A 56262-nucleotide genomic window follows, 5' to 3' on the forward strand; every position below is an offset into this window, starting at 1 on the left:
CTGACACGCTCCACAAGCGCAGCCTGATGATGGCATCCGCCGAGTCGTGCACTGGCGGGCTGGTGTCCGCCGCCATCACCGACGTATCGGGTTCTTCCGCGTGGTTTGAGCGCGGCTTCGTCGTCTATTCCAACGAAGCGAAATCGCAGATGTTGGGCGTTCCGGCGGCGCTGATCCGCGAACATGGCGCCGTGAGCGAACCGGTGGCGCATGCCATGGCTGAGGGCGCAGTGCTCAACAGCCGCGCGCAGGTGGCCGTCGCGATTACCGGTGTGGCGGGCCCGACCGGCGGTACGCCCGACAAGCCCGTCGGCATGGTGTGCTTTGGTTGGAGCAACCGGCTGCAAACGCGCGTGGAAACGCGCCACTTCAAGGGCGATCGCAAGCAGGTTCGCCTGCAGGCTGCCGAGCACGCGCTGCGCGGCGTACTCGACTTCCTCGACTCGGCGGAATGCTGATCTAGATCTCGCTGGGATGATCCGGCCGGCGACGATCTCCGTGATCGTGTTCCGGCTGGTGCTCGTGATCGTGCTCGTGCCGACGGTCGCGATCATGATCGCGGCGCGTTGTCTCGTGCTGGTGGGTGTCGTCGCGCTCTTTCTCGAGCTTGCGGTCCGGGTCCTTGCCGGTCTCTTCCCGGTGCGTACCGGCCACGGGGCCGTGCGGATGCGTGGTCATGGCGTCCTCGCTCTCGCCGCAACCGGACCGACAGTGCCGATCAGGTGCGGAACTGGTTGATCTGATTGCGTGTGGCCTCAGCCATGCGGCGGGCGGCATCGGCGAAATCGCTGTCGGTGCTGGCGTAAAGAATGGCCCGGGACGAGTTGATCATCATGCCCGTGCCATCGGCCGTGCGGCCAGCGCGCACCGTGGCTTCGATGTCGCCGCCCTGGGCGCCCACGCCCGGAATCAGCAACGGCATGTCGCCGACAATTTCACGCACCTTGGCAATTTCTTCCGGGAAGGTCGCGCCCACCACCAGGCCCATCTGGCCGCTGGTATTCCACACGTCGCGCGCGCGTTCTGCCACGACCTGATAGACCGGGCGGCCATCGGTTTCCAGAAACTGCACGTCGCTGCCGCCGGCGTTGGACGTGCGGCACAGCACGATCACGCCCTTGTCGGCGTGTGCGAGATACGGCTGCATCGAGTCAAAACCCATGTACGGGCTGACGGTGACGGCGTCGGCCTGGTAGCGCTCGAAGGCTTCCTTGGCGTAGTGCTCGGCGGTTGAGCCGATGTCGCCGCGCTTGGCATCAAGAATGACGGGAACGCCCGGATAGGCTTCGTGGATGTAGCTGATGAGCTGCTCGAGCTGGTCTTCGGCGCGCTGCGAGGCAAAGTAGGCGATCTGCGGCTTGAACGCGCAGACCAGGTCGGCGGTCGCGTCCACGATGGCGCGGCAGAACGAGAAGATCGCTCCGCCCGTGCCGGTCAGCGACGCCGGCAGGCGTGCCGGGTCAGGATCGAGCCCGACGCACAGCAGGGAGTTGTTGCGTTGCCAGGCGGCAGCCAGTTGTTCGGTAAATCGCATGGTATCGGGAATGTAAGAGCGGCCGGCCGGCCGCATGACTTGTCTGCATTTTACTCGTCAGGCAACCCGGCGGCGGCATCTTCCGGACGTGGTGCCCGCCCCACGCGTGCGCGGCACGCCACCGCATGTGGCTGAACCCGCCGCCTCTTTAGGCTACACTCGGCGCGATTTTTCGCCGCCCGTTCAACGCCTGCTTCAAGGAAACACCCCATGATCAATCTGTTCGTCGTGCAAAAAGGTCGTCTCGCGCAGGAACAGGTTGAAGAACGCAGTGAACTGCTGCAGCACAAGCCGATCTGGATCGACGTGATCGACCCAGACGACGAAGAGCTGGCGTGGATCAAGGAAGCCTACGGCGTGGTGCTGCCCGAGTTGGAGCAACTGGGGGACCTGGAAGCCTCCGCCCGCTACTTTGAGGGCGAAGACGGCCACATCCACATCCGCACCGATTTCCTTCTCGACGAAGAAACCACCTCGCGCAACGTGCGCGTGGCCTTCGTGCTGACCAAGGATGTGCTCTTCTCGATCCACGGCGAAGATCTGCCCGCGTTCCGGCTGGTGCGCATGCGTGCGCGGCTGCGCCCGGGCTCGGTGCGCAATGCCAAGGATGTGCTGATGGATCTATACGCCACCGACGCGGAATACTCGGCCGACTCTATCGAAGAAGTCTACGAACGCCTCGAAGATGCCAGCAAACGCGTGCTGGCCGATGAGGTGACCGACGCCGCCGCCGCCGATGTGCTGGAGATCATCGCCCGCGTGGAAGACTTGAACGGCCGAATCCGCCGCAATGTCATGGATACGCGCCGCGCCGTGTCATTTCTGCTGCGCAGCCAGTTGCTCTCGGCCGACCAGCAGGACGAAGCGCGCCAGGTGCTGCGCGACATCGATTCCATCGAGAACCACACGGCGTTCCTGTCGGACAAGGTCAACTTCCTGATGGATGCCACGGTCGGCTTCATCAACATCAACCAGAACAAGATCATCAAGCTGTTCTCGGTGGTGTCGGTGGCGCTGATGCCACCCACGCTGATCGCCTCGATCTACGGCATGAACTTCAAGGTGATGCCGGAGCTGGACTGGGCCGAAGGCTACCCGTACGCGATCGTGATGATGGTGGTGTCGGCGGCGATTCCGCTGGTGTACTTCCGCCGCAAGGGCTGGCTGAAGTAGCCCTGTGCCAGGTCAATCCGGCAGCGTGGCCGAGCCCATGCGGTTGGCGATCACAGTGGCCTTGCGCGTGAAGTTGACGTGCACGTTGGCGCAATAGCTCTTTTTGTCGAAGCACTTCGGTGCAGGCAGCGCGGCCGCCAGTCGCGCTGCCTGACCTACCGTGAGTTGCGAGGCCGGGCGCTTAAAGTAATGCTGCGCCGCCGCTTCCGCGCCGAACACACCCTCGCCCCATTCCACCGAGTTCAGATAGATCTCGAGAATGCGTTCCTTATCGAGCCAGAACTCGAGCATCCACGTGATGACAAGTTCTTCGCCCTTGCGCAGGTAGTGGCGTTCGCCCGAGAGGAACAGGTTCTTGGCCAATTGCTGCGTGATGGTCGAACCGCCCGCGACCACGTGGCCGCGCCGCTTGTTCTTCTCCCACGCGTCGAGCATGGCGTCGACTTCCCAGCCACTGTGCGAGACGAAATCCGCGTCTTCACTGGCGATGACCGCGCGTTTGAGGTTGCGCGAGATCTGGTCGTAATTGACCCAGCGGTGGTCGACCTTACAGGTGAAAACATTGGCGCCGCACAAGCGCATACGCTCAGCGCGCATGAAACTCGTAGACGACGGATCAAATACCTGCCAACTCGCGATGGCAGCGAAGAAGTACAGGTTGAGTGCGACCACGCCCGCAACGAAGCAGCCGATCACGTAGCCGAACCAACGCGTCATCGCAGGGCTGCGCTCCAGGTTCAGCGAGGCGCGCGCGCCGCGACCGCGGCTTCGCCCTGCAGCCCTTCGCGCATGGCGAGCAGCACCGGCGCGGTGTCCGGGCGCACGCCGCGCCAGACGAAGAACGATTCCGCGGCCTGCTCCACCAGCATGCCCAGGCCGTCCCATGCGCGGGCGCCGTTGCGCCGGGCGAACTCCATGAACACCGTCGGACGCGGGCCGTACATCATGTCGTAGGCCAGCGCGTTGGGGCCGAACACGGTGGTCGGGATCGGCGGCACTTCGGCCTGCAGGCTGCTCGCCGTGGCGTTGATGATGACGTCGAAAACGTCGTCCGCAGCAAGCTCGTCATAGCCCCCGCCCACGAGTTCAACCTCGTGCAGCTTGGCCGAGACCTCGAAGCGCTCGACCAGCCTGTTGGCGCGATCGGCCGTGCGGTTGGCCAGGAACACGCGCGCGGGCTTGTGCTCCAGCAGCGGCAGCAGCACGCCGCGCGCCGCACCACCCGCGCCCAGTAGCAGCACGCGCTCGCCTTCGAGCGCGTTGCCGATGTTGTGGGTGATGTCGCGCATCAGGCCGACGCCGTCGGTGTTGTCGCCAAAAATCTCTTCGCCATCGAACTTGAGCGTGTTGACCGCGCCGGCCGATTCCGCCCGCAGCGACAACGACGTCGACATGGCATACGCATCGAGCTTGAACGGCACCGTCACGTTGAGCCCGCGTCCGCCTTCACGCACGAAGGTCATCACGGTTTCGTCAAACGCGATCAACTCGGCGTAGATACGGTCGTAGCGGATGCGCTGCCCGGTCTGCTGCGCAAACGCGGCATGGATGATGGGCGACTTGCTGTGCGCGATCGGGTTGCCGATCACGCCATAGCGATCTGTGGGCGGCGCGCTCGCGGCGGCGAGGATGGCCTCTTGAAACGACGACGGCATGGACGACGAAATCAACGGGTCTGCAGGTGGGTTTCCAAGCCTGCGCGGGTGAACTTGAACGTGGCGACCACATCCTGGATGTCGACGCGCTTGCGCATCTCGGCCGGGAAGGCGCCAAACGGTGAAGACGAACGCACGATGGCCACGGCCTGGCGATCCAGCGCGGGGTTGCCCGAGCTCTTTGCGATCTCGATGCCTTCGATCTTGTAGCCGTCCTGGTTATAGCCGAGCTGGCCTTCGCGGTTGATGCTGATCACGACGATCATCTCGCCATACAGCGGGCGGCCGTTCTGGCTGGGAAAGTTTGCGGTGCCGCGGGCTTCGATCTTGCGCCGCACGGCATCGTAGTAGCGGGCGTAATCCACCTGGCGGGCGCTGGCGGCTGTCAGCACATTGCGGCGCGGGCGCTTGGCGTAGTTCTCGAGATTCCGGTCGATCTCGGCCTGCAGCCGGGCGATTTCGTCTTGCGTGGTGCGGTCGTCGGTGCCGTTGGTGGGCGACGGCTGCGGACGCTCGCCGGGCTTGACCTGACGATCGTTGACCAGCGGCGCGCGCTCGGTCGATTGCGTCAGCAGGCGGCGCTGCTCTTGCTCGAGATACTCAACGCGGCGCTGTGTGAGCTTGATGGCGTCGCCGGTCTGCTCATTGGTGTCAGCGGGCAGCGGCGTGGTGGCGCGCTGCTGGTCATATTCGCCACCGCCGTTCAGGTTGACCTGGGCCACGGCCGTCGCCTTGGACGGTGCCGTCGACGACTTGGCGTTGACCAGCACCACATCCAGGCCCGGATCGTCGCGCTTGATATCGAACGCCTCGGGGGCCACCACGCGCACGAACAGCAGTACAACATGCACGGCCAGCGACACCACCAGCGCCTTGGTGAGCGTGCTGCTGCCGGACCAGTCCGGACGGTTTGCGAGGGCGGCCATGGGGCGATTCCTGGTCGATGCGCGAAGAATGAAGGTCAGGTTGCGATTGTAGTTAGGCAGCGGCGGGCGTTCCACCGCTCTCGCCGTCTTGCGGCGGCGGCGCCACAGCAGCGTCGGCTTCTGCGCGAGCCTCTTCCCCATCAGCAGCCGGTTGTGGTTCGGCCGGCACATCAGCCTCTGCCTCGGCCAGTTCTTCTTCAATGGCTTCGGCTTGTGCGCCCGCTTCGGGCGCGAGGATTTCAACCACGCGGCACGACACTTCCAGGCTGACCTCGTCGGTGTCCAGGATATCGAGCACGACATGCGTGCCGCGTGGCGTCTGTGCCAGTTCCGGCACCTTCGTCACCAGCGGAATGTCGGCGAAGCGCACGGCGCCTTCCTTGAGCACCACGGCTTGCATGCGCGTTCGGTTTTCCTGCTTGAGCCAGCGCAGGCACCAGTAGCGCTCCATGGTCGACTGGTGGTCGGCATAGGCAGCGTAGGTGGCTTCAAAGTCGGCCACGGCGGCCAGCAGGTCGGCATCTTTGGGCTTGAACGGCGCGATCAGCTTGGCCGTCACGCCATGCTGCGCCACCGCAGCGATCTGCCATTGATTGACCAGATCGACATAGCGGCGCAGCGGCGAGGTGCTCCACGCATACTGCGCCACGCCCAGACCTTCATGCGGCGCCGGATACGTCTGCATGCGCGTGCGGTGCATACCCCAGGCCTTCTGCGTGCGATAGATGCCCGGCACCCCAGCGTCGGCCAGCATGCGGCCCCACGTGCTGTTGGCCAGGATCATCAATTCGGCGACGATCTTGTCCAGCGGCGAGCCGCGTTTGCGCTGTTCGATCCGCACGCGCTCGCCGCCACCATTGGCCTCGGGAATCGCATCGATGTAGAACGAATAATCGCCCTTCTGCGCGCCCTCGGGCTTCAGGCCGCTGGCAATGCGTGCCTGCTGGCGGCCGTCGTACAACGCGCACACAAACGGCCACAACACGGCCAGTTCGGCCTTGAACGGGTAGTCGCCCGAGCCATCGGCCAGCGCGTCGGCGGTGATCACGTCGTCGAGCAGGTTGTGGCGCAGGTTGGCCGCCACGGTCACGGATTCGCAGCGCGTCTCGCTGGCGGTGACCGTCCACGTGGCGCGGTCGACCGTCGCGTACAGCGACAGCGCCGGGCATGCGCGCCCTTCCTGCAGCGTGTAACGGTCAACCACCGACTCCGGCAACATCGTGATCTTGTCGCCGGGGAAATACACGGTCGACAAACGCTGGCGTGCAATCACGTCCAACGGCTCGCCACGCTGGATGCCGAAGCCCGGCGCGGCAATGTGAATACCGATCCGCACCGTGGCGTCATCAATGGGCGTAACGGAGATGGCATCGTCGATTTCCGTGGTGGTCACGTCATCGATCGAAAAGGCGCGCACGTCGGCGGCCGGCAGCTCCATCGCCGGTTCCGGCACGGTCACATCCGGGAAGCCGGTGCCCTTCGGGAAGCATTCCGAAAGGAAACGCGCCTCATGCAGCGCGCGGGCATTGGCAATGCCGCCCACTGCCACCATCAGGCGCATCGGCGACAGGCCCAGCGCCGTGCACGCCGCATCGAGCGCCTTGTATTCGAGACTGTTCTTGTCCGGCTTGAACAGCAGTTGCAGCGTCTTGCCGCGGAAGGCCTCGGGCAGTCGCATCGCCTTCAGCTCGGCTTCGTATTCGGCTTGCAGAGCAGCTTGCTGCTTCTTGCGCTCCAAGCCTGCGAGCGCGGCCTTCAGTTGGTCTTCAGGTGCGCGCTGATAGCGGCCTCGGCCCTTGCGGCGGAAGTAGATCGGCGAGCCATGCAGCGCGATGGCCAGCGCCGCCTGCTGTGTGGCATTGGCGCCGGCGCCAAAATACTCGCCGGCCAAATCGGTGAAGCCGAACTCGTCCGCTGAAGCGCATTCCCAGAGGAAATCCAAGTCGATCTCTGCCGACAGCGCCTGGGCCGCCTGCGACAACTCGCCGGCGGACGGCTGCGCGAATTGCAGCAACACGTCGCGCGACTTGACCTTGGTGCGCTTGGCGCTCGGCAACTCGACCTGATAGGCCTCGCCCTGTTGGGACAAGACGGTGCCCGCGCGGATTTCGCCGCCTTCTTCAAACAGCAACTGCATGGATTTGTATGGATCGCGGCACTCGCACGAGCAGGCACCGCTTTGAATGAGTGGAATGACCGCGCGCCCTGACGTGACAACGTTACGCGCGGCGATAAAAAGTTGGGGGCGATGATACCGCACTGGCTCGACGCCCGGCCCGCGAAATACGCTTACCGCGGAGGTTGGAAGCGAGCCAGCGCAGGTAGGAAAACCTCCGTTACCAGCATCGCGCTCGCTCCGCGCCGGAAGACCGACCGGCGGGCTGGCAGCCGGGCGGTGCCGACAACAGGCGCATCGCCTAGCGCGTCATGCGCGCGGCGCACCAGCGGGTGGCGCGCGTCCAGCAAGGCGAATTCGAAACCACCGCGCTCGACACGCGGATCGGCAAACAGCGAGTGGCCCAGCGGCTGCGTCCCCAGCGCTTTCAGGAACGGCCAGTCGAGCGCCACACTGCGCGGATGCACGATCGTGTGTGCATAGACCACCGGGATCTCGTCGCAGATCAGCAGGACTTCGCGGACCAGCGTCTCAGCAGGGCCCGACATGCCAAGACAACGCCACTCGTCACGCAACGGCATCGCGCGCCGCTGGCCGAGCAATTGCACGCGAAAGCGCGACGATGCCGCACGAAGCCTGGCCGTCAGCGAATCGGCGCCTACGGCCCAGCGCGCCCAGTGCCGGTCATAGACCACTGCCGGAGGCAACGCGCTGCGCCAGAGGCCCCGCGGGTACGACGGGAAATCGGTCATGCGGCACAAAAAGGGTGGGCCGCCAACAGATCGGCTGGAACGCCGCAGAACACGAGCACTTCGTCCATATACTGCGCGAAGTCGCTGATGCCGTGGTCGCTGCCGTCAATGAGGCGAGTGGCCGCGCCAGGAAAGTGATCGAGCATTTCGCGGTAGTCGAGCACCTCGTCGCCGGTGGCGGCGAGCAGGTAGTAGCGCTCGGGCTGCGTGATGGCGGGTACGGCCAGCGCGCGCAGCTCATCCAGATGATGCGGCTCGACGCGGATCGTGCCACCGCCATGCCACAACGGCTGTTCGCCGACGTATTTGGCGAGATCCCGCTCAGGACGCGTAGCCGGATTGAGCATTGCCGCGCGAAGCCCATGGCGCTCTGCCAGCCAAGTGGCGTAAAAGCCGCCCAGAGACGAGCCGATGAGTGCCGGCTTGGTGCCGTCACGCGCACTCAGCTCCGCGATCAGCGCATCTGTCTCGGCCATCGCCTCGCGCGGCGAGACGGGCAGCATCGGGCATACGTACTGATTCGCCAGCCCTACGGACGCCATCCGCCTGCCTAGCAGCTGCGCTTTGAACGAGCGCGGCGACGAACGAAATCCGTGCAGATAGACGATGGATGCCAGCATATGAGATTCAATTCGCTGTCTCGGCGCGTTCGGCCAAGGCGTCCAGCAGCTTCTGATGTACGCCTCCGAAGCCGCCGTTGCTCATGACAAGCACATGGTCGCCCGGGCGGGCGGCAGCTGTGACGGCTTCGATTAATGCGCTCAGATCAGAAAACGTCTTCGCGCGCTCCCCCAGCGGGGCCAGCGCCCCAGCCAAATCCCAGCCGAGGGCGTCGCGGCCATTGGCTGCGCCATAAGCGAAGATCTGTTCAGCGCCGGACAGGCTGTCGGGAAGGGCCAGTTTCATCACGCCCAACTTCATGGTGTTTGACCGTGGCTCCAGCACTGCCAGGATGCGCCCCTTGCCGACACGACGGCGCAGGCCCTCGATGGTGGTGCGAATCGCCGTCGGGTGATGGGCAAAATCATCGTACACAGTCACGTCATTCACGGTGCCACGCACTTCCATGCGCCGTTTCACATTTTCGAAACGGGCCAGGCTTTCAATGGCTTGGGCAGGCGGCACGCCCACGTGGCGGGCGGCGGCAATGGCGGCCAGCGCGTTCATGCGGTTGTGGTCGCCCTGAAGTGCCCACCGGACCCTGCCCTGCGTTTGGCCCTGGAAAACGACATCGAAGCTATCGTCATCGGCGAGGTTTTCGACTTCCCAGCCGAGGTTGCCCTCCGCCCCGAACTGCTCGACTTCCGACCAACATCCGCGCTCAAGTACACGCTTCAGGCTATTTTCCCGACCATTGACCAGGAGGCGGCCCTGACCGGGCACGGTGCGCACCAGATGATGAAATTGGGTTTCGATCGCGGCAAGATCGGGAAAGATGTCGGCGTGATCGAATTCGAGGTTGTTCAATATGGCTGTACGGGGGCGGTAATGAACGAACTTGCTGCGCTTGTCGAAGAAGGCCGTGTCGTACTCGTCCGCTTCAATCACGAAGAAGTCGGATTCCGTCAGGCGCGCCGACAGCCCGAAGTTGCGTGGCACGCCGCCCACCAGGAAGCCCGGGTTGTAGCCGGCATCCTGCAGGATCCACGCGAGCATCGATGTCGTGGTCGTCTTGCCGTGTGTGCCTGCCACGGCAAGCACCCACTTCTGGCGTAGTACGTTGTCGCCGAGCCATTGAGGACCGGAGATGTAGGGCAAATTGCGATCCAGGATGGCTTCCATGAGAGCGTTGCCACGGGAGATCACGTTGCCGATCACGTAAAGATCGGCGCCGATGGAGAGCTGTTCGGGGTCAAAGCCTTCGATCAGCTCGATGCCTTGCGCTTCGAGCTGGGTGCTCATCGGAGGGTAGACGTTGGCGTCGCAGCCGGTGACGCGGTGGCCGGCCTGACGGGCGATCAGGGCAATGCCGCCCATGAAGGTGCCGCAGATTCCAAGGATGTGGATATGCATGGGAGCCATCTCAACTTCGTTGCGCCGCATTGTACCTGCGGCTTCAGGGCGGCCCGCGCGCTTCAGTAAAATAGAGCCATGTCCAAACGACCCACCCTCGACCCCGCCCGCGTGCGGGAGGAAATCGCCGTCAGCGCCGCCCGCATGATCGCGGAAGACGGCGTTGACTACGCCACCGCTAAACGCAAGGCCGCGCGCCAGGTGCTCGGTACGGAATCCCGCGCGCCCGGCGAATGGCTGCCGGACAACGAACAGGTCGAAACGGAAGTCCGCGAATACCAGGCGCTGTTCCAGGCTGAATCCCAGCCGCGCGTGCTGGCGTTGCTGCGTCGCATTGCACTGGTGCTGATGGAAGGGCTGGCAATCCATAACCCGTACCTCGCGGGCGCGGTCTTCAACGGCACCGCCAGCGAGCACTCCGACATCCACCTGCAGGTCTTCTGCGACAGCCCGAAGGATGTGGCGATCTTCCTGCTCAACGCCGGCGTGGATTTCGACACGACAGAAAGTGCTCACTTCGCCGGCCGCGACGAAGTGGAAACGCTCAGCTTCCTGTGGCGTGGCCAGTGGCCCGCCGGGCCCGAATCTCGTGAGCTTGCGCGGGAGTTGCGCGCTGAAACGGGCACGCCCGTCGGCGTTCATATTGCCCTATACGACATGAACGACGTGCGCGGCGCGCGGCGCGCAGACGCTACCGGCAGGACCCAACGCGGCGACGCGGCGGCGGTACGCGCCCTGCTGTCGCAGGGGTGATCGGCCGACAGGAGTACAATCCCGCACGCTCCGCCTCTGTCTATATATAGAGACCTCTGCAAAACCATGTCCCGCCGCACCACTCTGACTGCCCTGCTGATGGCCGGCCTGATTGCCGCGACGACGGGCGTCTATTTCGGGCATCGTGCCACCGAACCCAAAACGCCGGCTGACACTGCCGTCGCCGCGTTTTACAGCAGCAAGCTCCCGGACGCCAATGGCGCCCCGTTGGATCTGGCCGCTTTTCGTGGTCAGCCGGTGGTGATCAATTTCTGGGCACCGTGGTGCGGTCCTTGCGTGGAAGAAATGCCAGAACTGTCTGCGCTGGCGCAGGAGCAGAAGGCCCAGGTAAAGTTCGTTGGCATTGGCATTGACTCGGCGTCCAATATCCAGACCTTCCTGGGTAAGGTACACGTCACATACCCGATTGCGGTGGCGGGCTTTGGTGGGACGGAACTGGGCCGCCAGTTCGGCAACGAAGTCGGCGGCCTACCGTTTACTGTGATTCTCAATGCACAAGGTGAGATCACTTTCCGGAAGATGGGTCGTGTGCATGCGGACGAACTGCGCGAGGCCCTGCAGCGCACGTGAATGTACAAAAACGTCATATGACGCTCATGTGCACGCAACTCCCCTTCTTCTCCGGCAAAAGCATAGGCGGGACGCCCAAGATCGGTGAAAACACCGATTTGTTGAGAGTTTTTCAGCAAAAACTAGACAAAGCATTCTAAGTTGCTGTAAATTGCGCCCAACTTCGCTCAACCGGTCAAAACCGTGGCTGACAAACCCATCGCCAAAGCGCTTCGCAACGTGCTCGTACTGCACGGCCCGAACCTCAATTTGCTTGGGACGCGCGAGCCGGAAGTCTATGGTGCAACCACCCTCGCCGACATCAATACCGCCTTGGTCGAACGCGCTACGGCGCGCGGCGTGACGCTGGCGCACTTCCAGTCGAACCACGAAGGCGCACTGGTCGACCGCATCCATGCCGCCAAGAGCGAAGGCATCGAATTCATCATCATCAATCCGGCCGCCTACACGCACACGAGTGTGGCCCTGCGCGATGCGCTGGCCGGCGTGGTGATTCCGTACATCGAAGTGCATCTGTCCAACGTGCATCGTCGTGAGCCGTTCCGCCACCATTCGTATCTGGCGGACCAGGCGGTGGGCGTGATTTGCGGGCTGGGCTGGCGCGGCTATCTGGCGGCGCTGGACTTCGCAATCGACCAACACGGCGGCTGATCAGCCGTCTTCTTCCTTTTATTTCAATCACTTAACCAACGCAACGACGCCAGCGCCTGGAGCGCCTTTGACCGATGCGCGGCTGAAGAGCCATTCGCGCGCATCCACCGCCCCAGATCGCCGACGCTGCAGGAGAACGTTCATGGATTTGCGCAAGCTGAAAACGCTGATCGACCTGGTGGCCGAATCGGGCATTTCGGAGCTCGAAGTGACCGAAGGCGAAGGCAAGGTCCGCATCGTCAAGTCGGCGCCGCAAGTGATGGCCCCGATGCAATATGCGCCGATGCCGATGCAGGCTGCACCGGCTATGGGCGCACCCGCCGCAGCAGCTCAGGCTGCCGTTGGCGCTGAGGCTGCTGCCCCGGCCCTGCCGGCTGGCCACATCGTAACGTCACCGATGGTCGGCACGTTCTACCGCTCGCCGTCGCCGGGCGCAGCCGAGTTCGTCAAGGTGGGCGACACCGTCAAGGAAGGGCAGACCATCTGCATCATCGAAGCGATGAAGCTGCTCAACGAGATCGAAGCCGACAAGGCCGGCGTCATCAAGGAGATCCTGATCGAGAACGGCCAGGCGGTGGAATACGGCCAACCGCTGTTCGTGATCGGCTGATCTTCCGGCATCTGACCCTCTTCGTGCGGCGCGCAGCGCGCCGCATCCGAGCGCGAGCCGGCGTACAAGGGCTGCCACTGAGCGCGGCCCGGCCACAGCGCCCTCGCCTCTCCTTTTTGTAGCGAGAACACGATGTTCGACAAGATCCTGATCGCGAATCGCGGCGAGATCGCTCTTCGCATCCAGCGCGCCTGCCGCGAACTCGGCATCAAGACCGTGGTGGTCTATTCCGAGGCGGACAAGGAAGCCAAATACGTCAAGCTGGCCGACGAAGCCGTGTGTATCGGCCCGGCACCGTCGCCCCTGTCGTACCTGAATATGCCGGCCATCATCTCGGCCGCCGAGGTGACCGACGCCCAGGCCATCCACCCCGGTTACGGCTTCCTGTCGGAAAACGCCGACTTTGCCGAGCGTGTAGAGCAATCCGGCTTCACCTTCATCGGCCCGACGCCCGAATCGATTCGCCTGATGGGCGACAAGGTTTCAGCCAAGCAGGCGATGATCAAGTCAGGCGTGCCGTGCGTGCCGGGCTCGGAAGGCGCCCTGCCGGAAGACCCGAAGGAAATTCTGGCAACGGCCAAGAAGGTCGGCTATCCGGTGATCATCAAGGCAGCTGGCGGCGGCGGTGGCCGTGGCATGCGCGTGGTGCACACCGAGGCTGCGCTGATCAACGCCGTCAACATGACGCGCGAAGAAGCCGGCCGCGCCTTCGGCAATCCGGAAGTCTATATGGAGAAGTTCCTGGAGCATCCGCGTCACGTGGAGATCCAGATCCTGGCCGACCAGCACCGCAATGCCGTCTGGCTGGGCGAGCGCGATTGCTCCATGCAGCGCCGCCACCAGAAGGTGATTGAGGAAGCGCCGGCACCGCACATTCCGCGCCGCCTGATCGAACGCATTGGTGACCGCTGCGCCGAGGCCTGCAAGAAGATCGGCTACCGTGGCGCCGGCACGTTCGAGTTCCTGTACGAGAACGGCGAGTTCTACTTCATCGAAATGAACACGCGCGTACAGGTCGAACATCCGGTCACGGAAATGATCACGGGCGTCGACATCGTGCAGGAGCAGATCCGCGTGGCGGCCGGCGAAAAGCTGCGCTTCCGCCAGAAGGACATCGTGCTCAAGGGCCACGCGATCGAGTGCCGCATCAACGCGGAAGATCCGTTCAAGTTCACGCCCTCGCCTGGCCGCATCACGTCGTGGCACGTGCCGGGTGGTCCGGGCGTCCGCGTGGACTCGCACGCCTACAACGGCTACTTCGTGCCGCCCAACTACGACTCGATGATCGGCAAGGTCATTACGTACGGCGCCACGCGCGAGCAGGCCATCGCCCGCATGCGCATCGCCCTGTCGGAAATGGTGGTGGAAGGGATCCAGACCAACGTGCCGCTGCACCGCGACCTGATGCTCGACGCCAACTTCGTTGAAGGCGGCACCGACATCCACTACCTGGAGCACCGTCTGGCGCAACAGGAAGTGGCCAAGGGTGGCGGCAAGTGACGTACCGCGAATGCGTGCTCGAAGTGGCGCGTGACGACGCCGAAGCGTTGTCCGAAGCTCTGTTTGATCTTGGCGCGCTGTCGGTCTCGGTGGAAGATGCCGATGCCGACACGCCCGAAGAGCAACCGCTCTTTGGCGAGCCCGGCCACGAACCAACACGCCTGGCGTGGAACCGCTCGCGCGTGGTTGCCCTGCTCGCCGAGGATGCCGATCCGGCATTGTTGGCGGCAGCCGCAGCCAACGAGATCAACCTGTCGCCGCTGCCTGCGTACACCGTGCGCGAAGTCGAAGAGCAGGACTGGGTGCGCGTCACGCAATCGCAGTTCGAGCCCATCCATATTGGTGAGCACATCTGGGTCGTGCCGTCCTGGCACGACGCGCCAGAACCCGACGCCGTGGTGCTGGAACTGGACCCAGGCCTGGCGTTCGGCACCGGCAGCCACCCGACCACGCGCCTGTGCATGGAATGGCTGGAGCAGCACGTGCAACCCGGTGAACGCACGCTGGACTACGGCTGCGGCTCGGGCATCCTGGCCATCGTCGCCAAGAAGCTGGGCGCCGGCGAAACCATTGGTGTCGACATCGATCCCAACGCGGTGGAGGCTTCGCGCTACAACGCCGAACGCAACCACGTCGAAGCCACCTTCGCCCTGCCCGACGATGCGCCGGAAGGCACGTTCGATCTGGTCGTCGCCAACATCCTGTCGAACCCGCTCAAGCTGATGGCAGCCATGCTCTGCGCGCGCGTGCGCCCGGGCGGCCGGCTGATTCTATCGGGCGTGCTTGAGCGCCAGGCCGAAGAAGTCGCCGCTGCGTACGCCTCCGCCATTCCGCTTACCGTGTGGCGTGCACGTGACGGCTGGGTCTGCCTGCATGGTGTGAAGCCGACGTAATTTCATCGCATTGCGCACCAGTGCCCCCTGCAAAGGTCGACGCTGGCGCCTCTGTCTGCAATACTCGCGCGGTCGGCTTTTTTCTCCTCGTCCCGCATGGCAACTGCGTCACAAGCTGCGCCACGTTTGGCCGCCCGCTGCCCCAACTGTCAAACCGCATTCCGCGTTGTTGCCGATCAGCTTCGGCTGCGCGGCGGGCTGGTTCGTTGCGGCCGCTGCAATCACGTCTTCGATGGCCGCGATCACCTGATCGAGCTTGGCGCCCCGCCCGCGCCTGCAGCGCCGACCGCCGAAGCACCGCAGCCACAGCAATCACCGGAACACGCTGCTCGCATTGCGCCGCTCGCAACGCCCGCCGCCCCTGAACCGGAAACGCCCGCGGCACCGCCTGCCGCAGACGACGACCACGGCTTCGGCATGACGCTGATCTGGGAAGAAGACGTTCCCGAAGAAGGCGTCGCAGAAGTGCATCTGGGGGAAGTTGAAGGCGCAACACCCGCGCCCGACGTGCAATCGACCGCACCCGACACGCGACCGCTGCCGGACGAAGCGCCGATCGAGCGCGCTGCCGAGCCTGCCGCCGAACCTGCGCAGCAGGCACCTCAACCGGAACCGTCCGCGGCGGCCGCCACGCCCGCCGATCCGTTCCACGGCCTGCCTCCCATCCGCGACCTTGACGACGAGGAAGACGCGTTCGCCGCCGCCGTGCCCAAGCAGCCGTCGGCGGATCTGCCGGTAGGGCCGGCCATCGCGCCCCCGGCGGCTCCGGTGGTGACGGCGTCTGCGCCGGTAGCCGTCGCATCCCTGAAGCCTGAGGCGGAAAAGCACGATTCGGTCTGGATGCGCCACCAAACCGATCCGCACACGCTTTTCGCGCCGGTGCCGCGCCGCCATGGTCACGCACGTCGCACGCAAGCCGAGGCCGCCAGCCCGACGCCGCAGCGCACGCTGACTGGCGCGCCGCGTCCGCGCAAGGTGCGGGGGCCGAATCATGGAGTCTCTGCCGCGACGCTGGATTTTCTGCGTGCCGCACAGGCCCGCGAGCAAGCGCGTAAAACGACCGGACGCCGTGCGCTCGCGCGCGTCGCGATCGGTTTGCTGACGGTGTTGGCGGTGGCGCAACTGCTCTTCCTCGCCCGCGCCGAGATCGCTCACCGCGCGCCCTCCACCCGCCCGATGTTGGAAGCCCTGTGCCAGCCACTGCACTGCATGATCGCGCCGCCGCGTGATCTCGATGCATTGCAGATCGAATCGTCACAACTGCAGCGGCAAGAAGGCGAAGCGTCCGACCAGTACGTGCTGACGGCGACATTGCGCAACCGCGCCGGCGGCCCCATCGCCCTGCCGGCCATCGAGTTGGTCACGACCGACTTGCAAGACCAGCTGCTGTCGCGCCGCGCACTGCTGCCTACCGACTACCTGAACCCGACCGACAGTGCATACGGCAAGTCAGGGCTGCCCGCCCGCGCCGAACTACCGATTCGGGTACGATTCCAGTCACAGCGCCCGACGGCCAATTACCGGGTCCTGATTTTTTACCCCTGAATTTTCACCCCTGGCGTAGAGCCGCTAACAAGACCCTCCTGGCCGGGCATGCCGACGCAGACAGTGCAAGCGGTACGGCAAGGAGGCGACGCCAGGCGGGTTCTGTTAGCGGCTCTTCCCCCAACACGTATCAAAGGAAGGAGTAACACCATGGCAAACGTGACCCTTGGCGGCAACCCGATCGAAGTCGGCGGCCAATTCCCGACCGCAGGCTCGAAGGCCCCGGCATTCACGCTGGTCGGCGCAGACCTGAAAGACGTGTCGCTCGCTGACTTTGCCGGCAAGCGCAAGGTCCTGAACATCGTGCCGAGCCTGGACACCCCGGTGTGCGCCACCTCCACGCGCAAGTTCAACGAAGCCGCTGCCAAGCTGGACAACACGGTCGTGCTGTCCATCTCTGCCGACCTGCCGTTCGCAGCCGGCCGCTTCTGCACCACCGAAGGCATCGCGAATGTGAAGCCGCTGTCGACCTTCCGCGACAAGGGTTTCAAGCAAGCCTACGGCGTCGACATCACGTCGGGCCCGCTGGCTGGCGTGACCGCCCGCGCCGTGGTCGTGCTCGACGCCGACGACACCGTCCTGTACTCGCAACTCGTGCCCGAGATCAAGGACGAGCCGAACTACGACGCGGCCCTGGCTGCGCTGAAGTAAGCTGAACTGATTGCATCGAGACCAGCTTCCGGTCTCTCGTTCATCACACGGCCGTCCACTGGGCGGCCGTGTCATATCTGGAGTGCTTCAATATGGCCAGCGTGATCTGCGGCTCGATTGCCTACGACACCATCATGACGTTCGACGGACACTTCCGCGAACACATCCTGCCCGACAAGATCCACATCCTGAACGTTTCCTTCCTGGTGCCGACCATGCGCCGGGAGTTCGGTGGCTGCGCAGGCAACATCGCCTTCACGCTGAAGATGCTCGGCGGCGAGCCCATCATCATGGGCACGGTCGGCCAGGATGCGGGCCCGTATTTGGACTACCTGAAGAAGCTCGGTATCTCGACAGCGCATGTCACGGAGGTTCCGGACACGTTCACCGCGCAGGCGATGATCACGACTGACCGCGACAACAACCAGATCACCGCGTTCCACCCCGGCGCGATGAGCCATTCCAGCATCAATTCGGTCAAGAATGCACTGCCGGCAAGGCTCGGCCTGGTGGGCCCCGACAGCCGCGAAGGCATGCTGCACCACGCCACCCAATTTGCTGAATCCGGCGTGCCTTTTATCTTCGATTTGGGCCAGGCAATGCCGCTGTTTGACGGCGCCGACCTCCGCCACTTCGTTGAACTCGCCAGCTACGTGGTGGTCAATGACTACGAAGCGCAGGTCATGCTGTCACGCACGGGCTACAGTGCGGCAGAACTTGCGCAGCGCGTCGAGGCGTACATCGTCACGCGCGGGGAAGAAGGGGCGGAGATTTACGCCGACGGCAAGCAGTACACTATTCCGGCCGTGCCGGCCGAACGTGTGGTCGACCCGACCGGTTGCGGCGACGCGTTCCGCGGCGGCCTGCTCTACGGCATCGAGAACGGCCTGGACTGGGACACCACCGGTCGACTCGCCAGCCTGATGGGCTCGCTCAAGATCGCTTGCCAGGGCCCGCAGAATCATGGCATGCCCGTCGACGAGATTGCCCGGCGCTTCGAATCCGCTTTCGGGTACCGGTATCAATAAGGAATAGACATGAAACCCATCTATCGCATCGGCGCCGCGACTCTGCTGGTCGCCGCCCTTGGCCTGCAAGGCTGCGCCATGGGCACCAATTCCAACAGCGCCTACTCCTCTGGTCAGGCGCAGCGCGAGCAGACCGTGCGCTTCGGTACGGTAGATTCCGTGCGCAATGTCGTGATCGACCGTGAGCAGACCGGCGTTGGCACGATTGCCGGCGGCGCGATTGGCGGCATCGGTTCGGCTGCGGCCATCGGGCGCGGCAACGGCTCGGTTGCGGCGGGTGTGCTCGGTGCGATTCTCGGCGGCGTCGCAGGCAGCGCGCTCGAAGGTCAGATGAACAAGCGGCCGGGCCTGGAAATCACCGTCAAGCTCGACAACGGTGAGTACCGCGCCATCACGCAAGACGCGGACGAGGCGTTCCGCCCTGGCGAGCGCGTGCGCCTGCTGTCATCGGGCGGCGTGACGCGCGTCACGCACTGATCGAGAACGCTCGGCCGATAGACCGAGGGGTTCATCGGAAACACCGCATCGGCTTCGTGCCGGTGCGGTTTTTTTATGCCCGAGACAAACGTATGTGCGACGCTTGCGCCAAGAAAAAGCCCGCCGGGCGTGAGCCGATCGGCGGGCGGTGCAAGACACCAAGGTCTTGCGGACCGGATACGCAGTATCCGATCAGGTGGGCGCGACGTGCGCGCCGCTGTGGCCCCGGAGGATCACCGTCGTAAGAATGACTTACGGACGGTTGCCGGTCGGGAACGGCCATGCTGCAGCCGGGTTCAGCGCGGTCTTGGCAGCGGGTGCAGCAGGTGCAGCGGCCGGAGCAGCAGCAGGCTTGGCGACAGCCTTCTTGGCCGGAGCCTTCTTCGCAGCAGGCTTGGCAGCAGCCTTCTTGGCGGCCGGGGCCTTCTTCGCGGCAGCCTTCTTCGCAGCCGGCTTGGCAGCAGCCTTCTTCGCAGCCGGAGCCTTCTTGGCTGCAACCTTCTTCACTGCAGCTTTCTTGGCCGGGGCCTTCTTGGCTGCAACCTTCTTCACTGCAGCTTTCTTGGCCGGGGCCTTCTTGGCTGCAACCTTCTTCACTGCAGCTTTCTTGGCCGGAGCCTTCTTGGCAGCGACCTTCTTAGCTGCGACCTTCTTGGCCGGAGCCTTCTTGGCAGCCGGAGCAGCCTTCTTTGCAGCAGCCTTCTTGGCGGCCGGAGCCTTCTTTGCAGCGGCCTTCTTGGCCGGGGCCTTGGCGGCCGGTTTCTTCTTAGCAGCAGTTGCCATGGGAAACTCCTTCAAGATTGGGTATCGAACTATCGAGATTGAGCAACCCGACCGGCCCGATCCCACGATGCATTGGCACCGCCAGACCAACCGAGCGAGCGATTCATCGGCGCGCCACCAGACAGCAGTCGCACGCTAATGAATTCGGTAGGAAGATCTGCGACTTGCGCGGCGGACACACGCAGCAAGTTGCACGCCCCGGTCGCGCGCACGAGCGCAACCGTAGTCGGCCAAACAGGACACATCCGGCGAGTCTTCATCAATTGAGAGGACCGGGGCATCGTGGCCACACCGGTCGAAATTTGATCTTGCGCGAATCGCTGCGTGGACCACAAAGCCGCTTGCAGCGTGACTTTGCGGACAGCGAAAAACTGGAGAGCGCGCGTTTTCTTCTGGGGGTAGTACGCCCATCCCGACGGGGGGATCGCAGAGACGGCACCGAGTTCAAACAGCCCTGTCGGCGTGGCGTGCATCAAAGTGGTTACGCTCCTCGACTACCTTTCACTTGCCGCTTGGAACTTCATCGTCGTTGATCGCGCGAAGGTTCCTTGCATCGAAGTCAACGTCTTGTCAAGGCGAATCATAATTCGTTTGTGCGGTGATGTTAAGAGATTTATGCAAAAAGCGCGGTGAGTTTTGGTGAAGGATTGCGCTGCGTCTGTGCGTCGCTGCGATTCGCATCGCGCATGCGTGCAGATCGCTCTCGCGAACGCGCATTTTCTTGCGTCGTGACACCACGTTACGGCGTTGCTCCACGTTGACACATGCATCCCGCAAACCCAGTGGTCATGCCGGTTTACAGCAACACGCCATGTCGTATGCATGTACATCGTGAACACGTGCATGCACCTCGCGCGCGTTCGGTATCGTCGCGTGCGTCGACGTGCGCGCTGCGCGATGCGTGTCGAAAAAACCGATGCGTAGATGCGACAACGCGCGCGAATTTTTCGCGCTCGACACGTCGATACGCATGCAATCGAAGCGATCGACGCGCGCTTATCGACGTGTTGAGCGTGTCGACAACGCCGCTGACACGCATCTCGACCACCGTCGATGCGCGCTGCGCGACGTCGATGCGATTGCGATGGTCACCAGCGTGCATGCAGGTGCCGCAAATCGCGTGCCGCGCATCCGATGGGCGAGGTGGCGACGATATGGCCAACGCATCGATGCATGCGTGAGCGCGAATCGCATCGACGCGTCCGATACAGATATCGATGCGTGCGACACCGGCGCCCAGGCGTGATGATGGCGAACTGCGGGCGAGCACGACCGCGCAACCGCGACATGCGCTGTGTGAAAACCGATCGCCGATCGCGGGAAAACCCTGCTCAGCAACCGCTGAAAAGTTCACGCAACAGCGTTTGAAACGACGCTGTTTTACGACGATAGAAGGATTGTTCTACGGCAATCCGCAGGCCATTTTTGCTGCGATCTTATCGCCCGAAGAATGGCTTGCAGTCAAGTTTCATTCTGAATTGAGTTCCTAAATTGCTGCAACTGCATATTTGGGTGTCAGGTTGCCGCTGATTGTCACGCCATTCGGTTTCACTTCACGATCCGCTCACCACATCAGCACGGCGTCGATCGCGCGATGTGGCACGGGCCTGCGCGTGGCACGTGAGAAGACAGGGAGGTCGTCGCCAACCCCACACGCCTGGCGACGACAAACCCGATGAGCAAAGAGCGCAAGACAGAAGGGGTCCAACACAAGCGTTCTGTTCTGAGTCGTGGAGGCACAAGATGCGCGATCGAGCGTTCTTGTCAAAATCGAATCCGCCGAAGCGCGGAGTGTTCCTGCAGTGCGTGCTGGCGACGGCATCGCTCGCCATGTTGGCCGGTTGCGCGAATTCGGGCAGCGGCGACATGGGTACGTCGCTTGGCGGCGGCAGCGATTCGCAGTCCAAGCCGGCGATCGCGGCATCGACGTCGCCGACGTGGTCGAACGGCAACAGCAGCAATGCAACGGGTAGCACCGGATCGACCGGCAGCACGCCCATCGCGACGCTGACCGGCCCGGTCGAGCAGGTGACGACCACCACCATCACCGCCATCGTGCCGCTCACGAGCACGCTGACTTCCACCACGCAAACGCTGGGTGCGGCCACCGGCCTTGGTGCGCCGGTGAGCAACGTGTTGTCGACGTTGGGCAGTGCGCTCGGCAGCGAGGGCAGCACGATCAAGACGGCCGGCAAGGGCGATGCGCTGGTGTCGACGCTGGGCAATACGGTCAGCGCGCTTGGCTCGCTCACCAGCGGGTTGTCGACGATGGTCGCACCGGCGGCGCCGTCTGCATCGGGCGGTGCGTTGGGTGGTGCGTTGCCCGGTGCGCTCGGCGGTGCGCTGGCGCCCGTTACGACGGCAGTCGGTTCGCTGACAGCGGGGTTGCCAGGCATCAGTGCGCTTGGCTCGGTTGGCACAGCCGGCGGTGGCGGCACGGCCGCGACGGGTCCGCTGGGCGGATTGGGCAGCGTCGGCACAACGGTGGGCGGATTGGTTGGCGGTGTGCTGTCGGGTGTGACATCCGGCGCGCATCACTGATCACTGCTCTGTAAAACTTTCTTTGCATTCGACGGCAAACGCAGGCGGATGCTACCCGCTGGACGCCAGATGCGCGTTCTTCTGACCCGGCGGTGACACGCGGTACGGGCCGCGCTTACAAGGAGACTCACCATGAAAATTCAGAACCCGCTCCACACTTCTTCTTCCACTTCGTTGTCCGCCGCTTCGGCGTCGCGCACGCTGCTGGCAGCGGCTGCAGTGGCCGTGCTGACGCTGGCCGGTTGTGCTTCGGGCGGCAACCCGAACGGCGATACGACGCCGTCATCGTCAGCCAACAACAATCCGGGCGCGGTGCCGGTCGGCAACGTTGCCAGCGGCGGCGGCAACGTCGTCACGCAGACGGGCAAGACCGTCAGCGACCTTGGCACGACGATCGGCACGGCGTCGGTACCCGTCATCGGCGGCACGGCAGCGCAGAAGGATCTGGGAGCGACGGTCACCTCCGCCGGCAACACGGTCCAGACGTTGGGCGCCGGTATCAGCAACGGGCTGGGCAAGATCGGCTCGACGCCCGACCCGGTCGGTACCACGGTGCAGAGTTCGGGTGATGTGATCCGCTCCGCCGGCGTGACGGTCGGCAACGCGGGGCAGACCGTCTCGGATCTGGGTGCCGCCGGCAGCCCGCTGGCGCCGCTGAATCCGGTGACGTCGCCGGTGGGCAGCGGTGTGTCTGCGCTGGGTCAGGTGATGCAGGGTGCCGGCGGGCTCGTCACGATTGGCACGTCGAGCGGCCCGGTGCAGCAGATCACGCAGCAGACCAGCAACGCGATCGTGCCGTTGTCGTCGCAGGTCGCGCAGGGCACGCAGGCGGTCGGCAGCACGACGATGCTCGGCGGGCCGCTGGCCGGTGCGCTAAACACGGTTGGCGGTGGCCTTCAGAGCGCTGGCGCGCAAGTCGGCGCGGCCGGCGGCAACCCGCTCACGCGTGACCTGGGCGGTGTGGTCGGCGCCGCTGGCGGCACGGTGGCCAGCGCCGGCGGACTGATCAACGGCGGCAGCGGCGGCTCGGCGAATCCGTTGGCACCGATCACGGGCGCGCTCGGTGGCGGCCTCGGCGGTGGCAGCAACCCGCTCGCCCCGGTGACGGGCGCGCTGTCGGGCGGCGGCAGCAATCCGCTGGCTCCGGTAACGAGCGCACTGACCGGCGCTGGCGGCAGCAGCAACCCGCTCGCCCCAATCACGAATGCGCTGGGTGGCGTCACGAACGCCGCCGGCGGCTCCGGCAGCAATCCGCTGTCACCCCTGACCGGTGCGTTGAGCGCGCATTGATCCCTGCGCCGACATCATCGATCAGCCCTCACCGATTTTTTTCGACCGACAACAAGGAGACTCCACGATGCAACATACCCCCTACGCTCTCGCGCGCCTGGCTGGCGCACTGGCCCTCGCTCTGGCAGCCGGCAGCGCCTTCGCGCAAGCCAGCCCCGCCGGCACCTGGAAGACCATCGACGACAACACGGGCAAACAGAAAGGCGAAGTGACGATCGTCGATAACGGCGGCACGTTCACGGGCAAGGTCAGCAAGATCCTGGTGCCCGGCGACGAGAACAAGACCTGCACCAAGTGCACGGACGACCGCAAGGACCAGCCGATCAAGGGCCTGACGATCCTGACGGGTCTGAAGCCGAACGGCAACAACAACTGGGATGGCGGCCAGATCCTGGACCCGGAAAACGGCAAGGTCTACAGCGCCAAGATGTCGCTGTCGGAAGACGGTCAGAAACTGAATGTGCGCGGCTTTCTGGGCATCAGCCTGCTGGGCCGTACGCAGACCTGGGTTCGCGAGCAATGATCGCCCGCCGATAACGACACCTCCCAACGCGCGGCGGTGCCCCCTCCTTGCGGGTGGGGCGCCGTCTCTTCAGGCGCCGGTGCAAGCCGGCGCCTTCTTTTTGCGGAAATCCGCACACTGCGCGCACGCCATCTCCACTAAAGAAGGCCACTCCATCGCCGTTACACCGATGCGGAGTCGTCAAACAATAAGTGGAGAAAACACGACATGCGACAGTGGACACTCAAAGCAAAGCTGCGCCTCGCGCTGGCCCTGATGTGGCTGGGGCTGATCGGCGTCGGGATCTGGAGCGCGATGGAGACCCGCGCGACCATGCTCGACGAACGCAAGGCCGGCCTGCAGAACCTCGTAGATGCCGCCGAGGGCATCGCCAAGCTGTATCACGGCCGCGCGCAATCGGGCGCCATGACCGAAGCTGATGCCAAGAAAGCCGCGCTGTCGACGCTCGCCTCGATGCGCTTCGGCACCACGGGCTATCTGTTCGTGGTCGATTCACAGTTCATCCTGCTGATGCACCCGACGCTGGCGGACATGGTCGGCAAGAGCACCGCGGGCTTCAAGGACCCGACCGGCAAACCGGTCTATCCGACCATCGTCAACGCCGCCAAAGACAAGGGCTTCGGCTTTGCCGAATACCAGGGTCGCCTGCCCGGCAGCGAGACCGCATTGCCGAAGATCGGCTACGTGAAGCACTTTGCGCCATGGGACTGGAATCTCTCCAGCGCGGTCTTTCTGCAGGAAGTGGATGCGGCGTATCGCCATTCACTCGTCGCGAACCTGATCGTCATTCTGCTGGTGGGCGGCGCGGTGTCGCTGGCCATGTCGCTCATCATCCGCAACGTGCAGCGCGGACTGGGCGGCGAGCCGGGCTACGCCACGGAGGTCGCACGGCGCATTGCCGGCGGTGATCTGGCCGTGCAGGTCCAAACCCGCTCCGGCGACCGCGACAGCATGCTGGTCGCCATGGCGCAGATGCAGCAGCAACTGACCGGCACCATCGGCCATATCAAGACATCGGCGGACTCGATCGCGAGTGCCACCAAGCAGATCGCCGCCGGCAACGCCGATCTGTCGCAACGCACGGAAGAGCAGGCTTCGTCGCTGGAAGAAACCGCGTCGAGCATGGAAGAGCTGACGAGCATCGTGCGTCAGAACGCCGACAACGCGCGCCAGGCCAGCACGCTGGCCGTCAACGCGTCGGACATCGCAGCCAAGGGCGGCGAGGTGGTCGGCCGCGTGATCGACACCATGGCCGGCATCAACGAAAGCAGCAAGAAGATCGCGGACATCATCGGCGTGATTGAAGGCATTGCCTTTCAGACGAACATCCTGGCGCTGAACGCGGCGGTCGAGGCCGCGCGCGCCGGCGAACAGGGCCGCGGCTTTGCCGTTGTGGCCGGCGAGGTGCGCAACCTGGCGCAGCGCTCGGCCGGGGCGGCCAAGGAGATCAAGGAACTCATCGGCGATTCGGTCGGCCGCGTGGAAAACGGCACCACGTTGGTGGCCGAAGCGGGCAACGTGATTGACGAGGTGGTGGTCGCGGTCAAACGCGTGACGGACATCATGGGCGAGATCAGCTCGGCCTCCGAAGAACAAAGCGCCGGCATCGAGCAGGTCAACCAGGCCGTGAACCAGATGGACGAGGTGACGCAGCAGAACGCCGCACTGGTCGAGCAAGCGGCCGCCGCTGCGCTGTCGCTGGAAGAACAGGCGCAGGTGCTGCGCGACGCGGTGGCGTCGTTCCGCACCGCCTGATCGCCGAGATTTCATGCGCTATTCCCCAACGATGGGAGGGGCGCCGCGCCGTTCTCTGGTGTGTCGCATGGTGCTATGCTGCGCGCCAGAGAGTTGACAAAACAAAGTTGGAATAGCCATGCCCGAGCGCAACCGGCCGCCATTGAGGGGCCTTTTTGGCGCGATTGCCGGGTCGACCACCAGCGCCTATGCCGCAGCAGGAGACACTGCCGGCGACGCCCATGAGCCGATGTCCGGCGGCCGCCCCAGTGCGGTGCGCGATGTCGCCGCACAAGATCTGGCCAGCGACACCGCGCTGTGGCGCTTTGCGCTGGCCGCAGAGCACGGTGGCCGAGCGCCCCACCCCGACGCCACCTTGCGCGACGATCTGTCCGTCCTGCGCATCCTGCGCCACGCTGATGGCCTGCGCCTGCTCAGGCAAGGATTGCGCAGTGCGTTCCCGGGTTCGGCCCTGCGCCTGACCACCTTCTGGCCCGAAGAACAGCCGCACGCGTACCCGGCTCGCACGGAAGCCCGCCCAGCGGAATTCGGCGATCTGCTCGTGCTGCTGCGCCTGCGCGGCGCGGTGCCCACGCTCGATTGCCGCGCGCTGTTTCTCACCAGCCGCCGCATCGACCAGCCCGACGATGCGCTCGACAAGCACCATGCGCTGCCGCAGATCAACCTGTACGAAGGCTGGCCCGACTTCAACGTCTATGCGCGTTCGCCGATCAAGTCGCGCAACGCAACCTTCCTGGGCAAGTTCGACCTATCGGCTGAGCTGGACCCGCTGCGCCGCGTTGGCCGCGACCAGCGACAGTGGCGCTACCTGACGCCCTGCACGGGCCTGCAGCAGTACGCGCAATGGCCCGGCGCCCGACCGGCCTCGCCGCTGCAATGGCGCTGGCCTTCCGGCCCGCACGCCAGCGGCGCACAGGCCAGCTCCGGATCGTTCACCGGCCTGCTGCGCCAGCTCGCCGGCCCGGAAGGCCCCGGCGAGGACTGCTCCGCCGGCACCGACGTGCCGACGTGGGGCCGCCTCATCAACAAACTGCTCGACCACAGCTGGGAAGTCGCCCCGAGCCACGCGCTCAAGAGCGGCAATATCAGCTCGCTGGCGTTCTGGACGCGGCTGCGCGGCTTCCTGACAGCGGAATACCTGCTCGGCTCGCACTCGTTGCAGAAGGGCTTTGGCGCGTCGTTGCAGTTCGAGATGGCCAACGGCCTGCAGGACATCGCCCGCGACGACTGGACGGCCACCACCGGCTTCGACCCCGAAGACCTCGACGTGTCTGGCGTGCGCGGCACGCTGCAGCGCATCGCGGCGTCCAGACTGGCCGTCTTCGGCATGAGCGCCGAAGACCCGGCACCGCTCGCCGCCCCGCGCCCGCAGCGCGGCGTGACCCCGCGCCCCGACGGCGAACGCGAAGGCCAGCGCGTGTTGCTGATCGACGTGATCCGCCCCAGCGCAGCCGCCCTGTAAGCCCGCCAATTCGATAAAAAGCGACGCCCGCGCCGCCGAGAACGCAACGATTTCTCGATGGCGCGCGGCTATGCTGTGGCGTTCCCCTGCCGCGCCTCCTGCCGCCCCTGCGCTGTTGCCCATGTCTTCCGCTGCTCCCGCCTCCGCCGCTTCCACCACGATCACCTCACCCTGGATGCCCATCCTTGCGCTGATGGGCTCGATGGCCTCCGTGTGCCTCGGTAACTCGTTTGCCAAGACGCTGTTTCCGGTGCTGGGTGCCGCGGGCACGGTCACGTATCGCGTGACCATTGGCGCGGTGATCCTGCTGGCGTTCTGGCGGCCGTGGCGCCTGCACCTGAGCCGCGCGGATGCCGGCCGCATCGCGCTGTACGGCGTCACGCTGGCGAGCATGAACCTGCTGTTCTACCTGTCGCTGCAGCGGTTGCCGATCGGCATCGCGATCGCCATCGAGTTCACGGGGCCGTTGGTGCTGGCCGTGCTGCTGTCGCGCCGCGCGCTGGATTTCGTGTGGATCGGGCTGGCGGTGGTTGGCTTGCTCATGCTGACGGTGGCCGACAGGTCGGTCGGTCAGGTCGACCACCTGGGCGCGGCGTATGCGCTGGCCGCCGGTGTGTGCTGGGCGCTCTACATCCTGACCGGCAAGAACCTCGGCGGTCTGCATGCGGGCCAGGCCACGTCGATCGGCATGCTGGTCGGTGCGCTGTTTGCGATCCCGTTTGGGGTGGCGCAGGCAGGGTCGGCGCTGCTCGCTCCATCGCTCATTCTGGCGGGACTGGGCATCGGGCTGCTGTCGAGCGCGATCCCGTATTCGTTGGAGATGGTGGCGCTCAAGCATCTGCCGGGCAAGACGTTTTCCGTGCTGCTGAGCCTGGAGCCCGCCATTGGCGCGCTGGCGGGGGCAATCGTGCTGCACGAGCAACTGACCGGGCGCCAGTGGGTGGCGATCCTGGCCATCATCGCTGCGTCGGCAGGATGTGCACTGACGGTGCGGGCGCCCAAGCCTTCTCCGGATCCTGCCGGCGTCGCCTGACGCCTAGCCGGAAAACCGCGCCAGCGCTTGCAGAACCGCCATGCGTGTCTGCGCGTAGACCATTCCCTTCCATTCGGGCACATCGCAATAAAACGCATCACGCAACGCCTGGCGGATGCCGGCCCGCTGCGCGGCGCCCTGCTCCGGGTGGCGATACAGCCAATGGTCGGCACGCAGCGCCTGCAGCACCGCCAGCGGCGCGAGCGTGCCGAACTCCAGCGTGACGCAGGTCTTCTCGACGCCGGGCAGCAGTTCGTAGGCGATGCCCACCAGATCGCCCTTGACGACTGACGAGACCGAACCCGCTGCCGCAATCGGCCGAACATCGGCGCCCCAGGTGCGCATGGCGCGCTCCAGTTCGGCAGGATCTGGACTGTTGAAGATCTTCTCGCCGTGACCGTAGTGGCCGAGTCCGGTATGCAGGTCGATCCATACCAAGTGCGACATGCCGGCCGCATGTCGGGACACGATTCCGCGCATCTGCAGCGTGCTCCAGCATGGCGCGCTGCCGCCGTAGAACATGCCGTCCGGCACGCGGTATTGGCCGCTCGTCGCGGCGTCTTGCAGGGCTTTCTCGCCGCGGGTGACCATGTAGTGCTGCAGCGCTGCCTGGTCAGCCTGACTGGGCGGCCATGTGTGCGGCAGCAGGAGCCGATCGACTTCAAGATAGGCCGGATTCGCCGAAGCGGTCTCCGTAAAGTCGACGCTGTTGCGGTTCAGGTCAACGTTGTCTTCATTCACGCGCCGCAGGTGCGCAAACCCGTACGGATTGACCGCGTGCACCAGCAGCAGCGCGACCTTTGCAGCCGCCAGCCGTGCGAAGAGTTCGTCGTCTTGCAGCAAGCCCGTCTGGCAACCGGAGCCGCAGAACCCCTCCACGCCATGGACGCCGGAGGTGACGATCAGCAGCGCTTGGGCCTGCGCCGGCGCAAGCAGCGCGGTGTCGATGGAAAGCTGCTCGCCGGACGGCCCGACCACATCCGGATGCAGATGGCGCTCGATGCGGAGCCTGCGGGTCTGAGCGGCGGCGAGGAACTTGCCGCGCGCTTCATCGTAGGTCTGCGAGAAGAAAGCTTCGACCGTCATGGCGGGGATCCGGGGGCAGTGGTAGCCGCAGCGTGCCATGCCCGACAGGCGCGGCGCAACCGCACAAACGTGAATCGACCACCCCAAAATGCAAACAGGCGACGCATGGTGCGTCGCCTGTCTACATTGATGCCGGGGGTCGAGCCGAGTGTCGAGCCGGTGGCTCAGATCACTCCCAGGACAGCGCGCCGCCGGTCTGGTACTCGATCACGCGCGTCTCGAAGAAGTTGCGCTCCTTCTTCAGGTCGATCATCTCGCTCATCCACGGGAACGGGTTTTCCTCGTTCGGGAACAGCGCGTCCAGGCCGATCTGCTGGCAGCGACGGTTGCAGATGAAGCGCAGGTAGCCCTTGAACATCGGTGCGTTCAGGCCCAGCACGCCACGCGGCATGGTGTCTTCTGCGTAGCGATATTCCAGGTCGACGGCCTTCTTGAACAGCTCCGTGATCTCGGCCTTGAACTCGGCTGTCCACAGGTGCGGGTTCTCCAGCTTGATCTGGTTGATCAGGTCGATACCGAAATTGCAGTGCAGCGACTCGTCGCGCAGGATGTACTGGTACTGCTCCGCAGCGCCGGTCATCTTGTTCTGACGGCCCATCGCCAGGATCTGCGTGAAGCCGACGTAGAAGAACAGGCCTTCCATGATGCAGGCGAAGACGATGAGCGACTTCAGCAGCTTCTGGTCGTTCTCGGGCGTGCCGGTCTTGAAGGACGGATCGGTCAGCGTGTCGATGAACGGGATCAGGAACTCGTCCTTGTCGCGGATCGACTGCACTTCGTGGTACGCGTTGAAGATCTCGGCCTCGTTCAGGCCCAGCGATTCAACGATGTACTGATACGCGTGCGTGTGGATCGCCTCTTCAAACGCCTGGCGCAGCAGGTACTGGCGGCATTCCGGCGCGGTGATCTGGCGGTACGTGCCCAGCACGATGTTGTTGGCGGCCAGCGAGTCGGCCGTCACGAAGAAGCCCAGGTTGCGCTTGATGATGCGGCGCTCGTCTTCGGTCAGACCGTTCGGGTCTTTCCACGTCGCGATGTCGCGCGACATGTTGATTTCCTGCGGCATCCAGTGGTTCGCGCAGCCGGCCAGGTACTTTTCCCAGGCCCACTTGTACTTGAACGGCACCAGCTGGTTGACGTCGGTGGCGCCGTTGATGACGCGCTTGTCGGCGGCGTTCACGCGGCGGTTGCTCTGTGCGGCAGCGGCGTTCGGATTGTTGCCAAGGATGCCCGTGCCGGCGGCCTGCGTGGCCGACGGGGGCAGCACGCCGCCCTGGTCGGCGGTGGCCGTTTGCAGCTGCGGCTGCGGTTGGTACGCGGGCTGCGGCGCAGCTTGCGGTTGTGCGGCAGGTTTGACGTCGTCGTCCCAGCTCAGCATATGTGTTTCTCCTAATTCTTTGCTCGTCGCTCCCGCTCTTTCGGAGCGCGAGTCCAGTGTCGTGCAGGTCACGGCGCCCCCGCTTGCGCGGGAGCAACCTCAGACACTGTTTTGACTTATTGGCAGGCTTCGCATTCCTCGAAACCGGGGTCGCCTGGGCGCATCGTGCACACGGCGCCTTCAGCTTCCGGCATCGCCTGGGCGGTGGCAGCAGCGGCATCCAGCGCGCTGGCCGGCGCGGCCGAAGTCACTCCGGATGCACCTGCCGCCGACACACCACCGATATCGCTACCCGACGACACCGCATTGAGCGTGCCGCGCGACACGGTCGACTTCTCTACGTGCGTGGCGCCGATCGTGCGCAGGTAGTACGTGGTCTTCAGGCCACGCAGCCACGCCAGCTTGTACGTGTCGTCCAGCTTCTTGCCCGACGCGCCGGCCATGTAGATGTTCAGCGACTGCGCTTGGTCGATCCACTTCTGGCGGCGCGATGCTGCTTCCACCAGCCACAGCGGCTCCACTTCGAAAGCCGTTGCGTACAGGTCGCGCAGGTCTTGCGGGATGCGGTCGATGCGGGCCAGCGAGCCGTCGAAGTACTTCAGGTCGGCGACCATCACCTCGTCCCACAGGCCGCGTGCCTTCAGGTCGCGCACCAGGTAGTCGTTGACCACCGTGAACTCACCCGACAGGTTCGACTTGACGTACAGGTTCTGGTACGTCGGCTCAATGCAAGCCGACACGCCGATGATGTTGGAGATCGTTGCCGTCGGAGCGATCGCCACGCAGTTCGAGTTGCGCATGCCGTACTGCTTGATGCGGCCGCGCAGGCTGTCCCAGTCCATGGTCGACGACATGTCGGCTTCGAGGTAGCCGCCGCGCTCTTCGGCCAGCAGCTTGAGCGAGTCTTGCGGCAGGATGCCGCGATCCCACAGCGAGCCCTTGTAGCTGCTGTAGCGGCCGCGCTCTTCAGCCAGCTCGGTCGACGCCCAGTAGGCGTAGTAGCACACGGCTTCCATCGAGGTGTCGGCAAACTGCACCGCTGCGTCGCTGGCGTATGGCACACGCAGCACGTGCAGCGCGTCCTGGAAGCCCATGATGCCCATGCCGACCGGACGGTGGCGCAGGTTCGAATCACGCGCCTTCTTGACCGCGTAGTAGTTGATGTCGATCACGTTGTCGAGCATGCGCATGGCGGTGCGCACGGTCTTCTTCAGCTTCTCGTGATCGAGCACGACGCTGCCGTCAGCCTGCTTGACCAGGTGAGCGACCAGGTTGACCGAACCCAGGTTGCACACGGCGATTTCGCTGTCGTTGGTGTTCAGCGTGATTTCCGTGCACAGGTTGGAGCTGTGCACCACGCCCACGTGCTGCTGTGGGCTGCGGATGTTGCACGGATCCTTGAACGTGATCCACGGGTGGCCGGTTTCGAACAGCATGCCCAGCATCTTGCGCCACAGTTGCAGCGCCGGCATCTTCTTGAAGAGCTTGATCTCGCCGCGCGCGACCTTGTCTTCGTAGGCCAGGTAGGCCTGCTCGAATGCCTTGCCAACCTTGTCATGCAGGTCCGGGCAGGTGGACGGCGAGAACAGCGTCCACTCGCCACCTTCCATCACGCGCTTCATGAACAGGTCGGGAATCCAGTTCGCCGTGTTCATGTCGTGGGTGCGGCGGCGGTCGTCGCCGGTGTTCTTGCGCAGTTCCAGGAATTCTTCGATGTCCAGGTGCCACGTTTCCAGGTACGCACAGACAGCGCCCTTGCGCTTGCCGCCCTGGTTCACGGCCACGGCCGTGTCGTTGACCACCTTCAGGAACGGCACCACGCCTTGGCTCTTGCCGTTGGTGCCCTTGATGTGCGAGCCGAGTGCGCGCACGTTGGTCCAGTCGTTGCCCAGGCCGCCGGCAAACTTCGACAGCAGCGCGTTTTCCTTCAGCGCTTCGTAAATGCCGTCCAGATCGTCCGACACGGTGGTCAGGTAGCACGACGACAGCTGCGAGCGGCGCGTGCCCGAGTTGAACAGCGTCGGCGTGCTCGACATGAAGTCGAACGACGACAGCAGCTGGTAGAACTCGATGGCACGGGCTTCGCGGTCGATTTCGTTCAGCGCCAGGCCCATCGCCACACGCATGAAGAACGCCTGCGGCATCTCGATGCGGGTTTCGCTGATATGCAGGAAGTAGCGGTCGTACAGCGTCTGCAGGCCCAGGTAGTTGAACTGGAAGTCGCGCGAGGCGTCCAGCGCTGCGCCCAGGCGGGCCAGGTCGAACTGGGCCAGCTTGTCGTCGAGCAGTTCGGCGTTGATGCCGCGCTTGATGAACTGCGGGAAGTAGTCGACGTAGCGCGTGCTCATTTCCGCTTGCGTGACTTCTTCGCCGAGGATTTCGCGGCGGATCGTGTGCAGCAGGATGCGCGCCGTGACCTGGCTGTACGCCGGGTCCTTTTCGATCAGGGTACGCGAGGCCAGGATGGCCGAGTCGTACACCTGCGTCATCGGCACGCCTTCATACAGGTTCTTGACCGTTTCCTTGAGGATCGGCTCCGGGTCCACCGCTTCGCCCAGACCTTCGCAGGCCGAGACGATCACGTTGCGCAGCGCCGCCATGTCCAACGGGCGGGTGATGCCGCCGTCGGTCACGTTCAGGCCGATGAAGGCCGGTTGCTGCTGGGTTTCGCCGGCTTGCGCGCGCTCCTGGGCGCGGCGCTCGCGGTACAGCACGTAGGCGCGGGCCACGTCGTGCTCGCCCGAGCGCATCAGGGCCAGTTCCACCTGGTCCTGCACGTCTTCGATATGGAACGTGCCGCCGTTCGGGCGGCTGCGCAGCAATGCGCGCACGACGTTCTGCGTTTGTTGGTCGACCAGCTCGCGCACACGCGCGGAAGCAGCACCCTGCCCGCCATTCACGGCGAGGAAAGCCTTGGTCATGGCCACGGCGATCTTCGAAGGCTCGAAGCTGACCACGGCGCCGTTGCGGCGAATGATCTTGTAGTCGGCAAGATTGACGCCGGAAGCGGTGCCGGGGGCCACGGCCGTGCCGCCAGCGCTTTGCGCAAATTGCGAAGGATTGGCGGTGCCGGAGTGGATTTCGGATTGGGCCGTCTGCATGTGGACTCCTGTTGAACCGTTCGTTTTATTGGCTCGCCGATGGTGAAACACCCTGGGCGAATCCTTGCGCTACGCGGAGAAATGAGACGGAAAAGACCCCTGCCTTTCCTCAGCCCCCAAGCGCCGGCTCGACCTGCCGTACGCCCGCCCCCGCGTGGCGCTGAAATAAGAATCCCGGAAAGCGACCACTACATCTAGTGTTCAACTCCGGGATTGACGCTAAGTATAGTGGCCCAATCGAATTTGCCTAGACTTGACAGGTGGGGGCGGAGGGCTATTTTTCACCCGCCAATGCAGTGCCGCAAACCCGCGACGCCAGTCTGCACAAAGGGTCGGCGGGACTGGCGTGCGGCGTCGCAATGACCGTTTCTTCAGAATAATTCTTTCTATCGACGTCGCAAGTTCAATAGACGTCACCTCATCTACGGTAGGGGTATGTGTGCGGCGCACTGCACCGGTGCACGCGTGCCGCGCACCGGGGCATTTCCCGACATTCCCCGCTCAAGAAATCCGAATAGCCGCATCAGCATTCTTGCCGCGGCTGTCACTTGAGCGACAGCCCCCCACCCTACGCTTCGGTCGCATTGCAGGGAGCGCAATCACAGCGGCGGGACACCGAGCGCCGCGCACAACGACCGAGGAAATCGACATGGCTTGGAATCACCCCGCCCGGCGCCTGCTGACGGCCGCGCTGAGCACGACCGTGGCAGCGACGCTGGCGACTACATTGACCGCATGCGGCGGTGGCGACAGCGGCCCCATCGCCAACCAGGGCAGCACGGACGCGCCCTCCACCGGCGCCAGCAAGAAGGTGCTCGTGGTCGGCGTAGACGGCGCCACCTATGCGCAGGTGCAGAGCGCGCTCTTGCAGCGCAGCCTGCCGAACCTGGGTGCGCTGGCGGTGATGCCGGCTTCGACCGGCGGGACGCTTGGCACCATCACCGCCCAGCCGCCGCTGGACACGCCCAGCTGGGCCACCGTGCTGACCGGCGCCTGGCAAAACCGCCATGGCGTGACGGACGACACGATCACCACCCTGGCCGCCCCAAGCGTGTTCAGCTACGCGCGCAGCGCCGCCAAGGCCGCGGGCACCACGCAACGGCTGGGCGCCGCTGTCAGCTCGGCCGCGCTGCCCGCGCTGCTCAAGGCAGATCAGCAAGCCGGCAACCTTGACACGCTCGTCGACTGCGCCCAGGTGGACACCTGCGTGACGCAGAACAGCGTGAAGCTCGTGCAGTCCGGCTACGACATCGTCTTCGCGCAATACACCGCGCCGGCCGCCGCCGCGCTGGCTTCGGGCCTGCAAAGCGATGCGTACACCGCTGCGCTGGCCAACGTCGACCAGGCGCTCGGCACGCTGCAGGCGGCCATCGCCCAGCGCCGCGCTGCCAACCCGAACGAAGACTGGCTCGTCGTCGTCACCACCAGCCACGGCCTGGACGCCACGGGGGCCACCACGTCGGCGCCGACGCTGGAAAACCGCACCGCCTTCATCGCCCTGAACAAGCCGGTCAACGCCGTGCTCGGCAAGACCGGCATGGCGGCGCCCACGTCGGAAGCTACGCTGGCGGCCCTGCCGAGCGAGGCTGACATCGTGCCGACCGTGCTGGCGCAATTGAACGCCGCCGTGCCGGCCACCGCCCACAAGCTGGACGGTGCAGCGCTCACGGCCAGCGCCGTCGGCGTGCGCAACGTCCAGAGCACGGTGGGCGCGTACAACGCCTCGCTGGTACTGAACTGGCAGAACCCGACAGCGGCGAGCGGCCCCATCACCGTGCTGCGCGACGGCAAGCCGGTCGCCACGTTGCCCGCCACGGCCACCCAGTACATCGACAGCAACATCGCGGCTGCAAGCGGCATCTACCGCATCAACTACACGCTGGTGCGCAACAACGTGCCGGTGTCGATGCTTGCGCAGATCGCCTACGTTGCGCCAACGCCGCTGGCGACGTCGCTCACCAACGGCCTGGCCGCGTATTACAGCTTCGACACTCTGCCGCCGACCGACCGTAAAGCCAATTCGACGATCGGCCCGTGGGTGGCCGGCACCGACGGCGGCTCTGCTGCGGCCGACCCGTTTGGCAGCATGGCCCTGTCGGTCGATTCGCGCATCGACGCCTACAAGCTCACGCAGAACGGCGCAGACATCGCACTGAGCCCGCAATTCACCATCGGTTTCTGGTTCAGGTCGGATTGCACGCAGGGCAACGGCACCGGCGAGCCGATCCTCGCCAACAAGGACTACACCTCCGGCTCCAATGCCGGCATCGCCATCGGATTGTGGGGCGGCTGCGAAGTGCGCTTCAACCTCGGCAGCGGCGGCAAGCGCGACGACATCCAGGGCATGAAGTTCAGCGCCAACCAGTGGGCCTATCTCGCCCTGTCGGTCGACGCGCAGGCCAAGCGCTTCAGCGCGTACATCCTCGACCCGGTGCTCGGCGTGCAGAAGGTGGAAGACAAGGCCATCGCCAATACCGACGTCACCAAGCTCAACGGCCTGACCACCAAGGTCTGGGGCATGAACGACGACGCCACGCACAACTACGTGCCCAACAACCCGGGCTCGCTCAAGGGCGTGATGGCCTACGACGACCTCGCCATGTGGACGCGCCGGCTGACGCTGGGCGAACTCAAGACGATCAACGGCTCGCACCAGCCACTGTCGTCGCTGAACCCCTGACCCCCTCCCCCAACCCGAACGAGACCGCTCATGAAGCCTTGCATCCACCCTCTCGCACGGCCGCACCGGCTGGCCGCCGTGCTGCTGTGCGCCGCCACCTTGTCGCTGTCGGCCTGCGGCGGCGATTCGAACGACGGCACGCCAGGCACCGGTACGGGCCCCGGCGCCGCCCAGCCGGATCAACCCGGCCAGCCGCCGGCCAACAAGCCGACCCTGCACTGCGCTCCGTAATGCGCGGCTTTCCATCGACTTGCGTTTGAGACCGACATGACTTCCGACACAAACAACGGCAGCCGCCGCAACTTCCTCAAGATGGCCAGCACGGGCGCGATTTCCGCTGCTGCACTCGCGGCCTTCCCGCCCTCGATCCGCCGTGCGCTGGCGATTCCCGCCAACAACGCCACCGGCACGATGCGCGACGTAGAACACGTGGTGATCCTGATGCAGGAGAACCGCTCGTTCGACAACTACTTCGGCACGCTGAAAGGTGTGCGCGGCTTTGGCGACCGCTTCCCCATCCCGCTGGCCGGCGGGCTGAACGTCTGGCAGCAGACCTATGTGCCAAGCAGCGGGCCGAGCCGCGTCGTGCTGCCGTACTACCTGGACAGCAGCGCCGGCAACGCGCAGCGCGTCTCCAGCACGCCACACAGCTACCCTGATGCGCAGAACGCATGGGACCTCGGCCGCATGAGCAAGTGGCCGACCTACAAGCAGACGCAGTCGATGGGCTACTACAAGCAGGCCGAGCTGGACTTCCAGTTCGCGCTGGCCAATGCCTTCACGCTGTGCGATGCGTACCACTGCTCGTTCCACGGCGGCACCAACACCAACCGGCTGTTCCACTGGACAGGCACGAACGATCCGACCGGCGCCGCGGGCGGCCCCGTCATCGACAACAGCGGCGACCACCTCGATGCCAGCGTCACGTACAACTGGACGACCTACCCCGAGCGCCTGCAAGCGGCCGGTGTGTCGTGGAAGGTCTACCAGAACATGCCGGACAACTTCACCGACAACCCGCTCGCGGGGTTCAAGGCCTACCGCGATGCCAACGCCGCGCGCGGCAACCTTGCCGACGGCACGCCGTTCCCGCCGTACACGCCGGCCGACGAAACCGTCAGCCCGCTCATCAAGGGCATCGGCAACACCATGCCCGACGGCGGCTTCCTGCAAGCCTTGAAGGACGACATTGCCGCAGGCCTTCTGCCGCAGGTGTCGTGGATCGTCGCGCCGGCCACGTATTCCGAACACCCCGGCCCGTCGAGCCCCGTGCAGGGCGCGTGGTACACGCAGGAAGTGCTCAACGCACTCACCGCCAACCCGGCCGTGTGGAGCAAGACCGTGCTGTTCATCAACTTCGATGAGAACGACGGCTTCTTCGACCACGTGCCCCCGCCCGCGGCCCCTGCCTACGAAAACGGCGTGCTGGCCGGCAAATCGACCATCAGCACGGCCGGCGAATACCACACGGACCAACACCCCTACGGCCCCGGCCCGCGTGTGCCGATGTACATCGTCTCGCCGTGGAGCCGTGGCGGCTGGGTCAACTCGCAGACGTTCGACCACACCTCGGTGCTGCGCTTCCTGGAACTGCGCTTCAACGTCAAGGAGACGAACATCAGCGCGTACCGCCGCGCCGTGCTGGGCGACCTGACCAGCGCTTTCAACTTCGTCAACCCGAACACCGAAACGCTGCCGACGCTGCCAAGCCGCGACAAGGCAACCGCCGACGCCATCCGCACCGCGCAAGGGCTGCAGCCGCAGGTGCCGCTGCCCTCCGTCACGGCGCAGCAGATGCCTACACAAGCCACCGGCACCCGTCCCTCGCGGGCCCTGCCGTACGAGCTGCACGTCAGCGCCCGCGAAGACGCCACCAACCGCACGCTGCGCCTGATCTTCAGCAACACCGGCACGGCCGCGGCTGTCTTCCACGTGTACGACCGCCTGCATCTGGACCGCGTGCCGCGCCGCTATGCGGTGGAGCCCGGCAAGATGCTCGACGACACGTGGGACGTGTTCACCGCAGACAAGGGCAAGTACGACCTGTGGGTGCTGGGCCCCAACGGCTTCCACCGCGCGTTCTCGGGCGATGTGAGCGCCGTGTCGGCTGCGGGTTCGAGCGCACCGGAAATCCGCGTGTGCTACGACCTGGCCAACGCCGAGGTCTACGTGACGATGATGAACACCGGCACCGCCGGCTGCACCTTCACCGTCAAGCCGAATGCGTACCGCAACGACGGCCCGTGGACGTACGACATCCCGGCCGGCAAGCAGCTCGACCAGCACTGGCCGATCGCGCGCCAGGGCAACTGGTACGACTTCACGGTGACGGTGCCGCAAGGCGGCTTCACGCGGCGCTTTGCCGGTCGCATGGAAACGGGCAAGGACAGCGTGTCCGACCCCGCGATGGGCACCTGAGGCTGGCAGTGAAGTAGAAGGATCAGCAGGGGAAAACGCGGGCAGCCTTCGAAAGGAGGCTGCCCGCTTGCGTTTCGGCGTCCGCGCAGCGAGCGGTGGACTGCGCGGGCCGCGCTCGGCCTGCGGCGTGTCGGCCTCGGAGGGTCGAAGGCCACGGTTTCGCCCCGACGCTTGGGCCTCTCATCATGACGTTCGAGACATTTATCCCCTCGCGGGGGGCTCACACCGTCGTGTTCGGGGTTCAACTGTCGTGCGCGAGCCTCAGCCCCTGGAATCGCTCACGGAATGATGGACGAAGTGAGCCTTGGAGGGTCGCGCTTCAGGGTTTCACACTCGCACGCGAGCCTCGGACCGTGACGCTCCACGGTTTTACTGTCATGCGTGAGCCTCAAAGACTGGAGACATCCACAGTTTTACCCTCGTGCGCGAACCTCGGACTGTGGCGTTCCACGGTTTTAGGCTCGCGTGCGACGCCTGGACATTGACGTTCCACAGTCTCACCCTCGTGCCTGAGCTTTGGAGGGTGACACTCCACGGTTTTACCCTCGCACGTGAGCCGCAGACCGTAAGGCGTCGGCGCCTTACCGCCGTGTGCCGGCGCCGCGCCGAGGTGCGCCGCCTTTCTACCTTGGCGAGCGAACGGGGGTTGTCGCGTCAGAGCGCGTGCTGATACGGAAACAACGCCGCGTTGAACCCGCCGAGCGCGCGCAGATGCACCCAGTCGAAATGCGGTCCCGGGTCCGTCTTGCGGCTCGGCGCAATGTCCGAGTGACCGGCGATTGCTGCGATCGGATACGCCGCGCAGATCGCCCGCACAAGCGACGCCGTAGCGACGTACTGCTCAGGCGTGAAGGGCAGATCATCGGTGCCCTCGATTTCGATGCCGATCGAGAAATCGTTGCAGCGCGTGCGGCCGAAGAAGTCCGACGCACCGGCATGCCAGGCACGCGCGTCGCACGAAGCAAATTGCACGCATTCGCCCGTGCGGCGGACGAAGAAATGCGCCGACACGCGCACGCCGCGCAACTGATCGAAGTACGGATGCGCGTCGCAGTCAAGCGTGTTGGTGAAGAAGTCGAGCACGTGGCAGGTGCCGAAGTCGGCCGCGGATTGCGCAGGCGGCAGGCTGATGTTGTGCAGCACGATCAGGTCGATGGGCATGCCTTCGGGCCGTGCGTCGATATTCGGCGAGGGATGGCGGCGCGCGCCATCCACCCATCCGTCAGCGCCGACGTGCAACCGTTCAGGCATCGCCGTTCAGCCCATTTCCGGCCGGTTCACCGACGCTGCCCGGCGACGCTTCAACGTCCCGCGGATCACGAATGCCAAGCTGCTGCATGCGATAGCGCAACTGGCGGAATGACAGCCCAAGCAGCTTGGCGGCCGCCGTACGGTTGAAGCCGGTCTGGTCCAGCGCGGCCAGGATCACGTTGCGCTCGACCGACTCCAGGTAGGCCGGCAGATCGATCGGCAGCGAAACGCTCGGCAGGGCCGGCTCCGCCGGCTGCGCAACGGGTGCCGGCTCGGGCTGTGCGACCGGTTGCGGCATCCCCAAGGGGCTTGGCACCGGCGCCGGCATGTAGACGGCATCAGGCCAACTCGTCATCGGCGCCGGCGACATCGGGTGATGGGCCGCTGCGGCAGCCTGCGCCTCGCGCGTGCGGTGGAACAGCGGCGAGCGTTCGATCTCGGCTCCCAGCGCGCCAAGGTCGTCCACGTCGATCGACTCGCCTTCCGCAAAGGCGTAAGCGCGCTCCAGCAGGTTCTCCAGCTCGCGCACGTTGCCCGGGAACGGATACGCGCACAGTTGCTGCAGCGCCGGTCGCGTCAGGCGCTTGGGGCGCGGATCGCCGTAGCGGCTGGCGAGCTGTTCGAGCAGCACGCCGGCCAGCACGGGCACGTCTTCGGCACGCTCGCGCAGCGTGGGCATGCGCAGTTCCAGCACGTTCAGGCGGTAGAACAAGTCTTCGCGGAAACGGCCAGCGGCCACCAGACGGGCCAGATTCTGGTGGCTCGCGCACACGACGCGCACATCGACAGGGTCTTCACGGCTTTCGCCGATCTTGCGTACGCGACGCTCCTGCAACGCACGCAGCAATTTCACCTGCATGGTGAGCGGCAGGTCGGCCACTTCATCGAGCATGAGCGTGCCGCCGTTGGCGGCCTGGAAGAAGCCCTGGCGATCAGTGTCGGCGCCGGTAAAAGCGCCCTTCACGTAGCCGAAAAACTCGGCCTCCATCAGGTTCTCGGGAATCGCGCCGCAGTTGACCGCCACGAACGGCCGCGATGCACGCGCAGACAGCGCATGCACGGCGCGCGCCGCACGCTCCTTGCCGCTGCCGGATTCGCCGCTGATCACCACCGGCGCCATGCTGCGTGCCAGGCGCATCAGCGAGCGGCGCACTTCCTGCATCGCAGCGGAACGCCCGGGCAGCAGGTCGTTGGTGCGCTCGGCCAGATCGGCGTTGCCCGGGTCGGGATCGCGCTGCTGGCGGCCCAGCGCGTTGAGCACGAGGCTGCGCAACTGATCAAGCGAGAGCGGCTTGGCGATGTAGTCGAACGCGCCGGCCTTGAGCGCTTCCACCGCGTTCTCGGCGCTGCCATAGGCGGTAATGACGGCCACCGGCGTGCGGTCGGCCGTGGCAGAAAGCTGGCGCACGAGTTCGATGCCCAGGCCATCGCCCAGGCGCATGTCGGTCAGCACGAGTGCGAAGCGCTGGCGAGAGAGCGCCTCGCGCGCCTCGGCCAGCCCGCTGGCGAGCACGACGTCGTGCCCCATGCGGCGCAGGGAAATCTCCAGCAGCTCGCGCAGGTCGGCTTCGTCATCGACGACGAGAATGGGTTCGCGAACGATGGCGGCTTTGGACATGAATCAGCAGAAGATCGGCGGAAATTCGCAGCCGGCGGATCATTCCGCTACGGCCAGGGCAGGTTGGTCAAACATCAGGGTGATGACGAAGGCCCGTCGCGGCAACGTGTCGCGCGCCTCCATGGTCAACGCTCCGGTGCGATCGAGCAAGGATTCCAGTGCGATGGCGCCATAACGGATCTGCGCATCGTTGGCGCTGCACAACTCGCGCGCCATGTAGAGGCCCAGGCCAGTGCCTTGGGCGTCATTCGTGAAGAACGGCTCGAACAGGCTGCGCTGCTGCTCGGTGGGCACTTCCGGGCCGTCGTTCCAGATCACGAGTTCGGCGTGGGTCTCGTCCAGCGCGTAGGCTGCCAGCTGGATCGAACCTGGCACACGGCGGCAATAGCGCAGCGCGTTGTCGAGCATGTTGCCCACCACCTGCTGCAACTGCGCCGGGTCGAAGAGCACGGGCTTGTCCAGGTCGACCGCCACGCGCACGAGGTTCGGGTTGATCTCGGTCGCTTCGCCTGCGCGGCGCAGGGCTTCGGCACGCCAGCGCTCGACCACTTCCGGTAACACCTGCGCCAGTTGCACGCGCACGCGTTCGCCACGCGGGCGGCGCGAGAGCATCAGCACGTCGGCGACCACCTGGTCGAGCCGGCGCACGTTGTCGCGGATGATGCGCAGCAGGCGCGTCTCCACGCCCGAGCTTTCCAGGCGGACATGTGTACCGCCATCATGGCCGTCGCCCGGGTCGTCCAGCAGTTCGGCGGCCTGGCTGATCGCAGCCAACGGGTTGCGGATCTGGTGCGCGACGCTGGCCACCAGCCGCCCCATCGAGGCCAGCTTTTCCTGCTGCGCCTGCTCCGCCACACGCTCCCAGCTTTCCACGTGGACCAGCACGGTGTCATGCAACTCGTGGCGCAGAAACGCTTCGTCATCCACCGACCAGCCCTGCGTGATCGCCTCGGCCGATGGAATGCGAGGACGCATCTCGCCGCCCTCGCCCGGCAGGCCCAGGCCGATCGAGCTGACAAGGCTATCCATATAGACGCTGCGCAGGTTGGCCAGGCTCGGCAGGATGAAGCGCAAGCGCAGCCGGGCGCTCAACATGGCGCGGCCACCCCGGCCGCCCGAGGCGATGGGCAGCAGGTCGAGAATGCGCGGTGCATCGTCGTCACCGGTGCCATCGGCGGGGCGGCTCTTGCGGCGCAGCCACTGACGCAGCGTTTCGAGCAGCGGACGCAGGTGCGGCACGTCCTTCAGGTCGAACAACATCGCACCGCTGCCGACAAACGCGCTCTGCGGCACGCCCAGCAGCATGGCTGCGGCCGGGTTGGCGGCAACGACGCGGCCGTCGGCACGCACCAGCATCACGCCGTCCTGCATGTCGTAGACCATCAGGCGGTTGACGAGCTGTTGCAGGCGCAACTCGCGCTCGCGGGCCATCGTCAACCGTTCCTGCGCAACCTGACGGTGCGACAGGCCGTACATCATCGACGCGGCCATCATGTAGACCAGGCCGTACAGCCCGGCGGATGCCAACCCCGGCGCAATCACGCCCTCGCGCATCATCTGCAGGAACGGATCGGTCAGCACCACGATCGACGCCACTGCCGCCGTGAACAGCGCGAAGAGCAGGCTCGTGAGCGCACCGGCGGCCAGCACCGGCACCAGCAGTACCATTGCCACGCTCGCCGACAGCCGCGAGAGCGTGGCGTATGCCAGCCCCAGAAAGAGCAGATCGAGCACCACATCCAGCCGGACGCGGAATTGGAATCGCGTGCGCCACCAGCCGGCTGCGGCAAGGATGAGCAGGGCCATCGCCAGATACGGCAGCGTCAGGCTGAGCAGCGCTTCGCTATTGGGCAGGCCGGCTGCTTCGTTGTGCTCGCGCGGCACCATCACGAACAGCAACAGCACCAGCGCCACGGCGGCGCGGCTGAAGGCGAAATAGCGCAGCAGGCGCCACTGGAACTCAGGCGGATCAGGCTCCAGCCAGACTGATCGGAGTGCGCGCCAGGCGTTCAGGCGCGAGAGCAGCCTGCGGGCGGTGGACGGTGTTGCCCGCGCGTCACCCGACGCGTCGGGCGTCATGTGTTGCCCCGGTCAGCATGCTCGGGGCAGCGATAGCGGCCGCCCGGCAGCGCGATCATGCCGGTGCGCGGCGCGTGCACGCCGCACACGGCACATTGCTCGATGGGCTGAGAGGCCTCGGGCTCAGGCGTGCGCTTGGCTGAGCCCTGTCCGCCCGAGGCTGTCTGGCGCTGCCCCGAGGAACGGGACGAACGCGTCCCCAGGCGGCTCAACCACCACCAGCCGGCGAGCAGCATCAGGATCAGCAGGACGGGACGGGACATGGGGAACTGACAAGGACAAGTAACGGCGCAGGCGCCAGGAACGCACTAGGCGCGATGCAGGATGACTTCGAGCACGAAGCGGCTGCCCACGTACGCCAGCATCAGGATCGCGAAGGCCGCCATCACCCAGCGCAGCGCCACGCGTCCGCGCCAGCCGCGAAAACGCCGACCGATCAGAATGCCGCCGAACATCACCCACGACAGCACGGCAAAGATATTCTTGTGATCGAAATGGAAAGCGCTGTGAAACAGCTGCTCGGAGAACAGCACGCCCGAGGCGATCGTCAGCGTCAGCAGAACGAAGCCCGCCCCGATCAGCCGGAACAGCAGTTTTTCGAGCGTGAGCAGCGGCGGCAGCAGATCCAGCCAACGGCCGAACCCGCTTGCCTCCGGGCGGTTGATGGTGTGCAGGCGGCGCTCTGCAGCCAGCATGAGGATCGCGTGGAATGCCGCTAGCGTGAACAGCCCGTAGGCGACGTTGGCAATAGCGAAGTGCAGCTTGAATAGGGAGCTGGCCGCATAGCCGAGAATTTGCGTGCCCGGAAAGGCCAATGGCAGCAGACTTCCGACCAGCGCCACTGGCATCACGAGCAAGCCGAGGCCGGCCAGCGAGAAGAAGAGGCTTTCGATCCAGAAAATGCCCACGCCCAGCCACAGCATGGCCGACAGCGCATAGGCAAAGCCAAATATCATGGCGCTGGCCGGGAAGATCGTCTCGTGCAGCAGGAACCCGTGCGCGATCAAGGCGGCCAGCAGACCCCAGCGCCACCAGCCCGGGACAGTGTCAGCAGCCCCCGGAGGCGGCGGAACGAGCACCGTGGCACCCGGCGACTCACCGCCTGCCGCCATGGCTCCCGCCGGCGCCCGGGCACCCAGTCCACCGCGTCGCGCCCACGCTACCGAAGCGAGGATGCCGTAGAGAAGCGCCGTCAGCGCATACAGTACAATTGCCATTTGCACAGTTTACCGCAGCGCACCCCAGTTTTGGCTGGGGCCCGCCCCCCGCCGAAAGCCTCGTTGGGCGGCAACGCAACATGCGCGCATTGAACACATTCCCAGCCGGTGCGAACCAAACGCGCCCCGGCCGCCTCTTCATCCCGTCCCCAATTCCGGATTCCTGTCACTGTCATGCTGGATAACCTGACCCAACGGCTCGCGCGCGTGGTCAAGACCATGCGCGGCGAAGCGCGCCTGACCGAAGCCAACACCGCCGAGATGCTGCGCGAAGTTCGCATGGCGCTGCTCGAAGCCGACGTGGCGCTGCCGGTCGTGCGCGAATTCATTGCCCGCGTCAAGGAAAAGGCGCTCGGCGAAGACGTCATCACAAGCCTTTCGCCGGGCCAGGCGCTCGTCGGCATCGTGCAGCGCGAGCTGACGGCCATCATCGGCGGCCAGGAAGCGCTGGAAGGCGTCGGCAGCAACATCATGGGCGGCCGCGCCGCCGAGCTGAACCTCAACGTCACGCCGCCCGCGATCATCCTGATGGCTGGCCTGCAAGGCGCGGGCAAGACCACCACGGTCGGCAAGCTCGCCAAGTGGCTCAAAGAGAACAAGAAAAAGAAAGTGCTGACGGTGTCGTGCGACGTGTATCGCCCTGCCGCCATCGCGCAGTTGAAGACCGTTTCCGAGCAGGTTGGCGCGGACTTCTTTCCCTCGCAGCCCGACCAGAAGCCGGTGGACATTGCCGCCGCCGCACTGGACTGGGCCAAGAAGCACTACCACGATGTGCTGATCGTCGATACGGCCGGCCGCCTCGGTATCGACGAGGCGATGATGCAGGAGATCGCAGCGCTGCACGCCAGGCTCAAGCCAGCCGAAACGCTGTTCGTGGTCGACGCGATGCTCGGCCAGGATGCCGTCAACACCGCCAAGGCCTTCAACGACACCCTGCCGCTGACCGGCGTGGTGCTGACCAAGCTCGACGGCGATGCGCGCGGTGGCGCGGCGCTGTCGGTGCGTCACATCACAGGCAAGCCGATCAAGTTCGTCGGTGTGGCCGAAAAGCTCGACGGGCTGGAGCCGTTCTACCCCGACCGCATGGCCCAGCGGATTCTGGGCATGGGCGACATTCTCGCGCTGGTGGAAGAAGCCCAGCGCGGTGTCGACATGGAAGAGGCGCAGAAGCTTGCGGCCAAGATCAAAAAGACCGGCGGCTTCGACCTCGAAGACTTCAAGGCGCAGATCGGCCAGATGAAGAAGATGGGCGGTCTGGGCGGCCTGATGGACAAACTGCCTGCGCAGTTCGCACAACAGGCCCAGGGCGCCAACATGGATCAGGCCGAAAAGCAGGTCCGCCGCATGGAAGGCATCATCAACAGCATGACTGCCGCCGAGCGTGCCAAGCCCGAACTCATCAAGGCGAGCCGCAAACGCCGCATTGCCGCAGGCGCGGGCGTACAGGTGCAGGAAGTCAACCGTCTGCTCAACCAATTCGAGCAGATGCAATCCATGATGAAGAAGCTTAAAGGCGGCGGCATGATGAAGATGATGCGCGCCATGGGCGGCATGAAAGGCGGCATGAAAGGCTTGCTCGGCCGCTGACCGACTCACGGCCCCGCTGCCTGGCCCGATCTTGGCCTTGCGATGCTGGCCGTACACGAGTACGGTTGCGCTTCTCAGGCCGGCTTCGAGCCAGTCGCGACGGATCCCTGAGCCAGCTATAAGCGCCCGATCAAACCCCTGCCTTCCCAACCGTTTACTAGACTGACACGATGCTGAGCGCAGAACAGGCCCGCGAACTCTGGGCCAACTCCGAAGAAATCGTCAGCGAAGACGCCGTGCGCGGCTCGCTGGACCGCATGGCCGAAGAGATCACCGAGAAGATCGGCGACACGTTCCCGATGGTGCTGTCCGTGATGGGCGGCGCGGCGGTCTTTACCGGCATGCTGCTGCCCAAGCTGGCCTTCCCGCTGGAGTTCGACTACATCCACCTCTCCCGCTACAACAACAAGACGGTGGGCGGCGAGATGCAGTGGCGCGTGGCGCCGCGCGAGTCGGTCAAGGGCCGCACGGTGCTGGTGCTCGACGACATCCTCGACGAAGGCGAGACGATGGCGGCCATCCGCTCGCGCATCATCGACATGGGTGCCGCGGAGTTCTATTCCGCCGTGCTCTGCGAGAAGACGCTCGCCAAATCGAAGCCGCTGCACCCTGACTTCTGCGGCTTCAACGTGCCTGACCGCTATGTGTTCGGCTGCGGAATGGACGCCAAGGGCTACTGGCGCAACCTGCCGACCATCCGCGCGCTCAAGAACACCTGAGGCAGCACCGCAGCAAACAAAAAGGGCGACACCTCAGTCGCCCTTTTTTGTTGCCCGCGCGTGGTTCAGAGTTGATGCGCGAATGTGCGGATGCCCTTGAGCAGCATCTCCACCGAGATCGCCACCAGGATCAGCCCCATCAGCCGCTCGAACGCCATCACCGTACGCTCCCCTACCAGGCGCTGGATATGCGTGGCGCTCAGCAGCACCACCGCGCACACGGCCATCGTCGCGCATAGCGAGCCGACCCACGTCCACATGCGCCCGGGCGCCTGCGACACCAGCAGCATCACCGTGGCCATCGCCGACGGCCCCGCGATGGCCGGAATCGCCAGCGGCACGATGAAGGGCTCGCCCGTGGGCTGCGACTCGGCACCACCCTCACGCGGGAAGATCATCCGCAGCGCGATCAGGAACAGCACGATGCCGCCTGCAATCTGCAGCGACATGTCGGTCAGGCTCATCATGCGCAGGAAGCTCTCGCCGAAGAACATGAAGACGAGCAGCAGCACGAACGCAATGCCGACCTCGCGCAGCACGACACGGTTGCGGCGCTCGGGGGCGACCGGCCGTAGCGCCGAGATGAAGATCGGAATGTTGCCGAGCGGATCGGTGATCAGCACCAGCAGAACGGTCGCCGAGAGGAATGAGTATTCCATCGCCTGACGTCGATCAGGCGCCGCGACGGTAAGGGCGCTCACGCAGCCATTTGGTGGCGATCCACTTCTCGCCACGCTCGACCGGCAGGCCGGCGTGCAGCGTGTCCTCATCCAGCGTGCCGTCGGGCCGCTTGTAGACGAAGAAGACGGCGTTGCCCTTGACCGGCGCCACCTCCAGCCCGAGCTTCGGAAAGCCCGTGGCACCGCCGGCCTGCACGCTGTTCAGGTAGATGACCATGGTCGCCACGCGCTGACCGCCCACTTCAAGCTGGCGTGCCTCGCCGCTGCGCCCGGGGTTGAAGAAATCGAAGTGCGGCTGGTATTCGCCGCCGGGCTGGTAGTTCAGCACCTGGAAGCCCTCGCCGTGTTCGACCGGCACGCCCACGGCCTGCGCGATACGCGCTTCGATCTTGGCGATCAGCGGATGCTCGCCGACCTGGAACATCCCGCCTTGGCTGGTCCGGGCCGAGATCAAATTTTCCTCGCCCGTATCGGGGTTCACGACGGGCGAACGCTTCAGGCGATTGCGCCCGATCGCGATCAGCTCGTCACACTCGGCGTCCGACAGAAAGTGCTGGAACAGCACGATGCGCGGCGTCTCGATCGCAAACAGGATGGGGATGTCGCCATCGGCGGTATGCACTGCGTTGCTGTTTTCGACCGCCTGGTCGGCAGCGGAGGTCGGAGCGGGCGCCACAATCGGGGCGGGCGCGCGCGCAGTCAGCGCCTCATCGACGACACGGCGCGCGAAGGCACGGTCGTAGCCGGATTGCACCATCGAAGCCACCAGGGATTCGGCCTCAAAGCCTTCGGTCACGTGACGCTGCAGCCAGTCGCGCAGCGCGTCAGACATCGTCGCGTACGGTTGGGTGGTGGACATGCGGGATGGAGATGCGGGCGAGCGAGAGATGGCCCTATTGTAGGCCGACCGTTCGCCGGCGGGAGATCACGAACCGCCAGCCGGACCGCCAGCAATACGCAGCGGCGAGAACGGATTGCGCGCCGGCACTTCCGGCAGCGCCTTGGCACGCGGCGTGGGCACAGCGGGCTCGGCAGGCACCGGCGCCGACACCGTCATCGCGCTCGACTCCTGATATTGCCAACGCTTCCAGGCCGCCAGCACGGCATTCGGATACTGCGGCTGACCGCGGCTGCCGTTGTAGCGGCCAAGCGCCAGGTACAGATTGCCGCCTTCCATGTCGAGGTAATGACGCAGGATCGTGCAGCCGTAGCGCAGGTTGCTCTGCAGGTGGAAGAGCTTGCGCGAGTCGTTGTCGCCGATGCTGCGGGTCCAGAACGGCATCACCTGCATCAGGCCCATCGCCCCGGCACTGCTGATGGCGTACTTGCGAAAGCCGCTTTCCACCTGGATGAGCCCGAGCACCAGCGCCGGGTCCAGGCCAGCACGCTTGGCCTCGTAATACGCCGTCTCGATCAGTTCGACGCGTACCGACGCCTGCGGGATCTTGCCCGACATGCGCACCGACATCTCCGCCAGCCAGCGCAGGTAGCCGAGTTGCTCGTCGTTGCTGGCAAAGACCGGGCGCAGCGGACGGCTGTCGGCCACCGCGGCAGACAGCGCGCTGCGCACGGAGTCCGCCAGGTATTCCTCTTTCTGGGCGCCCGCCCACGCCAGCTGCGTGCCCGCGAGCAACGTCCCCGCGCACAGCGCAGTGACGATCAGGCGGGCGGAAGACAAGCGGCGCATGCGGGTCGGTCCGGTTGTTGCGTTATTGCGCGAGACGCGCCTTCAGCGTAGCCAGCACGTCGGCGGGCGCCACGGCGGTGGCGGCTTCGTCTCGGCGGCCCTGGAATTCCAGCTTGCCTTCCTTCAGGCCGCGGTCACCCACCACCACGCGGAACGGCACGCCGATCAGCTCCCAGTCGGCGAACATCGCGCCGGGGCGCTCGCCGCGGTCGTCCAACATCACGTCGATGCCGGCGGCGACCAGCTCGGCGTGCAGGCGGTCGGCTTCCTCGCGCACGGCGTCGGACCGGTCGTAGCCCACGGGGCAGATCACCACCTGGAACGGCGCGATCGACGCCGGCCAGATGATCCCGCGCGCATCGTAGTTCTGCTCGATGGCCGCACCCAGGATGCGCGTGATGCCGATGCCGTAGCAGCCCATCACCATCGGCTGCGTCTTCCCGTTCTCATCGAGGAACGTCGCATTCATCGCCTCGGAGTAGCGCGTGCCCAGCATGAAGACGTGACCGACTTCGATGCCGCGGCAGATCGCCAGCGTGCCCTTGCCGTCCGGCGAGGCGTCGCCTGCCACCACATTGCGCAGGTCGTAGACCTCCGGCTCGGGCAGATCGCGGCCCCAGTTCACGCCAGTGAAGTGGTAGTCCTCTTCGTTGGCGCCGACCACGAAATCGCTCATCGCGGCCGCCGTGCGATCGGCCACCACCTTCACGGGCAGCTTCGTGCCGACCGGACCCAAATAGCCCGGCCGCGTGCCGAACGCACGCAGGATTTCGCCTTCGGTGGCAAAGCGGAAGTCGGCAAGGCCCGGCACCTTCGATGCCTTGACCTCGTTGAGTTCATGATCGCCGCGCAGCAGCAGCAGCCAGATCTGGGGCTCGCCGCCCTCGACTTCGGTTGCCAGCACGATGGATTTGATCGTGCGCTGCAGCGGGATACCCAGTTGCTCGGCCACGGCCTCGCACTTGGCGCGGCCGGGCGTATGCGTCTTGGTGAGCGCTTCGGTGGCAGCGGCACGCGGTGCGGCCGGGGCGACGGCTTCAGCAGCCTCGATGTTCGCGGCGTAGTCCGAATCCGGGCAGTAGATGATGGCGTCTTCGCCCGTGTCGGCAATCACGTGGAATTCGTGCGAGCCCGATCCGCCAATCGCGCCGTTATCGGCCGCCACGGCGCGGAATTCCAGGCCGAAGCGCTGGAAGATGCGCGTGTAGGCGTCGTACATCTTTTGATACGACACCTTCAGGCCTTCGGCGTCGCGGTCGAAGGAGTATGCGTCCTTCATCGTGAATTCGCGGCCGCGCATGATGCCGAAACGCGGACGGCGCTCGTCACGGAACTTGGTCTGGATCTGGTAGAAATTGACGGGCAGCTGCTTGTACGAGCGAATTTCAGTGCGGGCGATGTCGGTCACCACCTCCTCCGACGTCGGCTGCATGACGAAGTCGCGCTCGTGGCGATCCTTGAAGCGCAGCAGCTCGTCGCCCATCTTGTCCCAGCGGCCGGTCTCCTGCCACAGCTCGCCCGGCTGCACCACCGGCATCAGCACCTCCACCGCGCCGGCGGCGTTCATTTCCTCACGCACGATCTGCTCGACCTTGCGGATCACGCGCAGACCCACGGGCATGTACGTATAGAGGCCCGCGCCAAGCTTCTTGATCATGCCGGCACGCATCATCAACTTGTGCGAGACGATCTCCGCGTCAGCGGGCGCTTCCTTGAGCGTGGAAATGAAGAATTGGGACGCTTTCATGCGACTGACAATAAGGGATGACGCGACCAACCAAAGCCGCGAAAACAAGGGCAAAAGCCACCGGAATCAGGAGATGAGACGAGGCGCCAGGCGCACATTCGCGCAATCGGCACCCCTCCCCCAGGAGGCGCGAGTGAGCGGCAACATTTCGGCTTCTATGACAGCCGAGCGACGGGCCGCTCTATAATCGGCGTAATTCTAAAGTATTCGAGGTGCAGTCATGCTCGATCGTGAAGGCTTCCGCCCGAACGTCGGCATCATCCTCATCAACGCAAGAAACGAGGTGTTCTGGGGCAAGCGCATTGGCGAGCACTCCTGGCAGTTTCCACAAGGCGGCATCAAATACGGCGAAACGCCCGAACAAGCGATGTTCCGCGAACTGCACGAAGAAGTCGGCCTGTTGCCAGAACACGTCCGGATCGTCGGTCGCACGCGCGACTGGCTGCGGTATGAGGTGCCGGACAAGTTCATCCGCCGCGAAATACGCGGCCACTATCGGGGCCAGAAACAGATCTGGTTCCTGCTGCGCATGGTCGGTCGCGACTGCGACATCCAACTGCGTGCTACCGAGCATCCGGAATTCGATGCTTGGCGGTGGAGCCAGTACTGGGTGCCGCTCGAGGCCGTCATCGAGTTCAAGCGCGAGGTGTATCAGCTGGCGCTGTCGGAGCTTTCGCGCTTCGTGCAGCGTCAGACCCGCGCGCCGCTCTCGCCCTACGGGCGCGGCGGCCAGCACCGAGAGCGCGACGGACGCGACGCGCGCGATAGCCGCGAACGTTCCAGCGACCAGGGCGGCCGGAACGAACAGCACGCCCAGCCGGCCCTGACCGTCACCACCACGACGGTCATCGTCGAGACGGTGAGCGTATCCGCGCCGACCCCCTCCTCTTCCAACCCTGACGACACGGCTCCCAAGGACAATTCGTGAATCTGATGACGACGACACGTGGAGCGCACCGCGCTCTCGTGCCGCTCGCGCTGGCGGCTGCGCTGGCGCTGACGGCATGTGGCCATAACCGCACCGGCGACCTCGAAGACAAGCTGTTGATGGACCCGTTCAACGACAAGCCCTTCAAGGAAGACGCTGTCACCTTCCCGGCCCCGCCAGTCGATCGTGATGCCGTGCCATTCGATGTGGGCGGCCGAAGCGACTCGCCGCTGCGCTTCGCCATCGATCCGAAATCGGTGTCGATCGGCAAGGACAACGTGGTGCGCTACACCGTGCTGATCACCAGCAAGACCGGCGCGCGCAACGTGAACTACGAAGGCCTGCGCTGCGACACAGCCGAGCGGCGCATCTATGCAACGCTGCGCAACGATACCAACCAGTGGATCGGTAACCGCGCGGTCGACATGAACGAAACGGCGAATACCGAGTCCGCCAGCATGAACGCCTACAAGCCCGCCACGGATTGGCAGCGTGTCGGCAATGGCGGGCCGACGGACTATGCTTCGGCGCTGATGCGCTCGTACTTCTGCGACGTGCGCTCGGTAGCGGGAGATGGGAAGGCTTCTACGCTAGTGCAGCGGCTGGGGCAGAGTGGGCGGTATTTCGGGCGCTGAGGGGCAGACACCGGCATACCGCGTGCGCTCAAGCACAAAGGCCAACCTCGCAAGGTTGGCCTTTTCTATCGATGCTCAGCCGAGTGGCTGGATCAGAGCAGCACTAGGTTATCCCGGTGCACCAGTTCCGCAGCGCTGACGTAGCCCAGCACCGCCTCGATCTCGGAAGATGCCTTGCGCGCGATCAGCCGAGCCTCTGCCGATGAATAATTCGTCAGCCCGCGGGCAACTTCCAGCCCCGCCGCATCCACACACGAAATCACCTCGCCGCGCGCAAATTCGCCCTGCACTTCCGTCACGCCGATCGGCAGCAACGACTTCCCGCCGGCCGTGAGCTTCTCGACCGCGCCGGCATCGAGCACCACGCGACCGCGCAGCTGCAGATGGTCAATCATCCACTGCTTGCGCGCCGCCATCCGCCCAGTGGGGGCGCGGAGCTGGGTGCCGATGGCCTCGCCGCTCGCCAGCCGCGCAAGCACGTCAGCCTCGCGACCGGACGCGATGATTGTGTGCGCACCTGACTTTGCTGCGCGCTTGGCCGCCAGAATCTTCGTCAGCATGCCGCCCTTGCCGATGCTCGAACCGGCACCGCCGGCCATCTGCTCAAGGTCCGGCGTGCCGGCTTGCGCCTCGTCGACAAAACGCGCGCCCGGCTCCTTGCGCGGGTCGGCGGTGTACAGGCCGCGTTGGTCCGTCAGGATGATCAGCGCATCGCCTTCGATCAGGTTGGTGACAAGCGCGCCAAGCGTGTCGTTGTCGCCGAACTTGATTTCATCGGTGACGACGGTGTCGTTCTCGTTGATGATCGGCACGACACCGAGGCTCAGCAGCGTGAGCAGCGTGGAGCGTGCGTTGAGATAGCGCTCGCGATCGGCCAGGTCGCCATGCGTGAGCAGCACCTGCGCCGTGCGGATGCTGTGCCGCGCGAACTCGGATTCGTACACCTGCGCCAGCCCCATCTGCCCGACGGCGGCGGCGGCCTGCAGCTCGTGGATTTCCTTCGGGCGCTTGGCCCAGCCCAAGCGCTGCATGCCCTCGGCGATGGCGCCCGAGCTGACCAGCACGACTTCCTTGCCCGCCGCCCGTAACGCCGCGATCTGCGCGGCCCAGCGGGCAATGGCGGCCTGATCGAGGCCACGGCCGTCGTTGGTAACCAGGCTGGAACCGACCTTGACGACAAGGCGGCGCGCATCGGCAATCAGCGAATGCAGGGCCATGGTGGGCGCGTCTCCGAAGGATGTTTGTTGTGTTTAGGCTTGATCGTCGTGGTCGACGTTGTGCAGTGTCGGGTCCAGACGCTGGTCGGGTGCGGCTGCGGCTGCATCCTCTTCGGCGCGCAGCTCGTCGAGGTATTCCTGGATCGCGTGCACAAGCGCCTGCGTGCCATCGTGCGTCAACGCAGAAATCCGGTGCACCGGGCCCTTCCACTTGAAGCGCTTCACGAAATCCTTCACGCGCGCCTCGCGTTCGTCCTCGGGCACCATGTCGAGCTTGTTAAGCACGAGCCAGCGCGGTTTGTCGAAGAGTTCAGCGTCGTATTTCTTCAGCTCGCCGACGATCGCCTTGGCTTCGGCCACCGGGTCGACGCTCTCGTCGAACGGGGCGAGATCCACCACGTGCAGCAGCACGCGCGTGCGTTGCAGGTGCCGCAAGAACTGGTGACCCAGACCGGCGCCTTCCGCCGCGCCTTCGATCAGGCCAGGGATGTCGGCCACCACGAACGATTTCGACGGGCCCGTCCGGACCACGCCCAGGTTCGGGTGCAGCGTCGTGAACGGGTAGTCGGCAATCTTCGGGCGCGCATTGGAAATGGCGGTGATCAGCGTCGACTTGCCGGCATTCGGCATGCCGAGCAGACCCACGTCGGCCAGCACCTTCAACTCCAGGCGCAGGTTGCGACGCTCACCGGCCTTCCCGTCGGTCTTCTGGCGCGGAGCGCGGTTAGTGCTCGACTTGAAGTGGATGTTGCCCCAACCGCCTTCGCCGCCCTGCGCGAGGCACAGGCGCTGGCCGTCGATCGTCAGGTCGGCGATCAGCTCTTCCGTGTCGGCATCGTAGATGGCCGTGCCCACCGGCATGCGCAGGGTAATGTCTTCGCCAGCAGCGCCGTAGCAGTCCGCACCACGGCCGTTCTCACCGTTGCGCGCGAGATGCTTCTTGGCAAAGCGGTAGTCGATCAGGGTGTTGATGTTGCGGTCAGCCACGGCCCACACGCTGCCGCCACGCCCACCGTCGCCGCCGTCGGGCCCGCCAAACGGGACGAATTTCTCGCGGCGCATCGAGGCGCTGCCGTTGCCGCCGTCACCAGCGATCACTTCGATCCGGGCTTCGTCGATGAACTTCATGGAGGTCTCCGCCCGTGCGGCGTGCGCACGGCAGGTAAAAGGAAATCGGCGCCACTCGCGCCATCGCTAACAGAACGCGCCTGGAAACATGCGCCAAGACGCAGCGTACCGCCCAGGATCAGGGTCGCGTTTTGTTAACGGCCAGAAACGAAAAAGCCCCGCACGGGTGCGGGGCCTTTGCACTACAAGGCTGAATCAGGCCGCCGGAACAACGTCGACGAACTGCTTCTTGCCTTCGCCGCGGTTGGCGAACTTCACGTGGCCATCGACCAGCGCGAAGAGGGTGTGGTCCTTGCCCATGCCCACATTCACGCCAGCGTGCGTGCGGGTGCCGCGCTGGCGGACGATGATGCCGCCAGCGTTGATGGCTTGACCGCCGTACACCTTCACGCCCAGGCGCTTCGACTCGGAATCGCGGCCGTTCCGTGTGGAACCGCCGCCTTTTTTCTGTGCCATGACTGAACTCCTATCCGGTTACGTAGACGACGCAGCCTTAGGCCACGATCGAGTCGATACGCAACTCGGTGTAATTTTGACGATGCCCTTGGCGCTTTTGATAGTGCTTACGACGGCGCATCTTGAAGATGTGCACTTTGTCGTGACGACCGTGGGAGATGACGGTGGCTTTGACGGCAGCCCCGCTCACCAGCGGCGCACCAACCTTGAGTTGGTCGCCGGCGCCCACTGCGAGCACCTGGTCAAGCGTGATTTCTGCGCCAACGTCCGCCGGTATCTGTTCTACTTTCAGTTTTTCGCCAGCAGCAACCTTGTATTGCTTACCGCCGGTTTTTACGACCGCGTACATTGTCGGACCTCGATAAAAGAACTAAAACGTGACTCTTGTGCCGCTC

Annotated in this window: 52 protein-coding genes (1 of these 52 running past the window's edge); 26 read left to right on the plus strand and 26 right to left on the minus strand. The window is 65.1% G+C overall.

Going from position 1 to position 56262, the window contains the following annotated elements; all coding sequences use genetic code 11:
* Window positions 1-458 carry the 3' portion of a CinA family protein gene (locus tag CFE42_RS05640; RefSeq protein WP_004632926.1) on the plus strand. The gene continues 43 nt to the left of window position 1, outside the view, so 458 of the gene's 501 nt are visible here — the last part of the coding sequence; its start codon lies beyond the left edge, outside the window; it ends in the stop codon at window positions 456-458.
* Between the two features lies 1 nt (window position 459).
* Here the strand turns inward: CFE42_RS05640 and CFE42_RS05645 are convergent, their stop codons facing one another.
* On the minus strand, window positions 460-678 hold the full coding sequence (locus tag CFE42_RS05645) for a hypothetical protein (protein ID WP_004632927.1): 219 nt from the start codon (window positions 676-678) through the stop codon (window positions 460-462).
* 40 nt (window positions 679-718) lie between these two features.
* A complete protein-coding gene (gene pyrF / locus CFE42_RS05650; protein WP_037044554.1) occupies window positions 719-1534 on the minus strand; it encodes an orotidine-5'-phosphate decarboxylase in 816 nt (271 codons plus the stop codon).
* A gap of 210 nt (window positions 1535-1744) precedes the next feature.
* Between pyrF and corA the strand changes: the two genes are divergently transcribed.
* Window positions 1745-2707, plus strand: a complete 963-nt coding sequence (corA, locus tag CFE42_RS05655; RefSeq protein WP_004632931.1) for a magnesium/cobalt transporter CorA — start codon at window positions 1745-1747, stop codon at window positions 2705-2707.
* Between the two features lie 12 nt (window positions 2708-2719).
* Here corA and mtgA read toward each other — a convergent pair whose 3' ends face one another.
* From mtgA to mpl, 7 genes are all read right to left on the minus strand, one after another.
* Window positions 2720-3424, minus strand: coding sequence for a monofunctional biosynthetic peptidoglycan transglycosylase (mtgA, locus tag CFE42_RS05660; RefSeq protein WP_004632934.1), 705 nt, complete (start codon window positions 3422-3424; stop codon window positions 2720-2722).
* A 20-nt stretch (window positions 3425-3444) separates the two neighbouring features.
* Entirely contained in the window at window positions 3445-4362 is a 918-nt protein-coding gene (gene aroE / locus CFE42_RS05665; RefSeq protein WP_004632935.1) for a shikimate dehydrogenase, read from the minus strand.
* Between the two features lie 11 nt (window positions 4363-4373).
* On the minus strand, window positions 4374-5288 hold the full coding sequence (locus tag CFE42_RS05670; protein ID WP_004632937.1) for an energy transducer TonB: 915 nt from the start codon (window positions 5286-5288) through the stop codon (window positions 4374-4376).
* Between the two features lie 52 nt (window positions 5289-5340).
* On the minus strand, window positions 5341-7425 hold the full coding sequence (locus tag CFE42_RS05675) for an RNB domain-containing ribonuclease (RefSeq protein WP_004632938.1): 2085 nt from the start codon (window positions 7423-7425) through the stop codon (window positions 5341-5343).
* 152 nt (window positions 7426-7577) lie between these two features.
* The gene (locus CFE42_RS05680; protein ID WP_004632940.1) at window positions 7578-8156 is read right to left on the minus strand and encodes a chorismate lyase; all 579 of its coding nucleotides are present in this window, start codon (window positions 8154-8156) and stop codon (window positions 7578-7580) included.
* Window positions 8153-8776 carry a YqiA/YcfP family alpha/beta fold hydrolase gene (locus tag CFE42_RS05685; protein WP_004632943.1) on the minus strand — a complete coding sequence of 208 codons (624 nt, stop codon included), beginning with the start codon at window positions 8774-8776 and terminating at the stop codon, window positions 8153-8155. Before CFE42_RS05685 ends, CFE42_RS05680 begins: the two co-directional genes overlap by 4 nt.
* 7 nt (window positions 8777-8783) lie before the next feature.
* Entirely contained in the window at window positions 8784-10169 is a 1386-nt protein-coding gene (gene mpl / locus CFE42_RS05690; RefSeq protein WP_004632944.1) for a UDP-N-acetylmuramate:L-alanyl-gamma-D-glutamyl-meso-diaminopimelate ligase, read from the minus strand.
* 78 nt (window positions 10170-10247) lie between these two features.
* Between mpl and CFE42_RS05695 the strand changes: the two genes are divergently transcribed.
* From CFE42_RS05695 to CFE42_RS05740, 10 genes are all read left to right on the plus strand, one after another.
* Entirely contained in the window at window positions 10248-10922 is a 675-nt protein-coding gene (locus CFE42_RS05695) for a hypothetical protein (RefSeq protein ID WP_004632945.1), read from the plus strand.
* A 66-nt stretch (window positions 10923-10988) separates the two neighbouring features.
* Entirely contained in the window at window positions 10989-11513 is a 525-nt protein-coding gene (locus CFE42_RS05700; protein WP_004632947.1) for a TlpA disulfide reductase family protein, read from the plus strand.
* A gap of 183 nt (window positions 11514-11696) precedes the next feature.
* Window positions 11697-12164: a type II 3-dehydroquinate dehydratase gene (aroQ, locus tag CFE42_RS05705; protein ID WP_004632949.1), complete on the plus strand. Its 468-nt coding sequence runs from the start codon at window positions 11697-11699 to the stop codon at window positions 12162-12164.
* A 142-nt stretch (window positions 12165-12306) separates the two neighbouring features.
* Window positions 12307-12774, plus strand: a complete 468-nt coding sequence (gene accB / locus CFE42_RS05710; RefSeq protein ID WP_004632950.1) for an acetyl-CoA carboxylase biotin carboxyl carrier protein — start codon at window positions 12307-12309, stop codon at window positions 12772-12774.
* A 132-nt stretch (window positions 12775-12906) separates the two neighbouring features.
* A complete protein-coding gene (accC, locus tag CFE42_RS05715) occupies window positions 12907-14274 on the plus strand; it encodes an acetyl-CoA carboxylase biotin carboxylase subunit (RefSeq protein WP_004632953.1) in 1368 nt (455 codons plus the stop codon).
* Entirely contained in the window at window positions 14271-15167 is an 897-nt protein-coding gene (gene prmA / locus CFE42_RS05720; protein ID WP_004632955.1) for a 50S ribosomal protein L11 methyltransferase, read from the plus strand. The genes accC and prmA overlap by 4 nt, the downstream gene beginning before the upstream one ends.
* Window positions 15168-15263: 96 nt before the next feature.
* Window positions 15264-16712 carry a DUF3426 domain-containing protein gene (locus CFE42_RS05725; RefSeq protein ID WP_080633392.1) on the plus strand — a complete coding sequence of 483 codons (1449 nt, stop codon included), beginning with the start codon at window positions 15264-15266 and terminating at the stop codon, window positions 16710-16712.
* A gap of 150 nt (window positions 16713-16862) precedes the next feature.
* Window positions 16863-17363, plus strand: coding sequence for a thiol peroxidase (gene tpx, locus CFE42_RS05730; RefSeq protein WP_004632960.1), 501 nt, complete (start codon window positions 16863-16865; stop codon window positions 17361-17363).
* Between the two features lie 92 nt (window positions 17364-17455).
* Window positions 17456-18391 (plus strand): carbohydrate kinase family protein, encoded by a 936-nt coding sequence (locus tag CFE42_RS05735; RefSeq protein WP_004632961.1) that lies wholly within the window; start codon window positions 17456-17458, stop codon window positions 18389-18391.
* Between the two features lie 9 nt (window positions 18392-18400).
* On the plus strand, window positions 18401-18868 hold the full coding sequence (locus CFE42_RS05740; protein ID WP_004632964.1) for a hypothetical protein: 468 nt from the start codon (window positions 18401-18403) through the stop codon (window positions 18866-18868).
* A gap of 252 nt (window positions 18869-19120) precedes the next feature.
* Here CFE42_RS05740 and CFE42_RS05745 read toward each other — a convergent pair whose 3' ends face one another.
* Window positions 19121-19651 (minus strand): histone H1-like DNA-binding protein, encoded by a 531-nt coding sequence (locus tag CFE42_RS05745; RefSeq protein WP_147214586.1) that lies wholly within the window; start codon window positions 19649-19651, stop codon window positions 19121-19123.
* Window positions 19652-20621: 970 nt separating this feature from the next.
* Between CFE42_RS05745 and CFE42_RS05750 the strand changes: the two genes are divergently transcribed.
* The 7 genes from CFE42_RS05750 to CFE42_RS05780 all read left to right on the plus strand — a co-directional run bounded on the left by CFE42_RS05750 (window position 20622) and on the right by CFE42_RS05780 (window position 28255).
* Window positions 20622-20897, plus strand: a complete 276-nt coding sequence (locus tag CFE42_RS05750; protein ID WP_152458839.1) for a hypothetical protein — start codon at window positions 20622-20624, stop codon at window positions 20895-20897.
* 497 nt (window positions 20898-21394) lie between these two features.
* Window positions 21395-22192, plus strand: a complete 798-nt coding sequence (locus tag CFE42_RS05755) for a collagen-like triple helix repeat-containing protein (RefSeq protein ID WP_004632967.1) — start codon at window positions 21395-21397, stop codon at window positions 22190-22192.
* 132 nt (window positions 22193-22324) lie between these two features.
* Window positions 22325-23482, plus strand: coding sequence for a collagen-like triple helix repeat-containing protein (locus CFE42_RS05760; protein WP_004632969.1), 1158 nt, complete (start codon window positions 22325-22327; stop codon window positions 23480-23482).
* A gap of 67 nt (window positions 23483-23549) precedes the next feature.
* Window positions 23550-24005 (plus strand): DUF2147 domain-containing protein, encoded by a 456-nt coding sequence (locus CFE42_RS05765; RefSeq protein WP_004632971.1) that lies wholly within the window; start codon window positions 23550-23552, stop codon window positions 24003-24005.
* Between the two features lie 207 nt (window positions 24006-24212).
* Window positions 24213-25760, plus strand: a complete 1548-nt coding sequence (locus CFE42_RS05770) for a methyl-accepting chemotaxis protein (RefSeq protein WP_004632973.1) — start codon at window positions 24213-24215, stop codon at window positions 25758-25760.
* A 118-nt stretch (window positions 25761-25878) separates the two neighbouring features.
* Entirely contained in the window at window positions 25879-27222 is a 1344-nt protein-coding gene (locus CFE42_RS05775) for a hypothetical protein (protein WP_004632976.1), read from the plus strand.
* Between the two features lie 121 nt (window positions 27223-27343).
* Window positions 27344-28255: a DMT family transporter gene (locus CFE42_RS05780; protein ID WP_004632979.1), complete on the plus strand. Its 912-nt coding sequence runs from the start codon at window positions 27344-27346 to the stop codon at window positions 28253-28255.
* Window positions 28256-28258: 3 nt separating this feature from the next.
* Here the strand turns inward: CFE42_RS05780 and CFE42_RS05785 are convergent, their stop codons facing one another.
* The 3 genes from CFE42_RS05785 to CFE42_RS05795 form a co-directional block, all read right to left on the minus strand.
* The gene (locus CFE42_RS05785; RefSeq protein ID WP_004632982.1) at window positions 28259-29341 is read right to left on the minus strand and encodes a M14 family metallopeptidase; all 1083 of its coding nucleotides are present in this window, start codon (window positions 29339-29341) and stop codon (window positions 28259-28261) included.
* Between the two features lie 169 nt (window positions 29342-29510).
* Window positions 29511-30719, minus strand: a complete 1209-nt coding sequence (locus CFE42_RS05790) for a ribonucleotide-diphosphate reductase subunit beta (RefSeq protein ID WP_004632983.1) — start codon at window positions 30717-30719, stop codon at window positions 29511-29513.
* 116 nt (window positions 30720-30835) lie between these two features.
* Window positions 30836-33820, minus strand: coding sequence for a ribonucleoside-diphosphate reductase subunit alpha (locus tag CFE42_RS05795; RefSeq protein WP_004632986.1), 2985 nt, complete (start codon window positions 33818-33820; stop codon window positions 30836-30838).
* A 649-nt stretch (window positions 33821-34469) separates the two neighbouring features.
* Here CFE42_RS05795 and CFE42_RS05800 point away from each other — a divergent pair.
* Genes CFE42_RS05800 through CFE42_RS05810 form a run of 3 tightly spaced genes read left to right on the plus strand, consistent with a single transcriptional unit; the run spans window position 34470 to window position 38918 of the window.
* The gene (locus CFE42_RS05800; RefSeq protein WP_004632988.1) at window positions 34470-36500 is read left to right on the plus strand and encodes an alkaline phosphatase family protein; all 2031 of its coding nucleotides are present in this window, start codon (window positions 34470-34472) and stop codon (window positions 36498-36500) included.
* Between the two features lie 30 nt (window positions 36501-36530).
* Entirely contained in the window at window positions 36531-36731 is a 201-nt protein-coding gene (locus CFE42_RS05805; protein WP_004632990.1) for a hypothetical protein, read from the plus strand.
* A gap of 36 nt (window positions 36732-36767) precedes the next feature.
* Entirely contained in the window at window positions 36768-38918 is a 2151-nt protein-coding gene (locus CFE42_RS05810; RefSeq protein ID WP_004632992.1) for a phosphocholine-specific phospholipase C, read from the plus strand.
* A 654-nt stretch (window positions 38919-39572) separates the two neighbouring features.
* Here the strand turns inward: CFE42_RS05810 and ampD are convergent.
* The 5 genes from ampD to ccsA are packed head-to-tail and all read right to left on the minus strand — an operon-like array spanning window position 39573 to window position 45083.
* Window positions 39573-40169 carry a 1,6-anhydro-N-acetylmuramyl-L-alanine amidase AmpD gene (gene ampD, locus CFE42_RS05815; protein WP_004632993.1) on the minus strand — a complete coding sequence of 199 codons (597 nt, stop codon included), beginning with the start codon at window positions 40167-40169 and terminating at the stop codon, window positions 39573-39575.
* Entirely contained in the window at window positions 40162-41787 is a 1626-nt protein-coding gene (locus tag CFE42_RS05820; RefSeq protein ID WP_004632995.1) for a sigma-54 dependent transcriptional regulator, read from the minus strand. Before CFE42_RS05820 ends, ampD begins: the two co-directional genes overlap by 8 nt.
* 39 nt (window positions 41788-41826) lie before the next feature.
* A complete protein-coding gene (locus CFE42_RS05825) occupies window positions 41827-43866 on the minus strand; it encodes an ATP-binding protein (RefSeq protein ID WP_004632997.1) in 2040 nt (679 codons plus the stop codon).
* The gene (locus tag CFE42_RS05830; protein ID WP_004632999.1) at window positions 43863-44129 is read right to left on the minus strand and encodes a hypothetical protein; all 267 of its coding nucleotides are present in this window, start codon (window positions 44127-44129) and stop codon (window positions 43863-43865) included. Before CFE42_RS05830 ends, CFE42_RS05825 begins: the two co-directional genes overlap by 4 nt.
* Window positions 44130-44174: 45 nt before the next feature.
* Window positions 44175-45083 carry a cytochrome c biogenesis protein CcsA gene (gene ccsA / locus CFE42_RS05835; RefSeq protein WP_004633001.1) on the minus strand — a complete coding sequence of 303 codons (909 nt, stop codon included), beginning with the start codon at window positions 45081-45083 and terminating at the stop codon, window positions 44175-44177.
* 174 nt (window positions 45084-45257) lie between these two features.
* Between ccsA and ffh the strand changes: the two genes are divergently transcribed.
* Window positions 45258-46670 carry a signal recognition particle protein gene (ffh, locus tag CFE42_RS05840; protein WP_004633003.1) on the plus strand — a complete coding sequence of 471 codons (1413 nt, stop codon included), beginning with the start codon at window positions 45258-45260 and terminating at the stop codon, window positions 46668-46670.
* A 170-nt stretch (window positions 46671-46840) separates the two neighbouring features.
* On the plus strand, window positions 46841-47389 hold the full coding sequence (locus CFE42_RS05845; protein ID WP_004633004.1) for a hypoxanthine-guanine phosphoribosyltransferase: 549 nt from the start codon (window positions 46841-46843) through the stop codon (window positions 47387-47389).
* A 65-nt stretch (window positions 47390-47454) separates the two neighbouring features.
* Here CFE42_RS05845 and CFE42_RS05850 read toward each other — a convergent pair whose 3' ends face one another.
* The 4 genes from CFE42_RS05850 to CFE42_RS05865 all read right to left on the minus strand — a co-directional run bounded on the left by CFE42_RS05850 (window position 47455) and on the right by CFE42_RS05865 (window position 51503).
* Window positions 47455-48048 carry a MarC family protein gene (locus tag CFE42_RS05850; protein WP_004633006.1) on the minus strand — a complete coding sequence of 198 codons (594 nt, stop codon included), beginning with the start codon at window positions 48046-48048 and terminating at the stop codon, window positions 47455-47457.
* A 13-nt stretch (window positions 48049-48061) separates the two neighbouring features.
* Window positions 48062-48928 carry a 2OG-Fe(II) oxygenase gene (locus CFE42_RS05855; protein ID WP_004633008.1) on the minus strand — a complete coding sequence of 289 codons (867 nt, stop codon included), beginning with the start codon at window positions 48926-48928 and terminating at the stop codon, window positions 48062-48064.
* A gap of 66 nt (window positions 48929-48994) precedes the next feature.
* Window positions 48995-49756 carry a lytic transglycosylase domain-containing protein gene (locus CFE42_RS05860; protein ID WP_004633011.1) on the minus strand — a complete coding sequence of 254 codons (762 nt, stop codon included), beginning with the start codon at window positions 49754-49756 and terminating at the stop codon, window positions 48995-48997.
* 22 nt (window positions 49757-49778) lie between these two features.
* Window positions 49779-51503 carry a proline--tRNA ligase gene (locus CFE42_RS05865; RefSeq protein WP_004633012.1) on the minus strand — a complete coding sequence of 575 codons (1725 nt, stop codon included), beginning with the start codon at window positions 51501-51503 and terminating at the stop codon, window positions 49779-49781.
* 220 nt (window positions 51504-51723) lie between these two features.
* Here CFE42_RS05865 and CFE42_RS05870 point away from each other — a divergent pair, with 220 nt between their 5' ends.
* The gene (locus tag CFE42_RS05870; protein WP_004633014.1) at window positions 51724-52431 is read left to right on the plus strand and encodes an RNA pyrophosphohydrolase; all 708 of its coding nucleotides are present in this window, start codon (window positions 51724-51726) and stop codon (window positions 52429-52431) included.
* Window positions 52432-52436: 5 nt separating this feature from the next.
* Window positions 52437-53066 (plus strand): CNP1-like family protein, encoded by a 630-nt coding sequence (locus tag CFE42_RS05875; RefSeq protein WP_004633016.1) that lies wholly within the window; start codon window positions 52437-52439, stop codon window positions 53064-53066.
* A gap of 92 nt (window positions 53067-53158) precedes the next feature.
* Here CFE42_RS05875 and proB read toward each other — a convergent pair whose 3' ends face one another.
* From proB to rplU, 4 genes are all read right to left on the minus strand, one after another.
* Complete coding sequence (gene proB, locus CFE42_RS05880; RefSeq protein ID WP_004633017.1) at window positions 53159-54283, minus strand: glutamate 5-kinase; 1125 nt, start codon at window positions 54281-54283, stop codon at window positions 53159-53161.
* A gap of 33 nt (window positions 54284-54316) precedes the next feature.
* Window positions 54317-55411, minus strand: coding sequence for a GTPase ObgE (gene obgE, locus CFE42_RS05885; RefSeq protein ID WP_004633019.1), 1095 nt, complete (start codon window positions 55409-55411; stop codon window positions 54317-54319).
* Between the two features lie 195 nt (window positions 55412-55606).
* A complete protein-coding gene (rpmA, locus tag CFE42_RS05890) occupies window positions 55607-55867 on the minus strand; it encodes a 50S ribosomal protein L27 (RefSeq protein WP_004633021.1) in 261 nt (86 codons plus the stop codon).
* A 37-nt stretch (window positions 55868-55904) separates the two neighbouring features.
* Window positions 55905-56216 carry a 50S ribosomal protein L21 gene (gene rplU, locus CFE42_RS05895; protein ID WP_004633023.1) on the minus strand — a complete coding sequence of 104 codons (312 nt, stop codon included), beginning with the start codon at window positions 56214-56216 and terminating at the stop codon, window positions 55905-55907.
* Window positions 56217-56262: the final 46 nt, after the last annotated feature.

This window comes from Ralstonia sp. PBBBR1 (assembly GCF_002256165.1).
Lineage (GTDB): Bacteria > Pseudomonadota > Gammaproteobacteria > Burkholderiales > Burkholderiaceae > Ralstonia > Ralstonia thomasii.

What these genes read in the sequence shown, in the direction of transcription:
- CFE42_RS05645 (WP_004632927.1), bottom strand. Translation starts at nt 678, where the DNA reads ATGACCACGCATCCGCACGGCCCCGTGGCCGGTACGCACCGGGAAGAG.
- pyrF (WP_037044554.1), bottom strand. Translation starts at nt 1,534, where the DNA reads ATGCGATTTACCGAACAACTGGCTGCCGCCTGGCAACGCAACAACTCC.
- corA (WP_004632931.1), top strand. Translation starts at nt 1,745, where the DNA reads ATGATCAATCTGTTCGTCGTGCAAAAAGGTCGTCTCGCGCAGGAACAG.
- mtgA (WP_004632934.1), bottom strand. Translation starts at nt 3,424, where the DNA reads ATGACGCGTTGGTTCGGCTACGTGATCGGCTGCTTCGTTGCGGGCGTG.
- aroE (WP_004632935.1), bottom strand. Translation starts at nt 4,362, where the DNA reads ATGCCGTCGTCGTTTCAAGAGGCCATCCTCGCCGCCGCGAGCGCGCCG.
- CFE42_RS05670 (WP_004632937.1), bottom strand. Translation starts at nt 5,288, where the DNA reads ATGGCCGCCCTCGCAAACCGTCCGGACTGGTCCGGCAGCAGCACGCTC.
- CFE42_RS05675 (WP_004632938.1), bottom strand. Translation starts at nt 7,425, where the DNA reads ATGCAGTTGCTGTTTGAAGAAGGCGGCGAAATCCGCGCGGGCACCGTC.
- CFE42_RS05680 (WP_004632940.1), bottom strand. Translation starts at nt 8,156, where the DNA reads ATGACCGATTTCCCGTCGTACCCGCGGGGCCTCTGGCGCAGCGCGTTG.
- CFE42_RS05685 (WP_004632943.1), bottom strand. Translation starts at nt 8,776, where the DNA reads ATGCTGGCATCCATCGTCTATCTGCACGGATTTCGTTCGTCGCCGCGC.
- mpl (WP_004632944.1), bottom strand. Translation starts at nt 10,169, where the DNA reads ATGCATATCCACATCCTTGGAATCTGCGGCACCTTCATGGGCGGCATT.
- CFE42_RS05695 (WP_004632945.1), top strand. Translation starts at nt 10,248, where the DNA reads ATGTCCAAACGACCCACCCTCGACCCCGCCCGCGTGCGGGAGGAAATC.
- CFE42_RS05700 (WP_004632947.1), top strand. Translation starts at nt 10,989, where the DNA reads ATGTCCCGCCGCACCACTCTGACTGCCCTGCTGATGGCCGGCCTGATT.
- accB (WP_004632950.1), top strand. Translation starts at nt 12,307, where the DNA reads ATGGATTTGCGCAAGCTGAAAACGCTGATCGACCTGGTGGCCGAATCG.
- accC (WP_004632953.1), top strand. Translation starts at nt 12,907, where the DNA reads ATGTTCGACAAGATCCTGATCGCGAATCGCGGCGAGATCGCTCTTCGC.
- CFE42_RS05725 (WP_080633392.1), top strand. Translation starts at nt 15,264, where the DNA reads ATGGCAACTGCGTCACAAGCTGCGCCACGTTTGGCCGCCCGCTGCCCC.
- tpx (WP_004632960.1), top strand. Translation starts at nt 16,863, where the DNA reads ATGGCAAACGTGACCCTTGGCGGCAACCCGATCGAAGTCGGCGGCCAA.
- CFE42_RS05735 (WP_004632961.1), top strand. Translation starts at nt 17,456, where the DNA reads ATGGCCAGCGTGATCTGCGGCTCGATTGCCTACGACACCATCATGACG.
- CFE42_RS05740 (WP_004632964.1), top strand. Translation starts at nt 18,401, where the DNA reads ATGAAACCCATCTATCGCATCGGCGCCGCGACTCTGCTGGTCGCCGCC.
- CFE42_RS05745 (WP_147214586.1), bottom strand. Translation starts at nt 19,651, where the DNA reads ATGGCAACTGCTGCTAAGAAGAAACCGGCCGCCAAGGCCCCGGCCAAG.
- CFE42_RS05750 (WP_152458839.1), top strand. Translation starts at nt 20,622, where the DNA reads ATGCAATCGAAGCGATCGACGCGCGCTTATCGACGTGTTGAGCGTGTC.
- CFE42_RS05755 (WP_004632967.1), top strand. Translation starts at nt 21,395, where the DNA reads ATGCGCGATCGAGCGTTCTTGTCAAAATCGAATCCGCCGAAGCGCGGA.
- CFE42_RS05760 (WP_004632969.1), top strand. Translation starts at nt 22,325, where the DNA reads ATGAAAATTCAGAACCCGCTCCACACTTCTTCTTCCACTTCGTTGTCC.
- CFE42_RS05765 (WP_004632971.1), top strand. Translation starts at nt 23,550, where the DNA reads ATGCAACATACCCCCTACGCTCTCGCGCGCCTGGCTGGCGCACTGGCC.
- CFE42_RS05770 (WP_004632973.1), top strand. Translation starts at nt 24,213, where the DNA reads ATGCGACAGTGGACACTCAAAGCAAAGCTGCGCCTCGCGCTGGCCCTG.
- CFE42_RS05775 (WP_004632976.1), top strand. Translation starts at nt 25,879, where the DNA reads ATGCCCGAGCGCAACCGGCCGCCATTGAGGGGCCTTTTTGGCGCGATT.
- CFE42_RS05780 (WP_004632979.1), top strand. Translation starts at nt 27,344, where the DNA reads ATGTCTTCCGCTGCTCCCGCCTCCGCCGCTTCCACCACGATCACCTCA.
- CFE42_RS05785 (WP_004632982.1), bottom strand. Translation starts at nt 29,341, where the DNA reads ATGACGGTCGAAGCTTTCTTCTCGCAGACCTACGATGAAGCGCGCGGC.
- CFE42_RS05790 (WP_004632983.1), bottom strand. Translation starts at nt 30,719, where the DNA reads ATGCTGAGCTGGGACGACGACGTCAAACCTGCCGCACAACCGCAAGCT.
- CFE42_RS05795 (WP_004632986.1), bottom strand. Translation starts at nt 33,820, where the DNA reads ATGCAGACGGCCCAATCCGAAATCCACTCCGGCACCGCCAATCCTTCG.
- CFE42_RS05800 (WP_004632988.1), top strand. Translation starts at nt 34,470, where the DNA reads ATGGCTTGGAATCACCCCGCCCGGCGCCTGCTGACGGCCGCGCTGAGC.
- CFE42_RS05805 (WP_004632990.1), top strand. Translation starts at nt 36,531, where the DNA reads ATGAAGCCTTGCATCCACCCTCTCGCACGGCCGCACCGGCTGGCCGCC.
- CFE42_RS05810 (WP_004632992.1), top strand. Translation starts at nt 36,768, where the DNA reads ATGACTTCCGACACAAACAACGGCAGCCGCCGCAACTTCCTCAAGATG.
- ampD (WP_004632993.1), bottom strand. Translation starts at nt 40,169, where the DNA reads ATGCCTGAACGGTTGCACGTCGGCGCTGACGGATGGGTGGATGGCGCG.
- CFE42_RS05820 (WP_004632995.1), bottom strand. Translation starts at nt 41,787, where the DNA reads ATGTCCAAAGCCGCCATCGTTCGCGAACCCATTCTCGTCGTCGATGAC.
- CFE42_RS05825 (WP_004632997.1), bottom strand. Translation starts at nt 43,866, where the DNA reads ATGACGCCCGACGCGTCGGGTGACGCGCGGGCAACACCGTCCACCGCC.
- CFE42_RS05830 (WP_004632999.1), bottom strand. Translation starts at nt 44,129, where the DNA reads ATGTCCCGTCCCGTCCTGCTGATCCTGATGCTGCTCGCCGGCTGGTGG.
- ccsA (WP_004633001.1), bottom strand. Translation starts at nt 45,083, where the DNA reads ATGGCAATTGTACTGTATGCGCTGACGGCGCTTCTCTACGGCATCCTC.
- ffh (WP_004633003.1), top strand. Translation starts at nt 45,258, where the DNA reads ATGCTGGATAACCTGACCCAACGGCTCGCGCGCGTGGTCAAGACCATG.
- CFE42_RS05845 (WP_004633004.1), top strand. Translation starts at nt 46,841, where the DNA reads ATGCTGAGCGCAGAACAGGCCCGCGAACTCTGGGCCAACTCCGAAGAA.
- CFE42_RS05850 (WP_004633006.1), bottom strand. Translation starts at nt 48,048, where the DNA reads ATGGAATACTCATTCCTCTCGGCGACCGTTCTGCTGGTGCTGATCACC.
- CFE42_RS05855 (WP_004633008.1), bottom strand. Translation starts at nt 48,928, where the DNA reads ATGTCCACCACCCAACCGTACGCGACGATGTCTGACGCGCTGCGCGAC.
- CFE42_RS05860 (WP_004633011.1), bottom strand. Translation starts at nt 49,756, where the DNA reads ATGCGCCGCTTGTCTTCCGCCCGCCTGATCGTCACTGCGCTGTGCGCG.
- CFE42_RS05865 (WP_004633012.1), bottom strand. Translation starts at nt 51,503, where the DNA reads ATGAAAGCGTCCCAATTCTTCATTTCCACGCTCAAGGAAGCGCCCGCT.
- CFE42_RS05870 (WP_004633014.1), top strand. Translation starts at nt 51,724, where the DNA reads ATGCTCGATCGTGAAGGCTTCCGCCCGAACGTCGGCATCATCCTCATC.
- CFE42_RS05875 (WP_004633016.1), top strand. Translation starts at nt 52,437, where the DNA reads ATGACGACGACACGTGGAGCGCACCGCGCTCTCGTGCCGCTCGCGCTG.
- proB (WP_004633017.1), bottom strand. Translation starts at nt 54,283, where the DNA reads ATGGCCCTGCATTCGCTGATTGCCGATGCGCGCCGCCTTGTCGTCAAG.
- obgE (WP_004633019.1), bottom strand. Translation starts at nt 55,411, where the DNA reads ATGAAGTTCATCGACGAAGCCCGGATCGAAGTGATCGCTGGTGACGGC.
- rpmA (WP_004633021.1), bottom strand. Translation starts at nt 55,867, where the DNA reads ATGGCACAGAAAAAAGGCGGCGGTTCCACACGGAACGGCCGCGATTCC.
- rplU (WP_004633023.1), bottom strand. Translation starts at nt 56,216, where the DNA reads ATGTACGCGGTCGTAAAAACCGGCGGTAAGCAATACAAGGTTGCTGCT.